Below are 57671 nucleotides of genomic sequence, written 5' to 3' on the forward strand. Positions count from 1 at the left end.
AAGCTCCGCAACAAGCCCGCCGCGGATCCGGCAACCATCGCGGCGCGCGAGGCGACCCAGGCAGCCCGCAAGGCTGCCGCGGCCGAGCGTCGTGCCGAGCGCCTGAAGGCCGCCGAAGCCGAGAGGGCAGCGAAGCTGGCCGAGGCGGAGGCAGCCCGTGCTGCCCAGGCACCTGCTGCGCCCAAGCCCCAGAAGACGGCGGAAGAGCTGAAAGCCGCTCGCGACGCCCGATACGCTGCGCGCAAAGCCCGCAAGCGGTGACTCCGCGCGAGCTGATCGGAGTCGCCGAGGTCCCGGGAGGGCCGCCGCTGCGGCTGGTCCGTCGCGGCGGCGACTTCATGATCCTGCTCGAACGCAATGAGTTGATGAGCAGCCGCATGCGCGGATCCGAGGTCGCGCTGGGCACCATGACCTGCGATCGACTCGGGGCGCGCCCGGCACCGCGGCTGCTGATCGGCGGCTATGGCATGGGCTTCACGCTGCGTGCGGTGCTCGGCCTGGTGGGCCCCGACGCCCAGGTGACGGTCGCCGAACTGGTGCCCGGCATCATTGAATGGGCGCGTGGGCCGATGGCGGAACTCGCCCAGGGATGTCTGGACGATCCGCGCGTCACCATCCGGATGGGCGACGTGGGGGCCGCGATCGGCGAGGCTGCGGCAGGCCCCGAGCGCTATGACGCGATCCTGCTGGACGTCGACAATGGTCCTGACGGTCTTACCCGGCAAGAGAATGACGGCCTGTACACGGCGCGCGGGCTGGCGCTCGCGCGGGCAGCGCTGCGACCGGGCGGCATCCTCGCCGTGTGGTCGGCCGCGCCCGATCCTGCATTCGCACGGCGACTTGCCCAGGCGGGATTTGCCGTTGACGAGGTTCGCGTCCGCGCCCGGGAGAATGGCAAGGGACCGATGCACGTCATCTGGTTCGCACGGGTGTGAGGCTCCGGCACGGCCAATTGCCTTTCGCCCCCGCTTCGGCTATGCGCGCGCCTTCCAACGTCATGCGTGGAAAACTTGCGGGAGGCGTCTGTCCATCGGGCGGCCGATCGAACCGCTAAACTTGAAACGGGCGAGGTCGCCAGACCCTGCCCCGCTACAGAGTGAGAAACATGGCAAAGAAGATCACCGGCTATATCAAGCTGCAGGTTGCAGCTGGTGCCGCCAACCCGTCGCCGCCGATCGGCCCGGCGCTGGGTCAGCGCGGCGTGAACATCATGGAATTCTGCAAGGCGTTCAACGCGCAGACCGGCGACGTCGAGAAGGGCACCCCCCTCCCCACCGTCATCACCGTCTATGCCGACCGCTCCTTCTCGTTCGAGACCAAGACGCCGCCGGCGACCTACCTTCTCAAGAAGGCAGCGAACCTGAAGTCGGGCTCCAAGGAGCCGGGCAAGGTGACCGCGGGTTCGATCAAGCGTTCGCAGGTGGCCGACATCGCCACCGCGAAGATGAAGGACCTGAACGCCAACGACATCGAGGCAGCGACCAAGATCATCGAAGGCTCCGCCCGCGCGATGGGCCTCGAAGTGGTGGAGGGCTGAGATCATGGCCAAGCTGACCAAGAAGCAGAAGACCTGGACGATCGACAGCGAGAAGCTGCACGGCGTTGACGAAGCGATCGCGCTGGTGAAGTCCAACGCGACCTCCAAGTTCGACGAGACCGTCGAAGTCGCGCTGAACCTGGGCGTCGATCCGCGCCACGCCGACCAGATGGTCCGCGGCGTCGTGACCCTGCCCAAGGGCACCGGCAAGACCGTCCGCGTGGGCGTGTTCGCCCGCGGCGCCAAGGCTGACGAAGCCACGGCAGCCGGTGCGGACGTCGTCGGCGCCGAGGACCTGATGGAAGCCATCCAGGGCGGCAAGATCGACTTCGATCGCTGCATCGCCACCCCGGACATGATGGGCCTGGTCGGCCGTCTCGGTAAGGTGCTGGGTCCCAAGGGCCTGATGCCGAACCCGAAGCTCGGCACCGTGACCATGAACGTCGCAGCCGCCGTGGAAGCCGCCAAGGGCGGTCAGGTCGAGTATCGCGTCGAGAAGGCCGGCATCATCCATTCCGGCATCGGCAAGGCGAGCTTCTCGGCCGAGGACCTGCGCGAGAACTTCGACGCGCTGGTCGATGCGGTCGTCAAGGCCAAGCCGTCGGGCGCCAAGGGCAAGTACCTGAAGAAGGTCGCGCTCTCGTCGTCGATGGGCCCGGGCGTGCGGGTGGACGTGGCGGAAGTCGCCACCGCCTGATCCCTTCGGGACTCGATACAAACGGAAAGGGCCGGGAGCGATCCCGGCCCTTTTTGTTTGTGCGGCCCGCAGCAGGCCGCTGCGGGCCCTTACGCTGCTCCCTTGCCAGCGCTGCATCCTCCCCCTGCCCGGACGCCTCTCGCCCATCTACCCGGCAGTAAGGGTCAGCAGGGCGCCGTCTTCAGCGGGACTCTCAACTGTGGGTCGGCGCGAGCATCCAGGGCGCCTGCCATGAAAAAAGACGCCCGGGTCTCCCCGGGCGGCTGATTTGATCGTCCGATCTTCGCGGATCAGAACTTGGCGGTCGCCGAGACCCGGAAGAAGCGGCCCAGGATACCCGAGAAGTAGGTCTGGGTACCGAAGCCCCCGGCCGGAACCGGATAGGGTGCCGACTTGTCGAACACGTTGTCGACGATCAGCTTCAGGCCGAACTGCTCGTTCACCTTCACACCGACGGTGGTGTTGAACAGCCACCAGTCGCCCACGCCGCTGATGTTGCGGGCATTGTCGGCCTCGTCGATGTCGAACTCACCCTTGCCGGTGTAGCGAGCCTGGAACAGCAGGTTGAAGCTGTCGCTCTCGTAGGTGAGATTCGCCGTGCCGGAATGGCGAGGATAGCCGACTTCACCCGCGAAGTGGTTCACGTCGCCAGTGCCGACCTGGGTTTCCAGCTTGTCGCGGTAGAAATAGTTCACCGACAGGCCCACCGTTCCGCTGCTGTCCAGCCCGACGCGCGTGAGCGGCAGGCGGTAGGCTGCGGTCGCCTGCAACCCTGCCGTCTTGTAGCTTGCAGCGTTGTAGTAGCCCTCGTTGATGTTCGTCACCTGGCCGTCTGCGTCGCGCGTGACCAGGCTGCAGAAGCTGTTCGGGAAGTCCGCCGAGTCATAGCAGGCGTTGAGGATGTCCTCGCCGCCCAAGGACGTGATCGCATCCTTCAGCTCGATATTGATCCAGTCGACTGCAAGCGTGAAGCTGCGCGCGAACCGGGGCTGGATGATGGCACCGACGGTCCAGCTATTCGCCTTCTCGTTTTCGAGGTTCGGGTTACCCGAAACCGTGACCGGGATGGTGAAGTTGCTGAAGTTGGAGTCGAAGGTTGCCGGGTTAATACCCACGGCACGGCAATTCGCTTCACGAACCGCAGGGTTCGGGCCGCTCTGGTAGTAACGCTGATCACACGGATCGGCGCCGCTGTCGAACGCACGCGAGGTGGGGTTGAACACTTCGGTGATCGCGGGCGAGCGGATGGAGCGGGTGAAGTTGCCGCGGATGGTGAAGTCGCGGATGAAGCCGATCCGGCCACCGGCGGTCCAGGTCAGATCGCCGCCCGAGAGGGAGTTGTCGACGTAGCGCGCCGCCCCGTCGAACTCGAGCGTGTTCAGCCAGCTCAGCGCGTTCTTGCTCGAAACGAACGGGATCACCAGCTCGCCGAACACCTCGTTGGTGTGAAACTTGCCGCTGATCGGGTCGATCGGGATCGTGCGGCCGTACTGCACGCGCGAGCCGTCTTCCTGCTCCTCGCCGCGATAGAAGTCGCCCGGATCGAACGAGGTCTTCTCTTCACGATGCTCGTAGCCCGCCGAGATGTTCACGTCGTTGCCGAACAGCGTGAAGATCGGTCCGGTCACGTTGGCGTTGAACACCAGCTGCTCGTTGACCGACCGGGGCGTGGCGATCGCGAAGATGTAGTCGCGAGCGGCCTGGCTGGCCTGGCCACTGCCCAGGATGTTGAGCGGCGCGCAGGTCGATCCGATCGTTTCGATGCTGGCGCTGGTGTAGCCGGGCCGGCACACGATGTTGCCGCTGGCATCCACCACCGCGTCGAGCGCGTTGGCGAAGTTCTGCTGCACCAGTTCGTAGTTGCGGCCCTTGGTGACGGAGCGGCCGTACACCGCTGACGCTTCCCAGTTGAAGCGACGCTCACCAATGTTGAAGCCACCGTCGAACCCGCCGACGAAGCGGTAGGTTTCCACCGTCGCCTGCGAACGGCCGGTCGTGAGGTCGTTCAGCGCCCGGCCCAGGTAGAATTCCTCCTGGCCAGGCTCAAGGTTGGCGGCGATCGTCGCGCGATCTGCAGCGCTCAGGTACGGATTGCTGAGGCTGAGGATGATGTTGCCATCCGCGGTCCCCGCGTCGTCGAACAGCCAGGTGTTGTAGTTCGGCTGGTCGATCAGGTTCACGCCCTTGCTGTGCGAGTACCAAGCCTCGCCAAAGAAGCGAACGCTGTCGGTAAGCTCATAGCTGAGCTGCGCGTTGGCAAGGTAGCGCTCGGAATCGGTCAGCAGGTTGGTCTGCGCAGGCAGGTCGAAGCCGTTACCGCCGCTGCTGATGTAGCCCTGACGCATCGGGGTGCCGAGGTCGAGCGGAACCAGCGTGCCGTTGTCGCCGAACTGGAGCAGCTGGCCCGCGGCATTGCGGATGCCCGAGCGCGAAACAAGCGCGTCGTCGGCGCTGAACGGAACGCCGCCCGAGGTGAACGCCGTATAGCGCTGGTTCGGGAACAGAACGCGCTGGAAATCGGAGTCGCCGGTCGGCGAGCCGAAGAACAAGCCCTGCCGCGTGCGGCTGCGATCGTTCGCAACCAAGCCGCTGACCCGGTTGTATTCGCCCGAGATGACGATGTTGCCGCGCCCATCGGCGAAGTTCTTGCCGGCCAGCACGCTGATGCGGTTGTCCGGGGCATCGCCCTGCTCGGAGATGCCGGTCTGGCCTTCGATGCTCAGGCCTTCATAGTCGCGCTTCAGGATGATGTTGACGGTGCCCGCGATCGCATCCGAACCGTAGATCGGCGCACCGCCGATTGCGACCGTCTCGACCCGCTGGACCAGCGTCGTCGGGATGTTGTTGAGGTCGACCTGCGTGCCGGCAGCCACCGGGCCGAAGATGCTTGCGGTGTTCGAGGACACGAAGCGGCGGCCGTTCACGAGCACCAGCGTGCGCTGCGTGCCCAAGCCGAAGAAGTCGACGAAGGTCTGCGCCGGGCCGAAGGACGACTGCGCACCCACGCCGCTGTTGCCCGGAGGACCGAAGGCCGGGATCTCGGTCAGCGCCTGGCCGACGTTGGTGTAGCCGCGGTTCTCGATCTGGGCCGCACCGATCACCTGCGTCGGCTGCAGCGTATCGAACTCGGGGCGCGCGATACGCGAACCGGTGACCACCACTTCGGTCGCCGGATCAGCCTCGTCCTGCGTGGTGGCGTCAGTAGCCTGCGACTCGGTGACAGGCGATGCGGACTGGGTGCCAGCCTGATCCGCGGTTTGAGCGAGGCCCGGAGCGGCAGTGCCCAAGGCAACGAGCGCGCTTGCGCTCAGGAGCGCCCGACGGCGCAGCGACAACATGGTCATGATCATCCCCTTTTACCCAACACGGGATGAGACCCGCTTAGGCCTCAGGGATGAACAGCAGCAATAAACGAGAGCCGCACCCGCATGATTTCATGAGAGCTGGTTGCAGAAATGCCACAGCCGGCAAAAGCGTGTGGGCCGACCAAGACTTCAACCGGCTACCGCCACCTGAACCCCCTCGGTGCCATACACCTCCGGCATCCAGTCGCGCGTCACCAGGACGGTGTCACCCTTCCTGGCCTGCGCATAGAGCAGCGCTGCGAACTCGTCGGGGACGCCGATGCAGCCGTGGGTCGCGTAGCGGCTGTCGACGTCCTCGCCCGACCCGTGGATCGCGACGCCGCCCCAGGTGAGCCGCAGCATGTACGGCATCGGTGCATTGTAGAGGTTCGAGACATGGTCGCGATCCTTTTCCAGGATCGGGAAGCTGCCCGTCGGCGTCGGCTTATGGTCCGCGCCATAGATGATCAGCGTCCGCCCGATCTCCACGCCGCCGCGGTAGACGTAAAGCCGCTCGCGCCGGAGATCGACCACGATGGCGAGCTTGCCGGGCGGCACGCCTTCCGGCGCCCAGAGATATTCGCCGGGTTGCAGGACGCCGCCGGTCTCCATCACGCTCACCACCTTGGGCTGCGGTGGCGCAGCTTGAACCGGCCCGGCCGCGAGCACCGTGCCCGCGAGCGCAGTTGCAAGGAAAAGGGAACGGGCGAAACGCATTGAACGGCCTCCGGGCCGTGGCACCGTGCCACGAGCCGAGTCTTAACGTTTCGTTTACCAACTCGGCTCCCGATGTTCACCAGCAGCAGCTAAGTTGCTGGGACCGGCTTGTTTCGTTCCGGGACCCCGATCGGTTTCGCTTGCTTCGCCGCGCCGGTCTGCTATGGGCGCCACCTGATCCGGCGCGCGTGCGCGTCCGGCTCGCCGTCCGAGACAGCAGGTGCCGGCTTCCGGCTTAATGCCCTGCCTAGACGGGGAAGGTGATTCTATTCCTGGCGACCTGCATCCGCAGCGCCGGGTCCGCCATCGGGTTGATCCGCTGGCACCAGAGCCCATGCCCCTCGGACACGTCGCCCCCGGTGGTTCGCCATCGGGACATGTACCGGGCTGTGCCTAGCGCACCGCCCATTTGTGAGGAGAACGGCATGGATCGCGCTCAAAAGAGTGAGCTGGTATCCGAGCTGAACCGCACCTTCAACGAGGTCGGCGTGGTGGTCATCACCCGCAACCTCGGGATGACCGTCGCCCAGTCGACGGCGCTCCGTACGAAGATGCGCGAAGCCGGCGCCAGCTACAAGGTCGCGAAGAACCGCCTTGCCAAGATCGCAGCGGAAGGCACCGATTACTCGGTCATCGCCGACCTGCTGACCGGGCCGACCGCGCTTGCGACGTCTGCCGACCCCGTGGCTGCCGCCCGGGTCGTCAACGACTTCGCCAAGACCACGGACAAGCTCGAGATCGTCGGCGGGGCGATGGGCGGCCAGCTTCTCGACGCGGAAGGTATCAAGGCACTTGCCGGCCTGCCGTCGCTCGACGAGCTGCGCGCAAAGATCGTGGGGCTCATCGTGGCACCTGCGACCAAGCTCGCGACCATCACCCAGGCACCGGCGGCGCAGATCGCTCGCGTGCTTGCGGCGCATGCGGACAAGGAACAGGAGGCCGCCTGATCGGCGCCCCTGCCCTGACTATCAACCCGAACTATCTGATTTTGGAGATTACACATGGCTGACCTGAACGCGATCGTCGACCAGCTGAGCGAACTGACTGTCCTCGAGGCCGCTGAGCTCTCGAAGCTGCTCGAAGAGAAGTGGGGCGTTTCGGCCGCTGCTGCGGTTGCGGCTGCTCCGGCTGCTGGCGGCGCTGCTGGCGGCGCTGCTGCTGTCGAAGAGAAGACCGAGTTCGACGTGATCCTCACCGGCGACGGTGGCAAGAAGATCAACGTCATCAAGGAAGTCCGCGCGATCACCGGCCTGGGCCTGACCGAAGCGAAGGCTCTCGTCGAGGGCGCGCCGAAGCCGGTCAAGGAAGGCATCGCCAAGGACGAAGCCGACAAGATCAAGGCGCAGCTGGAAGGCGCCGGCGCGACCGTCGAGGTCAAGTAAGCGGCGCCCGGCTTCGGCCGGGCGGCACTTGCCGACAAGAAGAGGGGCGGCTCCGACCAGGAGCCGCCCCTTTTTCGTGCTTGAAGACGCTGGATGCGGGCCGCCGCTGCGACCGTCGCAGACGCGGCCCTGCGCCTTGCCCTGCCAACGCGCCTTAGAAGCCCCACACCGGAGCTCACGCGCCTTTCTGTAAGGCCGGTCGAGTACAGCGGCTTGGGCCCTGGGCCCCTTCCTGCGCAGGAGCCCGATGCTCTCGGAAGCCTCAGCTTCCGCCGGCGATGTCTCGGTACTGCCCGCCTCCGGGGAGGGGCTGGGGGAGGCTGTGCCCTCCCTCAGTCCCGACGAACCTCGCCGTGGAGCCGCGCCTCGAGCCGATCGACCATCCGGTCGCCACGATCGAGAAACACCGGTGCCAGCTTGTCGCTGCCCTGGATTTGACGGCCGACCACAAACGCGACGCGGGTGCGTGCCTCGCGTCCGTCGGACCAGCGGTAGCGCGCGTCGATCGCCATCACCGGCACGAAGAAGCGCCGCTCGCCGGCGCTCAACACCGGCAGGTTGTCGAGCGGCAGCGACACGGTCGCCTCGACCCTGCGCGCCTCCCCTGCCGCCACCGGGAACGGCTGGAGCTGCGCATGGATCGGCAGTTCCGCGAAGAAGCGTTCGATCTCGGCATCCTGCTGCGGGCTGGCGCCGAACAGGCCTGCGGCGAAGCGCAGCTCGGGCACAGCCATGTCGGTCGGATTGCTGGCTCCGAGTTCGAAGCGAACCACCGCCTTGTCGCCGTCGGTGCCCATCGCCATTGGCAGGAAAGTGAAGTCGAGCGGCGCCCGCTCTGTCGCCGGCGCTGGAGCCGGGGCGGGCGTGGCGGGCGGCGTGCGGAACGCGGTCGACACGACCAGGCCCTCTGGTTCCGGCATCGGACGCGTCAGGAAGCTCGGGCCTTCCGGCTCGGATGCTGGGGCAGGAGCAGCAGGCGTCGGCACAGGGCCGGGCACCGCGCGGTTTAGGAAGCGCGGCTGCGCAGGTGTTGCGGGTTCCACCGGAGTGGCAGGCTCCGGTGCGGCTGCCACGCGCGGTGCCACGATCGAGGCAGGCTCGGCCGCCACTTCGGCGATCTCGTCCGGAGCATCTTCGGGCTTGCGGCGGCGCCAGAACAGCAGCGCGGCCATTGCGGCGACCAGCCCTGCCGCGAGTAGGATCCACAACAGCGAACTGCGCGACTCCCCTGCGGGCTCGGGCGTCGCCGGCGGCAGGTCGGTTGCGACTGATGGCTCCGGCGCCGGTTCGGCCTCGGGCTCGGGCTGAGCCACCGGCGTCAGCTCGGGCGTCGGCGCGGTTTTCGGAATTGGTTCAGCCGTTGGCGCCACTTCGGGAGCCGGCGAAGGAGTCGGCCGCACTCGTGGCGGCGCGACCAGTGCTGGCGCAGGCGTCGCCGTCGGCTGCGGGCGCGCCGTCCGGCGCGGGGTCGGCGTCGGCCTGGGCTCCGCTTCCGGACCGGACGGCGTCGCTGCCGGCGGCTCGACCGCTGGCGGTGTCACACTGTTGCCGGGCGGCAGCGTCCAGGGAAGCGGCACCGGTCCTGGCGCCGCATCCTGCGCGGCGGCGGCCATAGGCAGGAAAAGAACGGTGGTTGCAGCGATGGCGCGAATGGTCATGCGTTCCGCCAACGCCGATCCGCGCCCGCGCCGCCAGCACCCATCAGGCCTCGGTGCGCCGGACCGTGGCAATGCTGCGCCAGGCCGAACGACGCCCCTCGGCTCGGGATCAAGCCACGCCCTCACCCAAGGTTCGCGATTCCTTGACTGTTTCCGACCCGTGCCCTATATCCCGGCCCTGCCTCACGATCGGGAAATGATGCGTCGTCGCGCAACGCATTGGACGAATGGATCGGCCGAGGTCTTTCGAGACGCCCCGAAGCTGCGATCCCATCAGGGATGACGCGGCTTTTTGCGTCTCGTTCGCGCATCTGCCCGGGGCTTCCCGGGCGCGAAATTTGACCAAGCGAGGCGACCTACTCCCATGGCGACCAAGGCAATCGAGAACGGCACCGCGAAGCGCCGTATCCGCAAGGTGTTCGGCGACATCCACGAAGTGGTGCAGATGCCGAACCTGATCGAGGTTCAGCGCGAATCCTACGAGCAGTTCCTGCGGAGCGATCCGTCGACGGGCTATGTCTCGGGCCTGGAAAAGACGCTGCGCAGCGTGTTCCCGATCCGCGACTTCGCCGGCACCGCCGAACTCGACTTCGTGACCTACGAGCTTGAGGATCCGAAGTTCGACGTCGAAGAGTGCCGCCAGCGCGGCATCACCTATGCGGCGCCGATGCGCGTCACGCTGCGCCTGATCGTGTTCGAGGTCGATCCCGATACGGAAGCCCGTTCGGTGCTCGATATCAAGGAGCAGGACGTCTACATGGGCGACATGCCGCTCATGACCGAGAACGGCACCTTCTTCATCAACGGCACCGAGCGCGTCATCGTCTCGCAGATGCACCGCTCGCCGGGCGTGCTGTTCGACCACGATCGCGGCAAGACCCACGCATCGGGCAAGTACCTCTTCGCGGCGCGCGTGATCCCGTACCGCGGCTCGTGGCTCGACTTCGAGTTCGACGCCAAGGACATCGTTAACGTCCGCATCGACCGCAAGCGCAAGCTGCCGGTCACCAGCCTACTGTATGCGCTGGGCCTGAACTCGGAAGAGATCCTCAACCACTTCTACAACACCGTCACCTTCGTGCGCGGTGAGGGTGGCTGGCAGATCCCGTACGCCGCCGAGAACTGGCGCGGCCAGAAGCCGGCGTTCGACATCGTCGACGCGAAGTCCGGCGAGGTCATCTTCCCGGCCGGCCAGAAGATCAGCCCGCGTGCCGCCAACAAGGCCGGCAAGGACGGTCTCACCGACCTGCTGATCCCGACTGAGGAAATCTACGGCCGCTACAGCGCCTATGACCTGATCGACGAGACGACGGGCCGCATCTACATCGAGGCGGGCGACGAAGTGTCGGCCGAGAACCTCGAGCTGCTGGACAAGGCCGGGATCGATCGCATCGAGCTGCTCGACATCGATCACGTCACCACCGGTCCGTGGATCCGCAACACGCTCAAGGCCGACAAGGCCGAGGAGCGTGAGCAGGCGCTGTCCGACATCTATCGCGTCATGCGCCCCGGCGAGCCGCCGACGCTGGAAACCGCGGAGTCGCTGTTCGGCGGCCTGTTCTTCGATCCCGAGCGCTACGACCTCTCGGCCGTCGGCCGCGTGAAGCTCAACATGCGCCTGGACCTCGACGCCGAGGACACGGTCACCACGCTGCGCACCGAGGACATCCTCGCGGTCGTGAAGACCTTGGTCGACCTGAAGGACGGCAAGGGCGAAGTCGACGACATCGACAACCTGGGCAACCGTCGCGTGCGTTCGGTGGGCGAGCTGCTGGAGAACCAGTATCGCGTCGGCCTGCTGCGCATGGAGCGTGCGGTCAAGGAGCGCATGTCCTCGGTCGACGTCTCGACCGTGATGCCGAACGACCTGATCAACGCCAAGCCCGCGGTCGCCGCGGTGCGCGAGTTCTTCGGTTCGTCGCAGCTGTCGCAGTTCATGGACCAGACCAACCCGCTCTCCGAAGTGACGCACAAGCGTCGCGTCTCGGCGCTCGGGCCGGGCGGCCTGACTCGTGAGCGTGCGGGCTTCGAAGTCCGCGACGTCCACCCGACTCACTATGGCCGTATCTGCCCGATCGAAACGCCGGAAGGCCCGAACATCGGCCTGATCAACTCGCTGGCGTCGTTCTCGCGCGTCAACAAGTACGGCTTCATCGAGACGCCGTACCGCAAGGTGATCGACGGCAAGGTCAGCGACGAGGTCGTCTACCTGTCGGCGATGGAAGAGCAGAAGCACACCGTCGCGCAGGCGAACGCCGAGCTCGATGCCGAAGGTCGCTTCGTCGAGGACCTGATCTCCGCGCGTCAGGCAGGCGAGTTCCTGATGGCGATGCGCGATCAGATCACCCTGATGGACGTCAGCCCCAAGCAGCTGGTGTCGGTCGCGGCCTCGCTCATTCCGTTCCTGGAGAACGATGACGCGAACCGCGCGCTGATGGGCTCGAACATGCAGCGCCAGGCGGTGCCGCTGGTCCAGGCCGAGGCTCCGTTCGTGGGCACCGGCATGGAAGAGACCGTGGCCCGGGATTCCGGCGCCGCGATCTCGGCCAAGCGTGCCGGCGTGGTCGACCAGGTCGACGCGACCCGCATCGTGATCCGTGCGACCGGTGACGTCGATGCGAACGAAAGCGGCGTGGACATCTACACGCTGATGAAGTTCCAGCGCTCGAACCAGTCAACCTGCATCAACCAGCGTCCGCTGGTGAAGGTGGGCGACGTGGTGAAGGCAGGCGACGTGCTTGCCGACGGTCCGTCGACCGAGTTCGGCGAGCTGGCGCTGGGCCGCAACGCGCTCGTCGCGTTCATGCCTTGGAACGGCTACAACTACGAGGACTCGATCCTCATCTCCGAGCGGATCGTGAAGGACGACGTGTTCACGTCGATCCACATCGACGAGTTCGAGGTGATGGCCCGCGACACCAAGCTCGGGCCGGAGGATATCACCCGCGACATCCCGAACGTCGGCGAGGAAGCGCTTCGCAACCTCGACGAGGCGGGCATCGTGTACGTGGGTGCCGAGGTCGAGCCGGGCGACATTCTGGTCGGCAAGATCACGCCGAAGGGCGAAAGCCCGATGACGCCGGAGGAGAAGCTCCTGCGCGCCATCTTCGGTGAAAAGGCCTCCGACGTCCGCGACACCTCGCTGCGTCTGCCGCCGGGCGTTGCCGGCACGATCGTCGACGTCCGCGTCTTCAATCGTCACGGCATTGACAAGGACGAGCGCGCGATGGCGATCGAGCGCGAGGAAATCGAGCGCCTTAAGAAGGACTCGGACGACGAGCGCACGATCCTCAACCGGGCGACCTGGAGCCGCCTGCGCGAGATGCTGCTCGACCAGACCGCCGCCGCGGCGCCCAAGGGCGTCAAGAAGGGCGTCGTGATCGACAGCGACGTGCTCGACAGCGTCGATCGCCACGAATGGTGGAAGTTCGCGGTCGCCGACGACACGGTCCAGTCGAACCTGGAAGCCGTGAAGGCGCAGTACGACGAGGCTGCCCGCAAGATCCGCGAGAAGTTCGAGGATCGCCGCGAGAAGCTGGAGCGTGGCGACGAGCTGCCGCCGGGCGTGCTCAAGATGGTCAAGGTCTTCGTTGCGGTGAAGCGCAAGCTGCAGCCGGGCGACAAGATGGCCGGCCGTCACGGCAACAAGGGCGTCATTTCGCGCATCCTGCCGCAGGAGGACATGCCGTTCCTGGAAGACGGCACCCCCGTCGACCTGGTGCTCAACCCGCTGGGCGTGCCGTCGCGCATGAACGTCGGGCAGATCTTCGAGACCCACCTGGGCATGGCCGCGCGCGGTCTTGGCCGGCAGGTTACCGAGGCGCTGGAGCAGTGGCGTGAGGCCAATCCGAACCCGTCGATCGGCGCGATGCCGGACGCGGTCAAGGATCGCCTCAAGACCATCTATGGCGAGCAGTACCATGCGGAGATCGACGCCCGCGACGGCGAGGAGATCGTCGAGCTGGCGCAGAACCTGAAGAACGGCGTGCCGATGGCGACGCCAGTGTTCGACGGCGCCCGCGAAGCGGACGTGTCGCGGATGCTGGAGATGGCCGGGCTGGATCCGTCGGGTCAGGTGACGCTCTACGATGGGCGCACCGGCGACGCGTTCGACCGCAAGGTGACCGTGGGCTACATCTACATGCTGAAGCTCCACCACCTGGTCGACGACAAGATCCACGCGCGTTCCATCGGGCCGTACAGCCTCGTCACCCAGCAGCCGCTGGGCGGTAAGGCGCAGTTCGGCGGCCAGCGCTTCGGCGAAATGGAGGTTTGGGCACTGCAGGCGTATGGCGCGGCCTATACCCTGCAGGAGATGCTGACGGTGAAGTCCGACGACGTGGTCGGCCGCACCAAGGTCTACGAGGCGATCGTCAAGGGCGACGACACCTTCGAGGCCGGCATCCCGGAGAGCTTCAACGTGCTCGTCAAGGAAATGCGTTCGCTGGGCCTCAACGTCGAGCTCAAGGCACTCGAGGAAGACGACGGTCTGGCCGAGGCGGCGGAATAAGGGAGCGGGGGCGCCGCGCAGGCGGTGCCCCTCCCCGTTTCGCCCGGAGTTTTGCCCCTAGAGGGAATACGACATGAACGAACTGACCAACTTCGCGAATCCGGTCCAGAAGCCGGAGACCTTCGACCAGATCCAGATCGGCATCGCCTCCCCCGAGCGCATCCGTTCCTGGTCGTTCGGCGAGATCAAGAAGCCCGAGACGATCAACTATCGCACGTTCAAGCCCGAGCGTGACGGCCTGTTCTGCGCGCGCATCTTCGGTCCGATCAAGGACTATGAGTGCCTGTGCGGCAAGTACAAGCGCATGAAGTACAAGGGCATCGTCTGCGAGAAGTGCGGCGTCGAGGTCACCGTCTCGAAGGTCCGCCGCGAGCGCATGGGCCACATCGAGCTGGCCGCCCCGGTTGCGCACATCTGGTTCCTGAAGTCGCTGCCGTCGCGCATCGGCCTGCTGCTCGACATGCAGCTCAAGCAGCTCGAGCGCGTGCTCTACTTCGAGAGCTACATCGTGATCGAGCCGGGCCTCACCAGCCTGGAGAAGTATCAGCTCCTCACCGAGGACGAGCTGCTCGAGGCGCAGGACCAGTTCGGCGAGGACGCCTTCTCCGCCGGCATCGGCGCCGAAGCGGTCAAGACGATGCTGATGGAGCTCGACCTGGAAGGTGAGCGCAAGGAGCTTCTCGAAGAGCTGGCGGTCACCAAGTCCGAGCTGAAGCCCAAGAAGATCATCAAGCGGCTGAAGGTCGTCGAGAGCTTCATCGACTCGGGCAACCGCCCCGAGTGGATGATCCTGGACGTCGTTCCGGTCATCCCGCCCGAGCTGCGCCCGCTGGTGCCGCTGGACGGTGGCCGCTTCGCGACCTCGGATCTGAACGATCTGTATCGCCGCGTGATCAACCGCAACAACCGCCTCAAGCGGCTGATGGAGCTGCGCGCGCCGGACATCATCGTCCGCAACGAAAAGCGCATGCTGCAGGAAGCCGTCGACGCGCTGTTCGACAACGGTCGCCGCGGTCGCACGATCACGGGCGCCAACAAGCGTCCGCTGAAGTCGCTGTCCGACATGCTCAAGGGCAAGCAGGGTCGCTTCCGTCAGAACCTGCTCGGCAAGCGCGTCGATTATTCGGGCCGCTCGGTCATCGTGACGGGGCCTGAGCTCAAGCTGCACCAGTGCGGCCTGCCCAAGAAGATGGCGCTCGAGCTGTTCAAGCCGTTCATCTACGCGCGCCTCGATGCAAAGGGTCTGTCCATGACCCTGAAGCAGGCCAAGAAGTGGGTCGAGAAGGAGCGCAAGGAAGTCTGGGACATCCTGGACGAGGTGATCCGCGAGCATCCCGTGATGCTCAACCGGGCTCCCACGCTCCACCGTCTCGGCATCCAGGCGTTCGAGCCGGTTCTGATCGAGGGCAAGGCGATCCAGCTGCACCCGCTGGTGTGCTCGGCCTTCAACGCCGACTTCGACGGCGACCAGATGGCCGTGCACGTTCCCCTGAGCCTCGAGGCTCAGCTGGAAGCGCGCGTCCTGATGATGTCGACCAACAACATCCTGAGCCCTGCAAACGGCAAGCCGATCATCGTGCCGTCGCAGGACATGGTCCTGGGCCTCTACTACATCTCCATGGAGAAGCAGAACGAGCCCGGCGAAGGCATGATGCTGTCGGACATGGCGGAGGTGCACCAGGCACTGCACGCCGGCGCCGTCACGCTGCACACCAAGATCATCAGCCGCGTTCCGCAGACGGACGAGGACGGCAACACCTACATGAAGCGCGTCGAGACGACGCCGGGCCGCATGCTGCTCGGCGAGACGCTGCCGAAGAGCCACAAGGTGCCGTTCGAGACCGTCAACCGCCTTCTCACCAAGAAGGACGTGGGCGACGTGATCGACGAGGTCTATCGCCACACCGGCCAGAAGGAGACGGTGCTGTTCGCCGACGCCATTATGGCGTTGGGCTTCCGCAACGCGTTCAAGGCCGGCATTTCCTTCGGCAAGGATGACATGATCATCCCGGCCGCCAAGGAAGGCATGGTCGACGAGACGCGTGCTCTCGTGAAGGATTACGAGCAGCAGTATCAGGACGGCCTGATCACGCAGCAGGAGAAGTACAACAAGGTGATCGATGCCTGGAGCCGTTGCGGCGACCAGGTGGCGGCAGCCATGATGGACGAGATCCGTGCGGTGAAGCACGAAGACAATGGTCGCGAGAAGCCGGTCAACGCCATCTACATGATGGCGCACTCGGGTGCTCGTGGTTCGGCAGCGCAGATCAAGCAGCTGGCGGGCATGCGCGGTCTGATGGCCAAGCCTTCGGGCGAGATCATCGAGACGCCGATCATCTCGAACTTCAAGGAAGGCCTGACCGTCCTTGAGTACTTCAACTCGACCCACGGCGCTCGTAAGGGCCTCGCGGATACCGCGCTGAAGACCGCCAACTCGGGTTACCTGACCCGCCGCCTCGTCGATGTGTCGCAGGATTGCGTCATCATGGAAGAGGATTGCGGTACCGAGCGTGCGCTCGAGATGAAGGCGATCGTCCAGGGCGGTTCGACCATCGCGTCGCTCGGCGAGCGCATCCTGGGCCGCACGACGGCCGAGGACGTGGTCGACACCAAGACCGGCGAGGTCGTCATCCCTGCGGGCACGCTGCTCGACGAGGCGATGATCACGCAGATCGAGGCGCTGAACGTGCCGGGCATGAAGATCCGTAGCCCGCTCGTCTGCGAGGCCAAGATCGGCGTGTGCGGCAAGTGCTACGGGCGTGACCTCGCCCGCGGTACGCCGGTGAACATCGGCGAGGCCGTCGGCGTGATCGCGGCGCAGTCGATCGGTGAGCCGGGCACGCAGCTGACGATGCGTACCTTCCACATCGGCGGTGCGGCGCAGCTCAACGAGCAGTCGAACCTGGAAGCGCCGGTCGACGGCAAGGTCGAGTATCGCGACCTGCGCGTCATTATGGACCAGCGTGGCCGCCGCGTGGTGCTCAGCCGCTCGGGCGAGATCGCGATCGTCGACATGGACGGCCGCGAGCTTTCCGTGGATCGCATCCCGTACGGTGCCTATGTGCTGTGCGACGATGGCCACATCATCAGCGCGGGCGACCGCATGGCGGAGTGGGATCCGTTCACCATGCCGGTGATCACCGAGAACCCGGGTACCGTGAAGTACCAGGACCTCATCGACGGCAAGACCCTGACCGAGCAGGCCGACGAAGCGACGGGCATCACCCAGCGCGTCGTCACCGAATATCGCGGCAAGTCGAAGGAGGATCTGCGTCCTCGCCTGACCCTGCTCGACGAGAATTCGGGTGAGGCCGGCCGCTACATGCTGGCGCCGGGCGCGACGCTCTCGGTCGAGGATGGTGCGCAGGTTCAGGGCGGTGACGTTCTGGCCCGTGTCAGCCGCGAGGCTGCCAAGACCCGCGACATCACCGGCGGTCTGCCGCGCGTCGCCGAGCTGTTCGAGGCGCGCAAGCCGAAGGAGAATGCGATCATCGCAAAGGTCTCCGGCCGCGTCGTGTTCGGCAAGGACTATAAGGCGAAGCGCAAGATCGGCATTCAGCCCGAGGACGGCGGCGAGGTCGTCGAGTATCTGGTGCCGAAGTCGAAGGTGATCGACGTTCAGGAAGGCGACTACGTCAAGCGTGGCGACAACCTGATCGGCGGCAGCCCGGATCCGCACGATATTCTGGAGGTGCTCGGCATCGAGCCGCTTGCGGAATATCTCGTGTCGGAAATCCAGGAAGTCTATCGACTGCAGGGCGTGAAGATCAACGACAAGCACATCGAGGTGATCGTTCGCCAGATGCTGCAGAAGGTCGAGATCACCGACGGTGGCGACACCACTCTGCTGGCGGGCGAGCAGCTCGACCGCGACGAGATGGACGAAGCCAATGCCAAGCTGGCCCCGGGCCAGCAGCCGGCACAGGGCAAGCCCATCCTGCTGGGCATCACCAAGGCGTCGCTGCAGACCCGCAGCTTCATCTCGGCCGCCTCGTTCCAGGAGACGACCCGCGTGCTCACCGAGGCTTCGGTGCAGGGCAAGATCGACTCGCTGAACGGCCTGAAGGAGAACGTGATCGTCGGCCGGCTCATCCCGGCGGGTACCGGTGCGGGCATGAACCGCCTGCGCGTGGCGGCAACCAGCCGCGACGTGGCGCTCCGCGCACAGCAGCGGGCGCTCCAGGCCGCTCTCATCGCGCCGAACAGCGCCGAGGAAGAGCATGAGGCCGAGCATGCGCGTTCTGTCCGCGACGACCAGGGCACGAGCGACGCCCTCGCGTCGGTCACCCCGAGCGGTCACGGCACCGACGAGGATGCGGGCGAGTATCTGAACGACTGATCGTAGCGATCAGCCTGAACAACGAAGCCGCCGTCCGGGAAACCGGGCGGCGGTTTTGTTTTGCGGATGATCCAGCGGCCCGCGCCGACAGGTGCGTCGCAGCCGATGAGGGTCACCGCTCGGGGTGGCGCGACGCGGGGCGCATCGCTATCGCAGCCATGTCGAGGCAGGCCTCCCGAGCCTCCGCACCCAGCTGGTCGCGTTTGCCGAACGCGATCGCACCACCCAATCTTCGGAGATCGTCGATGCGCACGCGCTGTTCCGCCCCGGGAGCCAAGTCCCGCCTGCTTCTTCTGGTCGGCAGCGCCCTTCTCTCCGTTGCCGCCGCCCTGCCCGCCCGTGCCCAGAGCGAGACGGAGCGCTCAACCCTTTCCGTGGAACTCACCACCGACGATCGCGAGCGGGGAATCAGCTGGAGCGACGGCGACGTCAGCCTGCGAGGGACGGCGACCATCCCGCTTGGGGGCCAGGGCTTCTCGGTCACGGGTTCGGTCGCGACGCTGAACGACAGCCCTCGCCACGGCGGCGCTGCGGTGGGGATCGATCTCGCCGCCAGCTACGCACAATATCTGGGACCGGTCCGCCTGGACGGTGGGGTCACCGGCCACTTCTTCCCGGGCAGCGACCGCGCGCTCAGCTACCTCGAGCTCGGCGGCGGCGCCGGCTTTGCGCTGGGTCCCGTGCAGCTCGACGGCTTTGCACGCTATGCGCCGAAGCAGTCGGCGATCGGCGGCGACAACTTCTACATCGGCGCGGAAGGGCGCATGGGCATCCCCGTGACGCCGTTCACGCTGATCGCGGGGATCGGCCGCAGCTCGGGGAACGTCGACAACACGCTGCGCGCTGCGCGCCTGCGGCCGGGCGGCAACTACATGGACTGGCGCCTGGGCGTGGAGCATGTCACCGGCCCGCTGGTGATCGGCATCGACTATGTCGATACCGACATCTCCGACCGGGCGATCGTCGACTCTCCCTATGCGGATGGCCGCAACGCGGACAGCCGGTTGCTGGCGCGGGTCGGACTCAACTTCTGATGCTATGACCAAGGCGCGGCGCTGCTTGCTTTCGCGGCAGTTCGCGCTTTGGGTACGCGCATGCTGGACAACATCTTCACCGCCATATCCACCCGCATCGCAACTGCTGCCGGACAGCCGCTGACGTTCGTGCTTGCGCTCGTTACGATCCTAGCCTGGGGGGTTAGCGGGCCGATCTTCGGCTATTCCGACACGTGGCAGCTGGTGATCAACACCGCGACCACCATCGTCACCTTCCTGATGGTGTTCCTGATCCAGAACTCCCAGAACCGGGACGCAGCGGCGATGCAGGCGAAGCTCGACGAGCTCATCCGTGCCCTTGGCCCAGCTCGCGGCGAGTTCATCGGCATCGAGCATCTGACCGACCGGCAGATCGAGCAGATCCGGGCTGCGCTGGAGCAGGAGGCCGGCCATGAGCCGGGCAAGATCGGCACCGTCGACGACAGCGTGGAGACGCTGCTCAAGCGTCGCTAAGACGCCACCGCGAGCGAGTATGGCGCTGCCGATCGCGCCCGTTTGCGCGACCGGCAGCTACGGGCTCAGCGATACAGCGCCTGGGCATCCTGCTTGAACGACGCGCCGCTGTCGCTGCGGCTGTAGAACATGTGCCCGCCCGGATAGACACGCAGCTGCACGCGCTCCGCCTGGCCGAACGCCGGCATCTGGTCGACGATCAGGCGCGAGGCGAAGAAGGGGCAGGAGAGGTCGTCCCAGCCATGGACGATCATCACCCGCATCTTGGGATCGTTGGCGATCGCCTTGCGCAGGTCGCTCACCGGCGTGTCGTCCGGCTTGCCGCGATCCCAGGCCTGGTTCACCTCGTACGAAAGCGCATGGTAGCGCGCATCCGTCTTCCAGCCCACTTCGCGGGTGACGAAGTCGACCATCGCGCTGGTGGTGGGCGCGATCAACGCGTCCAGGATCGGGTCGTTCGATTGCTGCTGGGCCGACCAGGGGAAGGGATCGAACGCCGTCACGTTGGAATCATAGATGCTGCCGATCCGTCCTTCGTTGCGATGGATCTCGCGAAGGTAGGTGCGGCTGTCGATCCGGCCGCCCAGCTTCTGCACCATCGCAGGATCGAGCCCGGTCAGTTCCGCCACGCGCTGCGAGATCCGCGCGGTCGCTTCGGGATCGGATCGGCCGCGCAGCAGGTCGCGGGCATAGTCGCCGCGGACATAGGCCTCCACTTCCGCCATCGCGGCCGGCGTCAGGCGTCCCTGCCGCTCCAGGTTGGACGCCGCCATCGACGGCAGATCGATCATCCACGGCAGCGGCGACAGGGCGGTCGCGCCGTCCCCCGAGGCGGGATCGAGATAAGGGGACACCAGGATCATCCCGTTGACCCCGACGCCAATCTGCGACTGGAGCTCATAGGCGATCCGCGGCGCGCGATACCCGCCGTAGCTCTCGCCCATCACGTACTTGGGCGAGCGCAGCCGGCCTTCCTTGACGAGCCAGTCGTAGACGACCTTGGACAGGTACTTGATGTCGGGATCGTTGGCGTAGAACGCCTTCTTGGTCTCCGCCTCGTCCACCAGGCTGCGGCTGAAACCGGTGCCGACGGGATCGATGAACACCAGGTCGGTGAAGTCGAGCCAGCTGTTGGGATTGTCGCTCGCGATCGGGGCGTCGGAGGGCGCATCGCCCTGCGCACCGAACTGGACGCGCTTGGGCCCGATGGCGCCCAGGTTGAGGTAGACCGACGCGGCGCCCGGCCCGCCATTGAAGGCGAAGGTCACCGGACGCGCCGGATCGCGTCCCGGCACGGTGTACGCCGTATAGGTGACCTGGCCGATCTCCTTCCCCTTCGCGTCGCGCACGGGGATCGTGCCCACGGTCGCCTTGTACGACAGCGTGCGCCCGCCGATCCGCGCCGACTGGCTGATCGTCTTGTCGCCCGGCAGCGGCGGCGGCTTGGTCTCGTCCTCCGCCTTCTTCTTCTCGACGGTGGTGGTGGTCTCCGCCGACTGGGCATGGGCAAGGCTGCTGGTGCAGGCGAGCAGCAGGGCGGCGGCGGATAGGCGCAGAATCGATCGCAAGTGTTGAGCTCCCCTTCGCAAGGGAGAGAATGTTGCAGCGCGGAGACTGCGAGGCAATGATGAAGCCGGTTCAGAGGGCCTGGTATGCACCTTCTCGCATCATCGGCACGACGTCGGCAGAATCCACCTCAAGCGCGACCTCGATATCGGCGGCGTATCCCCAACCGGAGAGTTCGCGGCCCGAGCGGCTGTCGCGGAGGATCTGGGCCAGGCGGGGCTTCGCTGCCCTGTACGCTTCGGCTGCTAGACCGGCCTCTGCATTCCGTGTCCCGCCAAGAGCATCGATGATGGCACCTGCTCCGAGCCAATCCTCGATGGCTGGTCGCAGCGTTTGATCCGGCCACCGCTCCCCTGCCGCAATCACGACGATCGTTCCATCACCGGCGAGGGAGCTTGCCGCCCCACCGACCGCTCGGGCGTTGCGCAAGCAGCCGCAGATCGTCGGAGCGTCACCAGTCGTCAGCGACAGCCGGGAGCCATTCGGCGACGGCAGCAGGAGGCGGGTCCCCCACGCGATATGCTTCAGGCTGGCCGGCGAAAGACTGAGCTGTCCCCCTCCAGCACTGCGCGGCGACGCTGCAACCGCTCCATGCCGAGCAGCTTCGGCCGCTGCCGCGGCGGCATCGCCGTACGGAAAGGGGAACACGATCGCACCGCTTCCGAAGGCTACGCTAACTGCCGTCGAGAAGGACAACACGTCGACGATGATGAAGAGGTCCGCAGAGGCTTTCCACGCCTCAATTCCGGACAGGCCCCATTCACAGGCTATTTTCGGCATCATCGGACTGATGCCAGAGGGAAGCAGGCCTGCCAATCAGCAGGCCCGCACCGCGCCGACAGTGCGGCCGCTACGCCGCTGCGCCCTCCAGCGTCTCGCTGATCTCCATCCAGCGGGTCTCGGCGGCCTCGATCCGCTCGGACAGATCCGCTCGGCGCTTCATCAGTTCGGTCATGGTAAGCTTCGCAAGCGCCGGCGCCGCCTCCGATGGCGCGAACATCGCCTGGTCGATTGCCGTGCGCTCGGCAGTGAGCTTCACCACCTCCCGCTCGGCGGCCTGGGCCTCCTTGCGCAGCCCCTGGGCACGCTCGCGTGCTTCGGCCGCGGCCCGGCGGTCCTCCTTCTTGTTGGCTTTTTTCTCGGCCTTGTCCGCCTTGCTGCCGCCGCCCAGCACCAGCGCGATATAGTCGTCGAGGCTGCCGTCGAAGTCGCTGGCGGTGCCGCCGTCGACCAGCACCAGCCGGTCGGCCGTGGTCTCCAGCATGTGCCGATCGTGGCTGACCACCACCACCGCGCCGGTGTAGGCATTCAGCGCCTGGATCAGCGCCTCGCGCGCGTCGACGTCGAGGTGGTTGGTCGGCTCGTCGAGGATCAGCATGTGCGGCGCGTCGCGGGTGATGAGCGCCAGGGCGAGCCGCGCGCGCTCGCCGCCCGAAAGCTTGCCGACCAGCGTCGTCGCCTTGTCGCCCGAAAAGCCGAACCGCCCGAGCTGCGCGCGCACCGCGCCTGGCGTCTTGCCCTTCATCAGCCGGGTCATGTGCTCGAGCGGCGTGTCGCGCGCGTCGAGTTCCTCGACCTGATACTGGGTGAAATAGCCGACCCGCATCTTGGACGAGGATGCCATCTCGCCTTCCATCGGCGTCAGCTGCGCGGCGAGCAGTCGGGCGAGCGTGGTCTTGCCGTTGCCGTTGCGACCAAGCAGACCGATGCGATCGTCGGGGTCGAGCCGCAAGTTAAGCCGCTTGAGGATCGGTTTTTCACCATAGCCGACGCTCGCCATGTCGAGCGTCACCAGCGGGGGGCGCAGTTCGTCGGGATCGGGGAAATCGAACGACAGCGACGGATCCTCTGCCATCGCGGCGATCGGCGCCATCTTGGCAAGCGCCTTGATGCGCGACTGCGCCTGCTTGGCGGTCGAAGCGCGCGCAGAGTTGCGGGCGATGTAATCCTGCAGCTTTGCGCGCTGCGCGACCTGGTTGGCCCGCGCCGCCTCCAGCTGCGCCATCCGCTCGGCGCGTTGCCGCTCGAACGCGTCATAGCCGCCCGGATAGAGCGTCACCTTGCCGCCTTGCAGGTGAAGGATGTGATCGACGACGTTGTTGAGGAAGTCGCGCTCGTGGCTGACGATCACGATGGTCGCACGATAGCTTTTGAGGAAGTCCTCCAGCCACAGCACCGCTTCCAGGTCGAGGTGGTTCGAAGGCTCGTCGAGCAGCAGCACGTCGGGCTGGCTGAACAACAAGGCGGCGAGCGCGACGCGCATGCGCCAGCCACCGGAGAAGCCGTCGAGCGGCGACTGCTGCATGCTCTCGTCAAATCCGAGGCCCACCAGAATGCGCGCGGCACGTGCCGGCGCGGTATGGGCGTCGATTGCGAGCAACCGCTCGTGCACCTCGGCCAGGCGGTCGGGGTCGTGCGACGTCTCGGCCTCTTGCATCAGCGCTGCCCGCTCCGTGTCGGCGGCGAGTACCGTTTCGAACGGCGTGGCGCTGCCGGCGGGCGCTTCCTGCGCGACATAGCCCAGGCGGCTGCCGCGCGGCATCTCCGCGGCGCCCCCATCGGGCTCCAGTTCGCCCGCGATCACGCGCACCAGGGTCGACTTGCCGGCACCGTTGCGGCCGATTAGGCCGACGCGGCTGCCCGGCGGCAGCGCCGCGTTGACGCCATCGAGAATGAGCCGCCCGCCCAGGCGCACCGTGATTCCATTGAGGTTCAGCATCGCTGCCGCCTAGCAGCCCGGACGCCGCCACGCGAGGGCTGGCGGAACCACAGGTGCTGCCCAGGCACTTCAGCATCCGCACAGGCAGGGAATGGTTCATGGCCAAGGACGGCGCGGGCGCGCACATCAAGAACAACCTCGTTCTCTATGGCGCGCTCGCGGCGAATCTCGGGATCGGTGTCGCGAAGTTCATCGCCGCCGGTATCACCGGCTCGTCCTCGATGCTGACGGAGGGCGTGCACTCGGTAGTGGACAGCGGCAACCAGGTGCTGCTGCTCTACGGGCAGAGGCGCGCGCGCCGGCCGGCCGATGCCAAGCACCCGTTCGGCTATGGCCGCGAGCTCTACTTCTGGGCATTCGTGGTCGCCCTGCTGATCTTCGCGGTCGGCGCCGGCGTATCGATCTACGAAGGCTACCTCCATATCCTGGAGCCAGAGCCGCTCAGCGATCCGCTCATCAACTACGTCGTGCTCGGGATCGCCGTCCTGCTGGAAGGCTCGTCCTGGACGATCGCAGTGCGCGAATTCAACGCCAAGCGCGGCGACACCGGCTGGTGGCGCGCGATTCACGAGTCCAAGGATCCGGCCGGCTTCATCGTTCTGTTCGAGGACTCGGCGGCGCTGATCGGCCTAGTGGTCGCGGGCGGTGGCGTGTGGGCCAGCCACTATTTCGGGGATCCCCGCATCGATGGCGTCGCATCGATCCTCATCGGCCTGATCCTGGCAACGGTTTCGGGTCTGCTGGCGCGCGAGGCCAAGGGGCTGCTGATCGGTGAGCGCGCGGACCCCGTACTGATCGAGCGCGTGCGCACGGTGGTCGGTGCCAAGCCGGGCATCTCGGCCGTGAACCACGTGCGCACCATCCACACCGCACCCGACGCAGTGTTCGTTGCGATCAGCGCCGATTTCGACGATGCGCTCACCATGGGCGCAGGCGAAACACTGATCGAGGAGATCGAGGCCGAATTGAAGGCCGCGATCCCCACCCTCACCTCCATCTACATCCGTCCGGAGAAGCACGAGGACGCCATCCTCAGCTTCGCGCCTGCCGCCGGCTGACCGATGCAGAGCTTCGATGCGATCGTGCTCGGCGCGGGTGGCGCCGGGCTGATGGCCGCGGCCGTCGCCGGGCAGCGCGGCAGGCGTGTGGTCGTCGTGGACCATGCGCCAGAGCCCGGCCGCAAGATCCTGATCTCGGGCGGAGGCCGCTGCAACTTCACCAACCTGGGCACCGCGCCCGATCGCTACGTGTCCGCCAACCCGCATTTCGCCAAGTCAGCGCTCGGCCGCTACACCGCCGGCGACTTTCTGGAGATGGTCGAGCGACACGGCATCGCCTGGCACGAGAAGACGCTGGGGCAGCTGTTCTGCGACGGATCGGCGCGGCAGATCGTGGCCATGCTGCTGGACGAGTGCGCAGCGGGCGCCGTGGCGATCCGCCTGGGCGCGCCGATCCGCGACGTCTCGCATGCGGACGGACGGTTCACGGTGGTGCACGGTGATGCCACGCTCACGGCGCCGGCGCTGGTTATCGCCACCGGCGGCCCGTCCATCCCGAAGCTGGGCGCGACCGGCTTTGCCTATGATCTCGCCCGCAAGTTCGGGCTGAAGGTCGTCGAGCCCCGCCCCGCTCTCGTGCCGCTGACGCTGCCGCCGGAGGACGCGCTGTTCCGCTCGCTCTCAGGCGTCGCGACCGAAGTAGTCGCGCGCTGCGGCAAGGCGGCGTTCCGGGAGGCGGCGCTGTTCACCCACCGCGGCCTGTCAGGTCCCGCGATCCTGCAGGTGTCCTCCTATTGGCGGCACCGGAACACGATCGGCATCGACTTCCTACCGGATCAAGGCGCGGGGTGGCTGCTCGAGGCAAAACGCACCCGTCCGCGCGCAGGCCTACGGGCGGTGCTTTCGACGGCACTTCCCGATCGGCTCGCCGAGGCTCTCGCCGAACGCCTGGCTGTGGTCGGAGAACTCGGCAACCAGCGCGACGCCACGCTCCGGGATGCCGAGCAGCGGCTCGGCAACTGGCACTTCGTTCCGAATGGCAGCGAAGGCTATGCGAAGGCGGAGGTGACGGTCGGCGGCATCGCGACGGAGGGGCTCTCCTCGCGCACCATGGAGGCGCGTCACCTGCCGGGCCTCTATGTGGTTGGCGAGGCGATGGACGTGACCGGCTGGCTCGGTGGGTACAATTTCCAATGGGCCTGGGCGAGCGGCTGGGCGGCGGCCCAAGCGCTGTGACAGACGAGATGAAGCGGAGCTTCCCGCCGGTGGTGGCCCCGGATACGCGCGTGCTGGTGCTTGGAAGCCTGCCGGGCGAACGCTCGCTGGCCGAGCGCCGCTATTATGCGCACCCACAGAACCAGTTCTGGAGCCTAATGTCGCCGGTAGCCGGGCAGGATCTGGTGCCGCTTCCCTACGAGGCGCGGCTGGCGGCGCTGCGCAGGGCCGGGATCGGCCTGTGGGACGTGGTGGCACAAGCACGACGGACCGGCAGCAGCGATGCAGCGATCCGCGACCTTGCAGCCAATGACCTTGCCTCGCTCGTCGCTACACTGCCGCAGCTCCGGGCAATCGGGTTCAACGGGGGCACGGCACTGCGCCACGGCACGGCGCAACTCGGCGCGGCGGCGAACGGCTATGCCATCGTACCGCTGCCTTCCAGCAGCCCGCTGCACACCGTCGGCGTCGCGGCCAAGCAGCAGGCCTGGCTCGCGCTCGCCGACTATCTCTGAGGTTGGATCAGCTCCCGCCGGGCTGCGGCTTGCCGACGTCGCCGGCGGGGTCGAAGTCCTTGGCCGGGTGTACCTCGTCCGCCGGCTTGTCGAGCGTGTCGCTCGGAAAGGCCGCGTCCCCGGTCTTCTGATGCTCGGTGGATAGGTTGTGGTCGGGCGTACCCATGTCCCTGTCGGTCATGCTGCGTCTCCTCTGCTTCTCCTCCAACCGACGAGAGACGCAGCGGTTGCGGCAAGAACGCGAGGACGCGTCCTTGCGGGAGCGAAACGGCAGCTTCGGCGTTATCCCCCTGCAAAATAACGAGGAGAAGCGGGTGCGCGTCGGTCTTATCGGTTCATCGTTGCTCGCGATGTCGCTCATGCTGTCGGCCTGCAACGTCAACACGAGCTCCTCAAACGAGACCGCAACGAGCGAAGGCAGCACCCAGCCCGCGCAGTGGAGCAAATCCACAGCCGACCAGCTGCGCGACGCCCTCAACAAGCGCGCCGCCCATGGCCTCGACAAGATGAACTTCGAGGTTCCGGCTGGCGAGGACGAAGCGGCACTGACCAAGGCGGCGCTCGCCTATGCCGGCGCCCTGGCACGTGGCGCGACCGATCCGACCAAGCTCTACGAGGTGTATAATGTGCCCCGGCCGAACCCCGACCTGAAGCAGGGGCTCGCCCAGGCGCTTCAGCAGGGCAAGGTTGGCGAGTGGCTGGAGAGCCTCGCCCCGCAGGACGCGAACTATCGCAAGCTGTCGCAAGCCTATCTGGGGCTGCGCAAGCAGGGCGAGGCGGCCACGCCGGTGATCCCGGACAAGGGCGAGCCGCTGAAGCCGGGCGCAACCGACGCGCGCATCCCGATGATCGCCAGCCAGCTGGTCGCCTCCGACTATCTCGATCGGGCGGCGGCAGGCGGCAATCGCTACACGCCGGCGATGGCGGCAGCCGTCAAGCAGATGCAGGCTGATTACGGCATCAAGCCGGACGGCGTGATCGGCAGCGATGCGCTTGCCATTCTCAACCTTTCCGATGCCGATCGTGCCCGGGCGATCGCCGTGAACATGGAGCGGCTGCGCTGGATCGAGCGTACTCCGCCCGGTACCCGTATCGACGTCAATGTCGCGGCGGCACGGCTGAGCTACTGGCGCGACGGCAAGCTCGTGAACAGTCGCAAGGTCGTGGTGGGCGAGCCGGACAACGAGACGCCGCAGCTGGGCTCACCGATCTTCCGCCTGGTCGCCAACCCGACCTGGACGGTGCCCCGCTCGATCCAGGAAAAGGAAATCGCCGGCAAGGGATCGGACTATCTGCGCCGCAACAACATGGCGTGGGAGGACGGCTGGATCGTACAGCAGCCGGGGCCGAAGAACTCGCTGGGCCTGGTCAAGTTCGACATGCAGAACGACCACGCCATCTACCTGCATGACACCCCAGCAAAGCCGCTGTTCCAGCAGGTGCAGCGCCAGCGCAGCCATGGCTGCGTGCGCGTCGAGGATGCGCTGGGCTTTGCCGAGATGCTCGCCAAGGACGAGGGCGTGATCGACGAGTGGAACAAGGCGCGCGCGACCGGCAAGGAGACGTTCGTCAAGCTGCCGCGCGAGATCCCGGTCCGGATGCTCTACCAGACCGTACTGTTCGACGAAGCCGGCGAGCCGGTGATCCGCAACGACCCGTATGGCTGGAACGATCGCGTCGCCCAGGCGCTCGGCCTCGGCACCACCACCAACTATCGCCTGAAGCCGGATGGTGCGGACGTAGGCCCCTGATGCACCGTGAGGGCGGAGCTGACGACATCAGCTCCGCCCTCGCCGATGCCCCGCCTAAGCCACCGCTATTCCCGTCCTCGCGCATAGTGCCAAAGGCACGCCTGTTTGTCTTTCATTGATGACCAGAAGGTTCGATCGGCAGGCAGATAGGCCTGTAACCGGTCCCACTCCGTAACAGATCTGTCATGGCTTTGCCTTAGCCGCTCGCTCCCAGTCGCCTGCCCCTTCCGGGTACTGTTCAGAACTGGGATATCATGCCGAACATCAAGCAGCTCGCCTACGCCGCTCTTCCCGCGTTGTGCTTCGTCGCCGCACCTTCCTGGGCGCAGGAAACGACTTCAGCGGCTGCATCGGCCGAAGCGTCGGACCCGCAGGCGGCCGGCGACGTGTCGCCTGAAGAGATCATCGTCACCGGATCCACCCGCGCGCAGCGGCGATTCGACGTGTCCTATGCCATCAACACCATTTCCCAGACGGACGTCGAGAAGATCGCGCCGGTCAACTTCGCCGACCTGATTGGCCAGCTGCCCGGCTTCCAGACGGAGATCACCGGCGGTGAGGTGCAGAACATCTACCGTATCCGCGGCCTGCCGAACGACGGCGGCTTCGTCAGCTTCCAGCAGGACGGCCTGCCCCTGTTCCACGAGAACGACGGCGTGTTCTTCCGCGGCGACGCGATCCTCAAGCAGGACCTGATGACGGACCATGCCGAAGTCGTTCGCGGTGGCCCGGCGCCGGTCTACGCCAGCTATTCGGGCGCGATCATCAATGCCATCACCGTCACCGGCGAGGAGACGCCGCGCGGCAAGGCGCAGCTGACGCTGGGGGACACCGGCCTCTATCGCCTGGACGCCTATCAGTCCGGCCCGATCGCCGAAGACACCTACTACGCCGTCGGCGGCTTCCTGCGGTACCACGACGGCTATCGCGACAACGGCTTCCCGAACGACAAGGGCGGCCAGATCCGCGCGAACCTCAAGCATGACCTCGACAACGGTTCGATCAAGCTGAACTTCAACTACGTCAACGACCACAACGTCTTCTATCTGCCGATTCCGATCGCCGACCCGCGCGACCCGAGCGTCTCGCTGGATCCGTACATCGACTATTTCACCGGCACGATGAACTCGCCGGCGCTGCGCAACGTCAACCTGAAGTACCGCGACGGCGCCGGCGTGATCCAGAGCCGCACCAGCGACCTGTCCGACGGGCGCCACATGCAGATGGTGAACTTCGGCGCGCAATATGACGCCGATTTCGACGGGTGGCTCGTTTCGGCCAAGGTTGGATACACGCAGGGCAAGCTCGACTTCACCGCCTTCTACTCGACCACCAATCCGGCCGACGCCGACAGCTTCGCCAACGGCTATCTGGCGCGCGCGACCGCTGCGTTCGGGGCGGTGAACCGCTTCGGCTATGTGCTGGCGGGGACCAACACCGTCTATGGTCCCGATGCGGCATCGGGCCTGGTGATGCAGGGCCAGTATCGCGACATTCACTCGAAATTCTATTCGGGCCAGGGCAATTTCACCGTGGCAAAGAAGTTCGAGACCGGCATCGGCAGCCACGACATCAAGCTCGGCCTCTACGCCAGCCTCTATGGCGAGGACAGCCGGACACTCTACCAGAACTATCTGATCGAGGTCGCGGGCAAGCCGCGCACGCTCGACCTCGTCGCCTATTCGGCCTCGGGTGCAGAGCTCGGCCGGGTGACGGACAACGGCGTGCTCAATTACGCCGCCACGCTGAACCAGGGCGACTCCGACGCGAAGATGTTCGCCATCTATGCCAACGACACCTGGGAGATCGTACCGGGCCTGCGCATCGACGCGGGCATCCGCCACGAGCGCTACAGCTACGAAGGCTGGGCGGCACTGACCGAGCAGGCCGACCTCGGCGATCGTACCACGCTGGCGGACGATGCCACCCGCGCCTTCACCGGAGCGATCATCAACCAGAAGGGCAAGCCGAACGTCACCAACTGGACGGTCGGCGCCAACTATGACTTCAGCGACCATGTCGGCGTCTACGGCCGCGCCTCGCACCTCGAGACGCCGCCCAGCGTCCAGACCGTGATGAGCATCAACCCGACGATCATCACCACGGTCGCCGACCAGTTCGAGGCCGGGCTGAAGCTCGCCGCCGGGCGCTCCTACCTCTACGTCACCGGCTTCTACACCAACTTCGACCCGCTCAACGCCTCGTTCCTGGCGTACGACCCGACCACGGGCCGCAACGACGTGAACGTCCCCTTCATCGGCGAGGCGCAGGTCAAGGGCGTGGAATTCGATGGCGCCTGGTCCGTGACCCCCTGGTTCACCCTGAACGGCGCGCTCACCGTCAGCGACCCGAAGTACAAGAACTTCGAGAGCGCGACCGGCGCCGATCCCGAGCAGGCAGAAGGCAATCAGATCGTCCGCCAGCCCAAGATCTACGGCAACATCCGGCCGAGCTTCGACTTTACCTCGGGCGAGACGGAAATCTCGGTCTATGGCCGCTACACCTACATGGGGAAGCGCTACGTCGACCTGTACAACAACACCGCGCTGCCCTCCTACGGCACGATCGGTGCGGGCGTGACGCTGCGCCGGGCGAGCTGGCAGGTGCAGGTGGTCGGCGACAATCTTTTCAACGCGCATGGCCTGACCGAAGGCAATACCCGCACCGACTCGCTGAGCGGCCAGGGCAGCAGCGAGGCCATCTACGGCCGCCCGATCTTCGGCCGGAACTTCCGTCTGGTCGTCTCCAAGTCGTGGTGAGGCATCGAGCGCTTCGCATCACCTTCGCCGCCGCAATGCTCGCGGCGGCGGTTCAGCCTGCTGTGGCAGCCGAGGTCCGCGACCGCGCGACCGAGGTTCTGGCGCAGCGGCTGTTCCCGATGGTCGATGCGATGGGTCGGTCGCCGGAGACGATCGCCCGGCTCCGCGCCGATCGCAGCCTCGCCACCACGCTTGCGACGCGTGCAAAGCGCACCGCCGCCTGCGCGGAAGCGGCCCCGTGCGTTGCGGAAGCCTCGCTGTGGGACGAGCAGGAACTGGCAGCGCTTGCGCATGCGGTGGAGCGGAATGCCGCCCCGCTGCTGCGTGATCGGCGGCTGATACCCGACGACGGCCTGGCCTCCGGCCTTGCCCGGGAGATCCGTGGGCTGAACGCGATCGTCCGCGTCTATGCTTTGGGAATGCCCGCGCGCTACCCTTCCATCGACGGGCCATCGGCGGCGTTCGGCAGCACGGAGGCGCAGACGCGCCTGGCGGCTGCGGTCCGCCTGCGCAACACGCCGCGTGCCGGCTCCTTGCAGACGCTCGATCCGAGCATGGAACTGGGCCTGGCGCTGCTCGACGTGAACGACCGCACCGATGCGAGCGGTTTCGAGCCGATCGACGGCGGTGACAACGCCGCGGCGATGGCGCGGGCCCGCGGCCTCGACTGGTCCCGCTACCGCTATACGGCCATCGTGCTGACGGGGATCGGCCCCGAGGTTCCCGACATGCCACTCAGTCCAGGGGGCAAGTACCACGTCCGGCTCGCCGCGAACCGCTTCGCGGAGGGAGACGCTCCCTTCATCATCGTGAGCGGTGGCCGCGCACACCCGCACGGCACGCCCCATAACGAGGCCGTCGAGATGCGCCGCGCGCTGATCGAGCGCTATGGCGTGCCTGCCGAGGCGATCGTCATCGAGCCCTATGCTCGGCACACCACCACTAACCTGCGCAACGCCACGCGACGGCTGATGGCATTGGGAGCGCCGCTCGATCGCGAGGCGCTGATCGTCTGCAACCCGGACCAGAGCCGGATGATCGAGAGCCCCGCCTTTGGGGAGAGGAACCGTCGAGAACTCGGCTACGAACCCGGCGTGATCGGCCGCCGGCTCTCGCCTACCGAGCTCACCTTCCGCCCCGATCCTCGTTCGGCACGGATCGATCCACTCGACCCGCTCGATCCCTGATCGGCGGGCTGAAGCGGGTCTGTCGGGAACGACCGGCCCGTCGGGCGGCGCCAAGTCGTCGAGATGCGGACGAAAGATGTGCCGAGTTTCTGGCACATGGCACCAACATGAAAAAACCCGCCAACGCAGTGCGCTGGCGGGTTTTTCCGTGGTGGGCGTGGCAAGGATTGAACTTGCGACCCCTGCGATGTCAACACAGTGCTCTACCACTGAGCTACACGCCCGCCGGGAGTGCGGCCTCTAGCGGGGAGCGCTGGGGAGCGCAAGCACCGAAAGCGGCCTGACCTAAAAAATCTGCTCAGCTGTGTGAGGGGACGCTGTCCTCCGCAAACAGCTGGTCCACTTCGCGCACCAAGTCGCGCAGGTGGAAGGGCTTCGACAGCACCCGCGCCTGGGGCACGGCCTTGCCCGCCTTCAGCGTCACTGCCGCAAAACCGGTGATGAACATCACCCGCATCTCGGGTGCGATCTCCTGCGCCTTTTGTGCGAGTTCGATGCCGTCCATCTCGGGCATTACGATATCGGTGAGGAGCAGATCGAACGTCTCGCTCTCCAGCAACGGCAAGGCGGCCGTCCCGCGATCGACCGCCGCCACGCGGTAGCCGGAACGTTCGAGCGCGCGCGTCAGATACTCGCGCATCACCTGATCGTCCTCGGCCAGCAGAATCCTGTACATGCATCCCTCTCGTACGAGCGCCCGCGTCTATGGGCGAACCCCTGCCGCTTTTCCAGCGCGTTGCTCCGGATCGCCGCGGGGCCTAGCATCCAGGGCGTGGCCGCGCCGCCCCTCCCCTTCGACCTGCACGGTCCCGCCGATCCGGTAACGCCGCTGGTGCTTTCGGTGCCGCATGCCGGCCGCGCCTATCCCGAGGAGATGCAGGATCTGCTGCGGGTGCCGGTTGCGGCGCTGCTACCGCTGGAGGACCGGCTGGTCGACCAGGTGGCGCTTGCGGCGCGCGGACCTCACACGCTGTTTGTCGCCAAGCTGCCTCGCGCTTGGATCGACCTGAACCGGAGCGAGCAGGAGCGCGATCCGCAGGTCGACGCGGGCGCCGATCCGATGGTGCAGCCCCGGGCCTCGGCGCGGCTGCGCAGCGGGCTGGGGCTCATACCCCGGCGCGCCAGCAGCGCGGGCGACATCTGGAAGCGCCGGTTGCACGCGGACGAGGTCACCGCCCGCATCGCGGGCCACCATCGTCCCTACCACGCGGCGGTGGCTGCCGCGCTCGCGTCGGCGCACGCGCGGTTCGGCGTCGCCATCCTGCTCGACATCCACTCCATGCCATCGCTGCCGGGCGTCACGCCTGCGCAGGTGGTGCTCGGCGACCGACACGGGCGCTCTGCCGCGCGGCGCCTGGTCGATACGCTCGAAGCCGCCACGCGGGATGCCGGCCTTCGGGTCGCCCGTAACCAGCCCTATGCCGGTGGGCACGTGGTGACCACCCATGGCGCGCCCGCACGCAATGTGCACGCGATCCAGATCGAGTTCGATCGCGGCCTCTATCTGGATCCCACGCTGACGGAGGCCGGTCCCGGCTTTCCCCGCCTCGCTGCCGCCCTCGCCCACATGATCGCAACCGTCGCCGCGGAAGCGCTTCCGCCGGCGCTTGCCGCCGAATAGCGCATAAAAAAAACCACCCCGTGCACGAAGCACGAGGTGGCCTAGGTTCAGGGAGGAGACACGCTGAAAGCGTGTCACACGATCCCGCGAAAGGGGGGAACACGAGACCGCGTACCAGGGAATATAGATATCAAGCGCAAAGGTTCAAGCGTTTGCCGACACTTGCGATGCATCGCCTGCCGCGCACGACGAAACGCCGCCCATCGGGAAGACGGACGGCGCTTGCGATTCGTGCTGCGTCCCGCCGGGATTGACCCGGCGGGACGTCGGATCAGGCGGTCGGCTGGGGCGCGATCATGCCCGCGCGCACCTGACGCGCGAACAGGTCCCGCATCAGCGACAGCGAGAAGATGTGCGCATAGAGCAGCGGCAGCATGCCGTTCTGCTGGATCTTACGCAGCTGGTCGCCACGAAGCTCGTTGAGCTTCTTTTCGTCGACCATCTGGAAACCACGATAGATGAACGGCTGCTCGGCGCCATCCGGCTGGATGGAGACCTCACCGTCGATCAGAAGGCCGAGGTCCTTGACCTCCTTCATGAACATCGCGGTGCGCTGGCCGGCCTGCTCGAACTGCTCGTTGAACTGCAGGATCTGCTTGGTGGTCTCGCTCGGCTCGGTGCCGTCGAACAGCGCCTCGCCGTCCTCGAACGCGCCGATCGTGTCGGCGGTCGGATCGAAGCACAGCGACAGGTCCTCGCTGTCCGGACGCAGGCGGGCGAGCATGTACGGATAGCGACGGACATAGGCCGGGACGTACACTTCCGGGTCGATCAGCCGGCCGTCGGCGTCGATGAAGGTGTTGACGCCCTCGTTCAGGCCCATCAGCGCGAGCGGCACGGGATCCTCGCCCACCGAGAAGACGATCGGCATGCGACGCTGCACCAGCGGGAATTCTTCCACGGTGACCGGCACGGCATGCTCGTTGACCAGGAACGGCGCGCGATCCGCAACGCGAACCTTGTAGTTGGCGTGCTGCTGGCTCGAAAGCGGTTCGAGCTGGTTGTAAAACAGAGGAAGCCCGTTGTTCTTCGGCGCCGTGGCCATTCTTGATCTCCTGGAACCCAGCTTGCGCGTCTATTTCGCCCCGTCGACGGGCGCAAGCGTCACCAGTTTGCCGGGATTGAACAGGTTCATCGGGTCGAGCCCCTGCTTGATCCCCCGCAGCGCCGCCAGGCGGGCGGGCGGGCCGAGGCGGGCCAGTTCGTCGCGCTTCATCTGGCCGATACCGTGCTCGGCCGAGATCGAACCGCCGGCCGCAACCACCAGGTCGTGAACGAAGGTGGTGATGCCGGGTGCTTCCCCCGCCATCCAGCGGGCCGGATCGACGCCCGCAGGCGCCCGCACATGGAAGTGGACGTTGCCGTCGCCCAAGTGCCCGAAGGCGGTGGCATGGGTGCCCGGAAAGCGCGCCTCTGCCGCCGCGGCCGCCTCGACCATGAAGCGCGGCATCCGGTCCACCGGCACGGAGATGTCGTGCTGCACCGCCGGACCCGCGGCGCGCTCCGCCGCCGACAGCGAATCCCGGAGCCGCCAGAACGCGTCCGCCTGCGCCTCCGATGTGGCGATCACCGCGTCGGCAACGAGGCCAGCGTCCAACGCATCGCCGAGCAGTCGCGCGAGCAGGGCATCCGGCGCCTCGGCCTCCGGGGTCGCGGCGACCGCCTCGATCAACAGGTGCCACGGGTGGGTGCCGCTGAGCGGCGAGCGCGCGTCCGGCAGATATTTCACCGCGCGCTCCAGCGTGTCGCCGGGGATGATCTCGAAGCTTTCGATCGCATCGGTCGCCCCTTGCATCCGTCGCAGGAGCGCCAGCCCCGCCTCCGGGTCGGCGATGCCCACCCAGGCGACAGCGCGGCCGAGGATCGCAGGGGCTAGGCGCAATGTCGCCGCGGTGATGATCCCCAGCGTGCCTTCGGCGCCGACGAGCAGTTGGTCGATGTCGTAGCCGCGATTGTCCTTGCGCAGCGGCGTGAGCCCATCGTGGATGCTGCCATCGGGCAGCACTGCTTCCACTCCCGCCACCAACCGCCGCATTGTCCCCCAGCGCAACACCTGGGTACCGCCTGCGTTTGTCGAGACCAAGCCGCCGATCGTCGCCGTCCCGCGCGACCCTAAGGTGAGCGGAAAACGGCAGCCGGCTTCCGCAGCCACCTCATGAAGGTTTTGCAGGATCACGCCTGCCTCGGCCACCGCGAGTGCAGCACCGGCGTCCAGTCGTCGAATGCGGTCGAGGCGGCGAGCGGAGAGCAGCAGCGCCGATCCGTCCGCAGGCGGCGTCGCGCCGCCCACCATCGATGTGTTGCCGCCCTGTGCGACCAGCGGCACCCGATGCTCAACCGCCAGGCGAACCATGGTGGCCACCTCGGCGGTGGAGGTCGGCAGCAGCATCGCGGCGGCCGCGCCATGGAAGCGCCCGCGCCAATCGGTGAGAAAGGGCGTGATCCGGTCGGCGTCGGTGGTGAGGCTGCACTCGCCTAGCGCTTCCCGAATGGCATGGATCAGGCGGGTCTGTGCGGTCATCCCGTCGCGCTACACGGCCGAGAGGCTTGCCGCCAGTTCATCACCGGTTAAAACCCAGGGGCTGAGAAGAGAACCCCATGCCCGTACCGAAGCCTGTACCCGTGCTTCTGCTGCTGACGCTCGCGGCCCCCGTGGCCGGGGCCCAGCAGCGCGTGAGCGTTCCGGCCGGCACGGTCGTGCACAGGGAGGTGCGCATTCAGCGAATCATCGTGCGGGTGCCGCGCATGGAAGTCACCCCCGCCTCCAGTTCGCGTGCGCTGCCGGCGATCAACTGGGTGGAGAAACGCACCGACCGCTGTGTGCCTGTCGCCAATCTGGCTGCGGTGTCGATCACCCGCACCGACAGCGTCGACCTGATGCTGACCGGCGGGAAGCGGCTGCGGGCGCGCCTGGAGGAGGATTGCCCCACGCTCGACTTCTACTCGGGCTTCTACCTCAAGCCGACGGCGGACGGGATGGTGTGCGCGTCGCGCGATACGATTCGCTCCCGCTCTGGCGGGCAGTGCCGCATCTCGTCTTTCCGGATGCTCGTTCCCGGCCGCTGAAGCGCGTTCTGCTTGACAATCCGGCAGAAATCCGCAAGGCGCGGACCTGCATTCCGGTGCCGCGACGGTGCCGTTTTCCGGAAACCCCATGAACTTTGCCGATCTCGGTCTTTCCGATGAACTGCTGCACGCTGTAACGGAGGCGGGCTATACGGAGCCGACGCCGATCCAGGCGAGCGCGATTCCGTCCGTGTTGATGATGCGCGACCTGATCGGCATCGCCCAGACCGGCACCGGCAAGACGGCCGCTTTCGTGCTGCCGATGATCGACATTCTGGCCCAGGGTCGCAGCCGCGCACGCATGCCGCGCTCGCTGATCCTGGAACCCACCCGCGAACTCGCGGCCCAGGTCGCCGAGAACTTCGAGAAGTACGGCGCCGGCCACAAGCTTTCGATGGCGTTGCTGATCGGCGGCGTCTCGATGGGTGACCAGATGGCGGCGCTCGAAAAGGGCGTCGACGTGCTGATCGCGACCCCGGGGCGACTGATGGATCTGTTCAGCCGGGGCAAGATCCTGCTCACTGGCTGCAACCTCCTGGTGATTGACGAAGCCGACCGCATGCTCGACATGGGGTTCATCCCCGACATCGAGGAAATCTGCACCAAGCTTCCCAAGCAGCGGCAGACGCTGCTGTTCTCGGCCACCATGCCGCCGCCGATCAAGAAGCTGGCGGACAAGTTCCTCGAAAACCCCAAGACCATCGAGGTCGCGCGACCGGCGACCACCAACACCAACATCACCCAGCGGGTGGTCCATGTCAGTGCGGCCAAGAAGCGCGACGTGCTGCGCCGGCTCCTGTCCTCCGACGAGGTCCGCACCGCGATCATCTTTTCCAACCGCAAGACGACCGTGCGCGAGCTCAACAAGAGCCTGCAGCGCGCGGGTTTCCGTTCGGCCGAGATCCACGGCGACATGGAACAGTCGGCGCGTATCGCCGAGCTGGACCGGTTCAAGAACGGCGAGGTCAACATCTTGGTCGCGTCGGACGTCGCGGCGCGCGGCCTGGACGTAAAGGGTGTCAGCCACGTCTTCAACTATGACGCGCCCTGGCATCCCGATGACTATGTCCACCGCATCGGCCGCACCGGCCGCGGTGGCGCGACGGGCACGGCCTACACCTTCGTCACGCCCGACGATGCCGAGAACATCGCCAACATCGAGAAGCTGACCGGTCAGAAGATCGAAGTGCTCGATCTGGGCGGCGGGCCGGCTGCGGAAGCGGAAGCGACGTCGGAGCCACGGGCACCGCGGACCGAGCGTTCACGCGATCGCCGCGGCCGCGAGGATCGCGCCCCGCAGTCTGAAGCGCCGCGTCGGGCGCGCGAGGAACGGGCGCCCCGCCATGAAGAACCACGCCGTCGTCGCGAGGCCGAGGATGCGGTGGCGGACGATGGCGGCTGGAACGGCCCCATCCCGGCTTTTCTGGACGTTCGACTCACCGCCTGATCGGGCAAGGCCGCGTGGACGATTTCATCGAGTATGTTGCGCCGGTCGCGGTCGAAAGCCCGTGCGTCCTGGTGTGCACGCTCGACCTCGAGAGCGGCTGGTGTTTCGGCTGCGGCCGCACGCGCGAGGAGATTGCCGACTGGACGGCGATGTCGGCCGAGGAGCGGAGCACCGTGATGGCGGCCCTCCCCGAGCGCTGCGGCACACTCGAACAGCGGATTGCCGCCTCGATCCGCTGATCGCCGGCTTCGGCGGCCTAGCCGTCGATCCGGGCATGCAAGAAGCGCGTGGTCCGCTCCCAGGCGAGCTTTGCCGCCGCGGGATTGTATCGTTCTGCCGACGTGTCGTTGTTGAAGGCGTGGTCGACGCCTGGATAGACGTGAGCCTCGACCTGCTTGCCTGCCGCCTCCAGCGCCTTTGCCCAAGGCAGGCCCGTTGCATTCACGCGCTGGTCCTTGCCCGCATAGTGTAGCAACAGCGGCGTCTGGACCTTCGTCGCCTCGGCAGGAGCGGGCGCAGGTCCGTAATATGCCACGCCTGCGCTGAGCGCAGGTCCGGCGGCGATCGCCAGGCGACTGACGAAGGCGCCGCCCCAGCAAAAGCCGACCGCGCCCACCTTGCCGGAGCCGCCCCGCTGCCGCGCCGCACGATCGATGGTGGCGACTGCCTGACGAAGGGCCAAGTCCATGTCGGTGCTGGCGATCATCTCGCGTGCGCGGTCCTCGTCGGCAGGCGTGCCGGCCTGCGGCGCCAGCAGGTCGAGCGCGACGGCTCGGAACCCGCTCAGCGCCACGCGCCTTGCAACGTCGCGAATATGCTCTGTCAGGCCCCGGTTCTCGTGGATGACCAACACCGTACCGAGCTTGCGGCCGCCGGCCTCTCGGGGTGCCGCGAAATAGGCTGCGGCTGGTTTGCCCGCCTCGACCCCTTTGCGCGTGGCAGTACGAAGGCGAGGATCGTCGGGCTGGACCTGCTGCGCTGCGGCAGGAGACGCCGCGATCGCTGCGACCAGCGCCTCGGCAGCGACGGCGGAGCCCGTGAGGGCGACCATCTCCCGCATGAAGGCGCGACGGTCGCGGTGCTCGTGGGTGAAGGCGTCGTAGAGCGCGACAGCGCGCTCGCGAAGGTCGGTCATGCCAGTTCTCCCCGAGTCGGACGGGGAGAAGCTAATCGGCTTTCTGCCTCAGCAGAAGCGGCAGGGCCTCGGGCCCGCCGAGCCCGTCCCCCGCAAGCGCGGAGGGACGGGAACGCTGGCGATCAGCGCTTGAACGGATCGATGAAGGCCGGGGCGGGCTCGGCAGTCTCGCCGTTCGCCAGTGCCTCGGCATCGCGCACCGCCTGCTGCCGCTCGTTGCGCAGCTGCTCCAGCAGTGCCTCGCGGTCGCCCTCCAAGCGCGTGTCGGTCGGCGCTTCCATGCCCGCGGCCTTGGCGGCCTTGGTCACCAGTGCATCGAGCTCCCGCTGCGAGCACAGGCCGAGCGTGACCGGATCCTTCGGCACGATGTTGCCGATGTTCCAGTGCGTACGGTCGCGGATCGCGGCGATGGTGGTGCGCGTGGTGCCGATCAGCTTGCCGATCGCGCCGTCCGAGATCTCCGGATGGTTGCGGATGATCCAGGCGATGCCGTCCGGCTTGTCCTGGCGCTTCGACACCGGGGTGTAGCGCGGCCCCTTGGTGCGGCGGACCTGCTCGGGACCCTTCTGGATCTTGAGGCGATAGTTCGGATCGGCCTGGCCCTTTTCGATCTCGTCTTGCGTCAGTTCGTGGGCGCGAACCGGATCGCGGCCGGTGAGCTTGGTTGCGGCAGTGTCGTCGGCGATCGCCTGCACTTCCAGGATGTGCAGGCCGCAGAAGTCGGCGATCTGCTCGAACGACAGCGACGTGTTATCGACCAGCCAGGAAGCGGTCGCATGCGGCATCAACGGCTGGGCCACGGCAGTTCTCCAGAAACAATAAGGGCCACCCCTCGCGGGGTGGCCGTATCCGGAACAGACTTAGTGCGCGAAGTGGACAGAGGCAAGCACAGCTGCCGGCAAAGCGTTATTCCGGCAATGCTTTGCGAAAAGGGGCGCGGGTCCGATCAGACCGCCCTGCGCAGGAGCAACACCGCTTCCCCTTCGCTTGGCGCCGCTACTCCGCCGCAGCCGGCAGGTCCGCCGCGGCTGGCGTCACCGGACCGCTGGCCGTAAGCGCCGCGCCCCTTACCAGCCCGTCCAGCGAGCCGCCGTCGAAACCGAGCTCCTTCATCAGCCCGTCGATCATCGGCGCCTGCGCGCGATAGCGGAGCGCCGCCTGCACCGCGGAGTTGGCGAGGTTGCGATCGCCGCCGTCCGCGGCGACACCCGCCCCCGCCGTCCCACCGGCGCCGGTCAACCCGTCGACCTGGACGATCTTGATGCTGTCGATCGCCTCCAGCGGCTTGGATGCCTCACGGATGACCTCCGGCAGCACCTTCAGAAGCGCGAGCTTGGTCTGGAGCGACACCTGGTCCGACGACAGCAGGTTCGCCGCTTCGTTGACCGCACGCTGGCCGGCGGCCTCCACTTCGAAGCGGACGCGGTCGGCCTCGGCGCGCAGCTTGGCGGCCTCCGCCTCGCCCTCTGCGGCAAGGCGCGCGGCCTCGGCGCGGTCGGCGGCGGCCTGCTTCTCGGCCTCTGCCTCGACGCGGATGCGGATCGCCGCGCGTTCGGCCTCCCGCGCGGCGTCGATCAGCTCGATGCGCTTGGTACGCTCGGCGATCTCGGTCTCGCGGCTGGTCGACACCTGTTCCTCGGCCGCCACCGCATCGGCGCGCGCCTTGTCGGCCTCGGCGCGAGCCTGGCTCTCGTCGCGGCTCTTGTTCTGCACGGCGATCTGCTGCTCCTGGCGGGCGAGTTCGAGCGCCTGTTCCTGGGCGATGCGCGCTTCCTTGATCGCGCGATCGGCCTCGATCTGCTGCGCGTCGATCTGGCGCTTGGCCTCGATCCGTGCGGCATCCGCCTCGCGCTGGCGGGCGGCCTGCTCGCGCGCGACCTCGGCCGCCTGCTCGGCGCGGCGCACCTCCAGCTCGCGCTCCTGCTCGAGCCGGGCGAACTCCTGGTCGCGGCCGATCAGGAACGACTGGCGTGCCGCTTCCAGGTTCTTGGTCTCGATCTGGACGCGCGTGTCCTGCTCGATGTCGTTGCGCGCCTTCTTGCGCAGCTCGATCTGCTCGGTGAGCTTGGTCAGGCCCTCGGCGTCGAACGCATTGTTGGCGTTGAAGTGCTCGATCGACGTCTGGTCGAGGCCGGTAAGGGAGACGCTCTCCAGCTCCAGGCCGTTCATCGCCAGATCGGCCGACGAGACCTGCTGCACCTTCTGCACGAATTCGCTGCGCTGCTCGTGCAGCTGCGCCATGGTCATGCCGGCCGCCACCGAGCGCAGCGCGTCGACGAACTTACCCTCGACCAGTTCCTTGAGTGCATCGGGGTGCATGGTCCGCATGCCCAGCGTCTGCGCGGCGATCGCGATCGAATGGGCGTCCGGCTTCACGCGGACGTAGAACTCGGCCTTCACGTCGATCCGCAGCCGGTCGAGCGTGATGAGCGCATCGCTGTTCTTGCGTTCCACCGCCAGCCGCACGGTGTTCATGTTGACCGGCATCGTCTCGTGAAACACCGGCAGCACCAGCGCACCGCCGTTGATGACCACCTTTTCCCCGCCGGCGCCGGTGCGGACGAAGCCGATCTCCTTCGAGGCGCGCTTGTAGAGCTTGGCGAACAACAGGCCGATCACCAGCAGCAGGATCAGCGCTGCCCCGGCCACGATGCCGACCGTGGTCAGCATTCCGGACTCGGGCACCACCACGTCGGTATTCATCGTCACGCTCCTAGCTGGGGCAACTTGTGATCGCCGCGAGAAATGGCGCGGAACACGTCGTTCTCGCGCCGGACGAGCAGCACCTGCTCGCCCTCTTCAAAGATCTGTCCGGGGTTGTCGGGTTCGACCATGACGTAGTGCGGCTGCCCGTGACGGTCCTCGACCCGAGCCCGGGCAGGCGCGCCGGGAACTGCACGACCGATCACGATCCGGGCGAAGCGACCGACCAGCTCCTCGAGCAGGATCGCGGTGGTGTGGTCTTGCGGAAGCACCCGCGCCAGGCCGCGCGCGGCGAGCCCGGTGAGCGGCAGTGCGGCGATGCCCGCGACCGGCACGGCGACCCAGCCGCTCAGCAGAGCGCCCGTCCAATCGAGCGCTGCCTGTTCACCCAGCAGCCCGATCGAGCCGAAGATCCCGAGGAACAGGACCAGCAGCATCAGCAGCGGCACTCGGCCAACCCCGAGCCACGACAGCAGGTCGCCACCCATGTCGGCGTCCAGATCCGCATCGGCATCCAGCTCGACGCCGAAGCCGATCAACTGCACCAGTCCGATCAACAGCATCAGAACAAGCGCCGCAGTAAAGGCGATGTTCTGCGGCAGGCCCAGAAACTCGAGCAACTCCCCCTCCCCGATTCGAAGTCGAGCTTAGGGGTGCTTCTATTCACACTCTAGCGGAATCGGATCGACGCGGCGGAAGTCGCAGACGGTGCCCCCGCGGCTTTTCCTTGTCCGGTTGCGGCTTTGGTGGTTGTAGGCAGGCGCGGCGTATCGCGCCGCCGACGAGGCACCAACGAAGAGGGCCGTACGTGATCACTTCCCAAGACGTCCACGCAGCCGCTACCCGGATCGCCGGCAAGGTGATCCGCACCCCCGTGGTGCACAGCGATGCGATTAGCCGGATTACCGGCGCGGACGTCTGGCTCAAGCTGGATACGCTGCAGGTCACCGGCGCGTTCAAGGAGCGCGGCGCCGCCAATCGCCTCGCGCTGCTCTCCGCAGAAGAACGGGCTGCCGGGGTCGTCGCGATGTCGGCAGGCAACCATGCCCAGGCGGTCGCGCGCCACGCAGCGCTGCTCGGCATCCGCGCGGTGATCGTGATGCCAGCCTTCACCCCCTCCACCAAGGTCACCCGCACCGCGCGTTGGGGCGCCGAGGTCGTGCTGCACGGGACGACCCTGGCCGAGGCCGCCGCCCACGCCCACCATCTCGCCAGCGAGCAAGGGCTGGTGTTCGTTCACCCCTACGACGACGACGCGGTGATCGCGGGCCAGGGGACGCTCGCGCTCGAATTGATCGAGGATGTGCCCGAACTCGACACGCTGGCGATCCCGGTGGGAGGCGGCGGGCTGGTCGCAGGCGCCGCGCTCGCAGCGGAGGGCGCCGGTCGCCCGATCGTCACCTATGGCGTCGAGGTCGAAAGCTATGCGGCCATGGCGCAGGAACTGGCGGGCACGCCCGTCAGCGTCGGCGGCGCCACGGTGGCGGAAGGCATTGCCGTCCGCGACGTCGGTCGCAAGCCGCTGGAGATCGTGCGCCAGCTGGTGGAGCAGGTGCTGACCGTGCCCGAACGCGCGATCGAGAGCGCGATCGCGCTCTTGGCCGAGGAAGCCAAGATCGTTGCCGAGGGCGCAGGGGCGACCGGCGTCGCCGCGCTGCTGACCTATCCGGAGCTGTTCCGTGGCCGCAAGGTCGGGGTGCCGGTGTGCGGGGCGAACATCGACAATCGCGCGCTCGCCAATGTGCTCCAGCGGGTGATGGTGCGCGACGGGCGGCTGATGCGACTGATCCTCGACATCCCCGACCGCCCGGGCGTGCTCGGCGAGATCTCCACGCGGATCGGTGCAGCCGGGGCCAACATCATCGAGGTGTCACACCACCGGCTCTTCACCTCCCCCAGCGTCCAGGCGGCGCGACTGGAGGTGATGTTCGAGGCACGCGACGCGACCCACAGCGATGCCGTGGTGGCCGCGCTGCAGGAGCATTATGCCGTAACGCGGCTGTAGGGGAGATTACTTCGGAGGCCCGTTCGTCCTGAGTAGCCATTGAGCGAAGTCGAAATGGCGTATCGAAGGACCTGCGCAGGTGCTTCGATACGGGTCTTCGACTTCGCTCAGCCCCTACTCAGCACGAACGGATCGGTGGGCGGTCAAAAAGGAGCGCCACCTACGCCCCCATCGTCAGCACGATCTTGCCGACGTGGTCGCCCGCCTCCATGCGGCGGTGCGCCTCTGCGGCTTGCGAGAGCGGAAAGCTGCGGTCCATCAGCGGGCGCAGCTTGCCCTCCGCCACGAACGGCCAGACCAGGCGCTCGATCTCCTCGGCGACCAGCGTCTTGAACTCGGCATCGCGCGGGCGCAGCGTCGAACCGGTCAGCGTCAGGCGGCGGCGCATCACCTGCCAGATCGGGATGGTCGCCTCCGCGCCACGCTGCACCGCGATCGAGACGTGGCGCCCGTCCTCGGCCAGGCACTTCAGGTTGCGCGGCACATAGTCGCCGCCGACCATGTCGAGCACCGCCGCGACGCCCGCGCCGCCGGTGATCGCCTTGACCCGCTCGACGAAGTCCTCGGTCTTGTAGTTGATCGCGTGGGTCGCGCCATGCGCCAGCGCCGCCTCTGCCTTGTCGTCCGAGCCGACCGTCACGATGATCTCGACCCCGAACAGCGCGCACAGGCTGATCGCCATAGTGCCGATGCCGCTGGTGCCACCATGGACGAGCACCGTGTCCCCAGCCTGGACATAGGCGCGCTCAAACAGGTTGGTCCACACGGTGAACAGCGTCTCCGGCAGCGCCGCGGCCTCTGCCATCGAAAGTCCCTCGGGAACCGGCAGGCACTGGCCAGCGGGTGCCAGCGCATATTCGGCATAGCCGCCGCCGGCCAGCAGCGCGCAGACGGCGGCACCGATCAGGCTTTGGTCCGCGCCCTCCCCGACCGCGGCGACCGTGCCGGCAACCTCAAGCCCGGGGATGGACGGCGCGCCAGGCGGCGGCGGGTAATTGCCCGCGCGCTGGAGCAGGTCGGGCCGGTTCACGCCTGCCGCCGCGACCCGGATCAGCACCTCGCCGGGCCCCGGCTGTGGCACCGGACGTTCGATCGGCACCAGCACCTCGGGCCCGCCCGCCACCTCCGGGTCGATCGCGATCATGGTACCCGGAATGCTCTCGGGAAGGTTCATCGGCATCTGGCTCCCTTTGCTTCCCCGCGCGTTGCCCAGCGTTATTGACATCGCGCAAAGGAGGGTCAACGCTGTGCCGATGGACGCCGAGGAATTTCTGCCGCGTCGCAAGGACGATCCGCTGGCGCAGCTGGCCCGCGAGGACCTGGACCCGTTGTCGGTCGCGGAGCTTCACGCACGCATCGCGGCGCTGGAGGCGGAGATCGCCCGGTGCCGAAGCCAGGTTGAGCGGGCGACGACCCATCGGGCCAGCGCCGACGCGCTCTTTCGAAGGTGACCATCGGGGCGCTGGTCACGGGAACGTTCCTGGAACGCCGGGGCCGGCAGCCGCTTGATGTGGGCCCCTTGCGTTCCGACATAGATGCAAACGGCCGATGCACGCTCGTCGGCCCGGTTGGAGTATCCGTCTGATGCCATCCTTTGCCTCCGCCCTCGAAACCACGCTGCACAAGGCGCTCGAGGCTGCGTCCACCCGCCGGCACGAATATGCCACGCTCGAGCACCTGCTGTTCGCGCTGGTGGAGGACGAACATGCGTCCAAGGTCATGAACGCCTGCGGCGTCGACCTGGGCGAACTCAAGGGCACCGTCGCCCAGTATCTCGACACCGAACTCGACGCGCTGAAGGTCGATTCGGCCACCGATCCCTCGCCCACTTCGGGCTTCCAGCGCGTCGTCCAGCGTGCGATCCTTCACGTCCAGTCCTCCGGCCGCGACGAAGTGACCGGCGCCAACGTGCTCGTTGCGCTGTTTTCCGAACGCGAAAGCTACGCCGTCTACTTCCTCCAGCAGCAGGACATGAGCAGGCTCGATGCGGTCAGCTATATCAGCCACGGCGTCGGCAAGGGCGGCTCGCCGTCCGAGGCACGCGAAGTGAAGGGCGCGGACGAGGAAAAGCCCAAGGCCGATCCCAAGGGCAAGGGCGAGAGCGCGCTGAAGCAGTTCTGCGTCGATCTCAACGAAAAGGCGAAGAACGGCAAGGTCGATCCCCTGATCGGCCGCTCGGCCGAGGTCGATCGGACGGTGCAGATCCTGTGCCGCCGCTCCAAGAACAACCCGCTCTATGTGGGCGATCCCGGCGTCGGCAAGACCGCCATCGCCGAGGGTCTGGCACGCAAGATCATCGAGGGCGACGTGCCGGAGGTGCTGCTGCCGGCCGTTATCTATTCGCTGGACATGGGCGCACTGCTCGCAGGCACCCGCTATCGCGGCGACTTCGAGGAGCGGCTGAAGCAGGTCGTGAACGAGCTCGAAAAGCTGCCGCACGCGATCCTGTTCATCGACGAGATCCATACGGTGATCGGCGCGGGCGCGACTTCGGGTGGGGCGATGGATGCGTCGAACCTGCTGAAGCCGGCCTTGTCGGGCGGCGCGATCCGCTGCATCGGCTCGACCACCTACAAGGAGTTCCGCAACCACTTCGAAAAGGATCGCGCGCTGCTGCGCCGGTTCCAGAAGATCGACGTCAACGAGCCGTCGGTCGAGGACACGATCAAGATCCTGACCGGCCTGCGCACCGCGTTCGAGGGGCACCATTCGGTCAAGTACACCCCTGACGCGATCAAGTCGGCGGTGGAGCTGTCGGCGCGCTACATCAACGACCGCAAGCTGCCGGACAAGGCGATCGACGTGATCGACGAGGTCGGCGCGATGCAGATGCTGGTGGCGCCGAACAAGCGCAAGAAGACCATCACCACCCGCGAAGTGGAGGCGGTGATCGCCACCATGGCGCGCATTCCGCCGAAGTCGGTCTCGACCGACGACACACGCGTGCTCGCCAACCTGGATACCGACCTCAAGCGGGTCGTGTTCGGGCAGGATCCGGCGATCGAGGTGCTGTCCTCGGCGATCAAGCTGAGCCGCGCGGGCCTGCGCGATCCCGACAAGCCGATCGGCAACTATCTGTTCTCCGGCCCCACGGGCGTCGGCAAGACCGAGGTTGCACGCCAGCTTGCCGAAATTCTGGGCATCCCGCTCCAGCGCTTCGACATGTCCGAATATATGGAGCGCCACTCGGTCAGCCGGCTGATCGGCGCCCCTCCGGGCTATGTCGGCTATGACCAGGGCGGCCTCTTGACCGACGCGGTCGACCAGAACCCGCACTCGGTGCTGCTGCTGGACGAGATCGAGAAGGCGCATCCGGACCTGTTCAACATCCTGTTGCAGGTGATGGACAACGGCAAGCTGACGGACCACCACGGCAAGACCGTCGATTTCAGGAACACCATCCTGATCATGACGACCAACGCCGGTGCGTCGGACATGGCCAAGGAGTCGATCGGCTTCGGCCAGATCAGCCGCGAGGACGTGCAGGAGGAGGCGGTGAAGAAGCTCTTCACGCCGGAGTTCCGCAACCGCCTCGATGCGATCGTGCCGTTCGGGTACCTGCCGACCGAAGTGGTCGAGCGCGTGGTGGAGAAGTTCATCCTCCAGCTCGAGCTGCAGCTCGCCGACCGCAATGTCCACATCCACCTGGATGAGGCCGCCAAGGCGTGGCTGACCGAGCGCGGCTATGACAAGCTCTATGGCGCACGGCCGATGGGTCGCCTGATCCAGGAGAAGATCAAGCAGCCGCTCGCCGAGGAACTGCTGTTCGGCAAGCTCGTCCATGGCGGCGAGGTGTCGGTGAAGCTCAAGGAGGGTGCGCTCGCCTTCGAGATCACCCCGGCAGCTCCCCGCAAGCCCAAGAAGGGCGGCCGGGCCAAGGCACCCGCCAAGGCGTAACCAATGTCCGGCCCCGGTCCTCGCGACCGGGGCCCGACTTTTTCCCTTCTCCGCGCTTAACGGATTTTTCGCACCGCGCGCGATAGGTCCGATCGCGTGAGCTGGAGCCTGAATCGACTGGCGCGGATCGTCTGCGCACTGGTGCTGGCGGGTCTCGCCCTCACCGAGCAGGCCGCCGCCACTCCACCTCAACGCGCGGCGTCCCTACAGGCCTGCGTCCGGCCGGATGCGGACGGGCTGACGCCGCAGCGCCTCTTCGCACAGCCTCAAAGCTTCGATTGCGCCACTCCGCAGCGATCCTGGGGACCAGGCGACTATTGGGTCCTCTCCAAGCCGGTTACGCTCCGTCCTCCGGCTGACGAACCGCTCCGGGTCCGATCCGGAAGCGTCTGGATCCGCGGCATGTCGGTGTACGTGCTCTATGCCGACGGACACATCGCCTCGGTGACCGTCGACCAGCGCGGGCTCACGCAGCACCTCCAGCTCGGTGCGCTGATCGAGTTCGCGCTGCCAGCGCGGAGCGCGCCCGTGACACGGCTGCTCTGGCACGTCGAGGGAGCGGCCAACGTCCGGGGCATCGTGCTCGGGCCGCGGCTCCTCACCCGCGCCGAGGCCGAACGCCAGACATTGAAACTGGCGGCGATCTACGCAGCCTTCGCAGGTCTCTGCATCGCGCTCATCGTCTACAATCTCGCGCTGTGGAAGGCGCTGCGCCACCGCTTCCAGCTCGCCTACTGCGCGATGCTGCTTTGCCTGTTGTTCTACGCGGCATCCTCCTCGGCCGCGCTCGCCTGGCTGCTGCCCGACATCCAGAACAACCAGCGGATCACGATCAACTATGTGATGCTCGCCTGGGCCGGCGCGGCCGCGCTCGCCTTCAGCCGGAGCTTCTTCGAGGCGCGCATCTTCGACGGCTGGGTCGGCCGACTCACGGAACTGTCGGCGGCGGGCATGGCGGTGCTGGGGCTCCTGTTCCTGCTGATCGCACCGGTGAACATCCACGCTCTCGACGCGCTGTTCTCCCTGTCTTTCCTGGCGCTGATCGGCGTCATCGCCCCGATCCTGTGGCGGGCGTGGCGGCGGCGGAGCAATTATCTGTGGCTGTTCGCACTGACCTGGTCGTCGCCGGTCGTCATGGTGATCGTGCGCGTCTCCAGCAACTTCGGGCTGCTTTCGTGGAGCTTCTGGATCGACAACAGCACCGTGCTCGCGATGAGCGCCGAGGCGCTGCTCACCAGCCTGGCGATCGCCTATCGCATCCGCCTGCTGAGCATGGAGCGGGATGCGGCAATCCGCCAGGAGATCAGCACGCGGCGCCTCGCCGATACCGATCCGCTCACCGGCCTGCTGAACCGCCGCGCCTTCCTGGCCCAGGCGATCGGCCGCACGGCGGAACAGCAGCTGCTGGTCGCCGACATCGATCATTTCAAGCGGATCAACGACGCCATCGGCCACGACGGCGGCGGCGAAGTGCTGCGGGTGGTGTCGCGCACCCTCCGTCGCGCAGCCCCGGCAGGCACGTTGATCGCGCGGATCGGCGGCGAGGAATTCGCGATCCTCGCCGATTCGCGCGCGGCGCTGAACCCGGAGGCGCTGCTCACGTCGCTCCGCACGGCGGCGATGCCCTATGGGTTGAAGGTCACGGCGAGCATCGGCAGCTGCATCGGGCCGTTGGCGACGGAAGCCGACTGGCAGCAGCTCTATCACCAGACCGACGCCGCACTGTTCGCTGCCAAGCACGCCGGCCGGGATCGGGTGCACTGGGCCGAGCCGTCGCGCAACGCCGCATGAGAAAAGGGGCGACGCTCCGGCGCCGCCCCATCGATGCTATTGCTCGTCGCCCATCCGCAAGGCGGCAATGAAGGCTTCCTGCGGGATGCTGACCGAGCCGTACTCGCGCATCTTCGCCTTGCCCTTCTTCTGCTTTTCCAGCAGCTTGCGCTTGCGGGTGGCGTCGCCGCCATAGCATTTGGCAGTCACGTCCTTGCGCATCGCGCTGATCGTCTCGCGCGCGATCACCTTGCCGCCGATCGCTGCCTGGATCGGGATCTTGAACATGTGCCTGGGGATCAGCTCCTTCAGCCGCTCGACCATGCCGCGGCCGCGCACCTCGGCCGTGCCGCGGTGGACGATCATGCTGAGCGCATCGACCGGCTCCTCGTTGACCAGGATGCTCATCTTGACGAGGTCGCCCTCGCGATAGCCGATCTGCTCATAGTCGAAGCTCGCATAGCCCTTCGACAGCGACTTCAGCCGATCGTAGAAGTCGAACACCACTTCGTTGAGCGGCAGTTCGTAGGTCGCCTGCGCGCGACCGCTGACATAGGTCAGGTTCTTCTGGATACCGCGCCGATCCTGGCACAGCTTCAGGATCGAGCCGAGATATTCGTCGGGGACATAGATCGTCGCCTCGATCCACGGCTCGCTGATGCTCGCGATCTTGTTGGGATCGGGCATGTCGGCCGGATTGTGCAGGTCGATCTTGGTGACGCCCGCAGGATCGGGATGGGTCAACTCAATCTCGTACACGACCGACGGCGCAGTGGTGATGAGGTCGAGGTCGTACTCGCGGGTCAGCCGCTCCTGGATGATCTCCAGGTGGAGCAGCCCGAGGAAGCCGCAGCGAAAGCCGAAGCCCAGCGCCGCCGAGGTCTCCATCTCGAAGCTGAAGCTCGCGTCATTGAGCCGCAGCTTGCTGATCGATTCGCGCAGCTTTTCGAAATCGTTGGCGTCGACCGGGAACAGCCCGCAGAACACCACTGGCTGGACTTCCTTGAACCCCGGCACGGCTTCGGCCGCGGGCCGCTTGGCGTCCGTGATGGTGTCGCCGACGGCGGTCTGGGCGACTTCCTTGATCTGCGCGGTGATGAAGCCGATCTCGCCCGGACCCAGGTCGGTCAGTTGCTCGATCTTCGGCCGGAAGCAGCCGACGCGGTCCACCAGATGGGTGGTGCCCGCGTTCATGAACTTGATCTGCTGGCCCTTCTTGAGCGTGCCGTCGATCACGCGGACCAGGATAACGACGCCCAGATACGGGTCGTACCAGCTGTCGACGAGCATCGCCTTCAGCGGCGCGTCCGCATCGCCCTTGGGCGCGGGGATACGCTCGACCACCGTGTCGAGAATTTCCTCGATGCCGATCCCGGCCTTTGCGGAGGCGAGCACCGCGTGGGAGGTGTCGAGGCCGATCAGGTCCTCGATCTCGGTCTTCACGCGCTCGGGCTCGGCGGCCGGCAGGTCGATCTTGTTGATGACCGGGATGATCTCGTGATCGTGCTCGATCGACTGATAGACGTTGGCGAGCGTCTGCGCTTCCACGCCCTGGGCGGCATCCACCACCAGCAGCGCGCCTTCACACGCGGCCAGGCTGCGCGAGACTTCATAGGCGAAGTCGACGTGGCCGGGCGTGTCCATCAGGTTGAGGACATGGCCCTTCCATTCCAGGCGCACGGTCTGCGCCTTGATGGTGATGCCGCGCTCCTTCTCGATCTCCATGTTGTCGAGCACCTGCGCCGACATCTCGCGGTCGGAGAGGCCTCCGGTGCGCTGGATCAGCCGGTCCGCAAGCGTCGATTTGCCGTGATCGATGTGCGCGATGATCGAAAAATTGCGGATCTTGCTGAGTTCTGTCGCCATGATCCCGCGCGGTTAGCACCGGGCCGGGCGGATGCGAAGGGGGCGCGCGCGCAGACGCGTGTCCCGGCGGCAGAAAAGCGCAAAAGAGACGCTTGTCACCCGCGAAATCGCTGATATAAGCCGCCGCCTGTCACCTGGTCAGCGACTGGGATGGCATCGGTCGGGGAATAGCTCAGCCTGGTAGAGCACTGTGTTCGGGACGCAGGGGCCGGAGGTTCGAATCCTCTTTCCCCGACCAATTTCTTCCAAGACATCGATGAGACCACCCCCTTCGGGGAGCGTTCGCAAGGCAGGCGCGGCGCCAACCTTCGCGTCGTTCGGTCTGCTTTTCAGCGTCCCGCTAGCGCGAACCCTGCGTAGCCAAGGCCCTGCTCCGCACGAACGCCTCGGCATGGCTGATCTGCTCGACCGGTCCGAAGGTCTCCGTCGAGCAATCCGTGGTTGCCTCCGTATCTTCGTCCGTCTGCACCTCCGCAAGCGAGGGGACGTGGCCATCCAATCGGTAGCGAATCGACCAGCTCGCGATCGAGATCGCCAGGGGCGCATCGAAGGCGTAGACGGCAAGGAAGCCCGGCCGCTTGCCCGGTGCCGCGACGAGGAAATAGTTCGTTCCTTCAGAGACCATCGGCGAGCAGTATAGCGCCTGCACCTCGAAGCCCTTGCTCCGGAGCGCCTGCACCGGATTGAACCCGAAGGGCTGACCGGGCGGGCCGTCCCATTCGAAGGTGAGTTCCGAGACCGCAGCGGCGTCGGGCGCAAGAACGGTGCCGCCCGCCAGCTTGCCGATGGTTCGAAGCGTTTCTTCAGCCGAAGACGGTGCGTCGATCCACCGTATCGGTGAGGCCTTCGACCGCAGCGCAGCGATCGTGGGCGTGCCGACGGCATGCGCCTCCGGGGCGAGCGCGAGCAGGGTCTCCGCCAGGGCGTCCATCGGTGCGGAAGTCCTTGATCCCTGCCGACCAGCGGCGCGCGCTTCCGCCGGCCCCGAAGTCGCCAAAGCGGCAATGCAGATGCCCGCGATGACCGCGTGACGCATTCTGGTCCCCTTCCCTGCAATACCCCCGACGCCTGCGAACGCCGCGGCGTCGACATACCGCGACGGCCATGGTGGGCGTCAAGCGACAGCCCGTGCGGCGTCTTTGTGCACCCGCAGCATTGCATCGGCGACTCCAGACGCCAAATTGCAGGTTCATGTCTTTGCACCTCCCGCACGGACTCGATCCGCGCAACTTCCTTCGCCCGCGGCGCCGCGGCATCGCTTCCGTCCACTCCGAAGTGCGCGACGGCATCGTGCCGGCGGGCGAGCGGATCGCCGAGACCACCGACCAACAGGGCGGCGCGCCGGCGAGCGCCAACTACCGGACGGTGGCACTGATCATCGCCTGCGCGATGTTCATGGAGAATCTCGACGCCACCGTGCTCGCGACGGCGCTTCCCACGATGGCACGGGATTTCGGCGTGCGCGCGCCGGAGATGAGCATCGCCCTCACCTCCTACCTGCTCGCGCTGGCCATGTTCATCCCCGCCTCTGGCTTCGTCGCCGATCGCTTCGGTGCCAAGCCCGTGTTCCGCTGGGCGATCGCGGTATTCGTGCTGGGCTCGCTCGCCTGTGGCCTGGCGCCCAACCTGCCGACCATGGCGGTCGCGCGGTTCCTGCAGGGGATCGGCGGCGCGATGATGATGCCGGTCGGGAGACTGGTGCTGCTGCGCTCCGTCGCCAAGCGCGACATGGTGTCGGCGATGTCGTGGCTGATCATGCCGGCGCTGATCGGGCCGATCCTGGGCCCGCCGGTGGGCGGCTTCATCGTCACCTATGCCGACTGGCGGTGGATCTTCTGGCTCAACCTGCCCATCGGCATCGTCGGCTTCGTGCTGGTGGGCAAGTTCATCGCCGACATTCGCGAGGGGGAAGCGCAGCCGTTTGATCGAGCCGGCTTCCTCCTGTCGGCGGCAGCGCTGGGTTGCCTGCTGCTGGGGTTCGAGATGGTGAGCCGGTCCGAAGGGGCAGGTCTCGCGGTGCCGCTGATCGTCGTCGGCGCGGTGACCGGCCTGCTCTATGTGCTGCACGCACGCCGCACCGAGCACCCGATCCTCGACCTTTCGCTGATGCGCATCCCCACCTTCCGGCTTTCGGTCCTGGGGGGCTCGCTGGCGCGGATAACCCAGGGCGCGCAGCCGTTCCTCCTGCCGCTGATGATGCAGCTGGGCTTCGGCCTCACCGCCGCGCAGAGCGGCGCGATGACGGTTGCCACCGCGATCGGATCGTTCGGGATGAAGGGCGTGGCCCGTCGCCTGCTTCATCGCTTCGGCTTCCGGTCTAGCCTGGTGGTGATGGGCGTGCTCGGCACGGCTGCCTATGCGGTCTGCGGCTTGTTTCGCCCGGATTGGCCGCTGGCCGCGATCTTTGCGGTGCTGGTGGTCTCGGGCTTCCTGATGTCGTTCCAGTTCACCGCCTACAACACCATCGCCTATGACGAGATCGGCAAGGAGCGGATGAGCGCGGCGACCAGCTTCTACTCGACCTTCCAGCAGCTGATGCTGTCGCTCGGCATCTGCACCGCCAGCGTCGCGCTGCATGTGTCCATGAACGTGAGCGGCCGGGCGAGCCCTGGTTTCCCCGACTTCTCCGCCGCCTTCTGGACGGTGACGGCAATCTCGCTGGTGGCGCTGTTCGTGAACCTGCGGTTCGACCCACAGGCGGGCGCCGAACTGAGCGGGCGGGCAAAGCCGGCCTAATCCGATCCCGCCGCTTGCCGCTAGGCTGTGCGCTGCATAGACCCGAGCCACTGGAACTTGTGGGGGTCGTCGATGCGCTCTGGTCTGTTTGCCTTGTTGCTCATGGCTGGGGCGACGCTGCCCAGCAGTGCGATGGTCGCCAAGCCGGCGGCACCCGCGGCGGCTTCTGCGCAGGACGCGGCGTTCGAGGCGCTGGGCAAGCGCTTCCTGGACGAAATGGCGCGGCTGCGCCCGACCTATGCGACCTACCTGGGCGACCATCGGTTCGACGCGGAGGTGGACGACCTCTCCGCGGCTGGCCGCGGCCGCGAGGTGGCGGCGCTCCGGCGGACTCAGGCGGCACTGGCGCGGATCGACCGCAGCAAGCTCAGCCGCGAGAACCAGGTGGATGCGGCGCTGCTCGCGAACGAGCTCGCCTATCAGCTGTGGACGATCGAGACGCTGAAGCCGCACGAATGGGATCCGCAGGGCGCCAATGAATCCGTGTCGGGCGGGCTCTACCTGCTGGCGGCGCGGGACTTTGCGCCGTGGCCGCAGCGACTGCGGTCGGCGATCGCGCGGATGGAGAAGACCCCGCGGTTGTTCCAGCAGATGCGCGCCAGCCTGGTACCCGCACGCGTGCCGGAGGTGTTCGCGAAGACCGTGGCACAGCAGAACTCGGGCGTGCTGCAGATCGCCGAGGGGATGCTGGCGCCCCACAAGGGCGAGCTTTCCGCCGCCGACCAGAAGCGGTTCGACGCGGCGCTTGCGACGCTCAAGACGGCGGTCGCCGACCAGCAGAAGTGGCTGGACACGGTGCTGGTGCCGCAGGCGAAGGGAGACTTCCGGCTCGGCGCCGAGCGCTACGACCAAAAGCTGCGCTTTGCGCTGGTGACCGACCTCACCCGCCCCGAGATCAAGGCGCGGGCGCTCAAGGCCAAGGCGGATGCGCGGGCGGAGATGTATGCGATCGCGCGCACCGTGCTGGCGGGCAAGCCGAACGCGCCGGCGCTCCCCGCCTCCCCTACGCCCGACCAGCAGCAGAAGGCGATCGAGGCAGCGCTGGAGCTGACCTATGCCAAGCATCCCGCACGGGGCGGCGTGATCGCGGAGGCGACCAAGACGCTCCAGCAGGCGACCGAGTTCGTGCGCGCCAAGAACCTCATCACCGTGCCCGACACGCCCGTCCAGATCATCGAAATGCCCAAGTTCCGCCAGGGCGTGGCCGTCGCCTATTGCGACAGCCCGGGGCCGTTCGAAAAGCAGCTCGGCACCTTCTTTGCCGTGTCGCCGATCCCCGAGGACTGGAGCGACGCGCAGGCGGAATCCTTCCTGCGCGAATACAACGACTACATGATCCACGACCTGAGCGTGCATGAGGCGATGCCGGGGCATTACCTCCAGATCGCGCACGCCAACGAGTATCCGTCGATGCTGCGCGCGGTGCTCGCGTCCGGGCCGTTCATCGAGGGCTGGGCGGTCTATGCCGAGGGCATGATGGCGGACCAGGGCTATTTGAACGGCGATCCGCTGTTCAAGCTGACCGTCCTCAAGATGCGGCTGCGCTCGATCACCAACACGCTGCTCGACATCGGCATCCATACCGAGGGGATGACCGAGGCGCAGGCGATGCAACTGATGATGGAGGGCGCATTCCAGCAGGAGCGCGAGGCCGCCGGCAAGTGGACGCGCGCGCGCCTCTCCTCCACCCAGCTGCTGAGCTATTTCGTCGGCTACTCCGAGCATCTGGAATTGCGCGCGGCGGCGGAGAAGCGCGAGGGCGCGGCGTTCGACCTGAAGCGCTACAACGATGCGGTGCTGGCGCACGGATCCCCGCCGGTCCGCTACGTCCGCGCGCTGATGCTGAGCGAGGCCATTCACTAGGGCGGGCTCGCCTCCTCGGATCATTTGCCGCTGCCGGTGGTTGCTGGCGGACAATCCGAGGGAGAAGCCGATTGCCCGAACCCAGCGCCGCGCCGTTCCTCCCCTGTCTGCGGCAGGGGTAAGGGCGTGTACCTGCTCTTCATCCTGTTCGCGGCCGGCGCCGGCATCACCAGTGCGCTCCAGTCGGGCACCAACAATGCCCTGCAAAAGGCGCTGGGCACGCAGCTGTGGACGGTCTCGATCGTCTCGGTGGTGACGCTGACCGTGTCGCTGCTGCTGTCGCTGGCAGCGGGCGAGCGGCTGCCGAGCGGCCAGGCGATCGCGCAGGCGCCGTGGTGGTCGTGGACCGGAGGCGTGCTCGGCATCGTGTTCGTGCTGGCGACCGTCTATGCCTCCCCCCGGCTGGGCGCCGGGCTGTTCGTGGCGCTGATCGTCACCGCCTCCACGGTCGCGGCACTAGTGCTCGACCATTTCGGCTGGATGGGGTTCGAGGTGCACCAGGCCGGTTTCGGCCGCATCGCGGGCGCGGTGCTGATGATCCTGGGCGTGGCGCTGATCTCGATCTTCTAGGCAGGCGGCTTGCGGGGCGGCACGAAGGCGGGCGCTTCGGGCGGGACGGCGGCGTTGCGCCAGCGGGCGACGGGCACCACCACCGGCCCCTCCTCGCCCTCGCGCCGCTGGATCAGGGTGGCGCCTTGCTGCGCGGTGCCGCCGACCGTGGCACGGGTACGCACCCAAAAGGTGTTGGAGCGAAGGCTGGCGCCGGGGGGCATGGTCACGCCCTCGTCGGCGAGGTCCTGGAGCGACAGGAAGCCTTGGCGGGTGCGGGTCGCCACGAGCCGCTCGGCCACGACGGGATCGTCGAACAGCACCGTCATCAGTTCGGGCGAGGCGGCGTTCAAATTTATCGTCGTGCTGCCCGGCAGCGCCGTCGCCAGCCGCTCGAGCCGGTCGGCGAGTTCGGGCGGCACCCCGGAGTAGCGCAGGGGACGCAGGTCGCTGATCGGGCCGTATTCGCGGATCAACCCGACCGCGACGGCGAGCTGGTTGTCGTCGAACCCGGCCGCGCGGCCGATCTTTGCGAACAGCAGCTGGGCCGAAAGGTCATCCTTGCGGACGGCGTTGACGTTGAAGCGCCCTTCCGCATCGGCGATCGCGAG

The 57671-nt window shown here is 66.9% G+C and carries 45 protein-coding genes and 2 tRNA genes (2 of these 47 cut by a window edge); 28 read left to right on the forward strand and 19 right to left on the reverse strand.

The window, feature by feature from the left end; all coding sequences use genetic code 11:
* From ABDZ92_RS06690 to rplA, 4 genes are all read left to right on the forward strand, one after another.
* Positions 1-261 carry the 3' portion of a DUF6481 family protein gene (locus tag ABDZ92_RS06690; protein WP_125960773.1) on the forward strand. 75 nt of this gene lie to the left of the window's left edge, so only the last 261 of its 336 coding nucleotides appear in the window; its start codon lies beyond the left edge, outside the window; its stop codon occupies positions 259-261.
* Positions 258-935 carry a spermidine synthase family protein gene (locus ABDZ92_RS06695; protein ID WP_125960772.1) on the forward strand — a complete coding sequence of 226 codons (678 nt, stop codon included), beginning with the start codon at positions 258-260 and terminating at the stop codon, positions 933-935. The genes ABDZ92_RS06690 and ABDZ92_RS06695 overlap by 4 nt, the downstream gene beginning before the upstream one ends.
* A 170-nt stretch (positions 936-1105) precedes the next feature.
* Positions 1106-1537, forward strand: coding sequence for a 50S ribosomal protein L11 (gene rplK, locus ABDZ92_RS06700; protein WP_125960771.1), 432 nt, complete (start codon positions 1106-1108; stop codon positions 1535-1537).
* A 4-nt stretch (positions 1538-1541) separates the two neighbouring features.
* The gene (gene rplA, locus ABDZ92_RS06705) at positions 1542-2234 is read left to right on the forward strand and encodes a 50S ribosomal protein L1 (RefSeq protein ID WP_125960770.1); all 693 of its coding nucleotides are present in this window, start codon (positions 1542-1544) and stop codon (positions 2232-2234) included.
* A gap of 290 nt (positions 2235-2524) precedes the next feature.
* Here rplA and ABDZ92_RS06710 read toward each other — a convergent pair whose 3' ends face one another.
* Positions 2525-5578: a TonB-dependent receptor domain-containing protein gene (locus tag ABDZ92_RS06710; protein WP_125960769.1), complete on the reverse strand. Its 3054-nt coding sequence runs from the start codon at positions 5576-5578 to the stop codon at positions 2525-2527.
* 150 nt (positions 5579-5728) lie between these two features.
* The gene (locus ABDZ92_RS06715; RefSeq protein WP_125960768.1) at positions 5729-6295 is read right to left on the reverse strand and encodes a L,D-transpeptidase family protein; all 567 of its coding nucleotides are present in this window, start codon (positions 6293-6295) and stop codon (positions 5729-5731) included.
* 425 nt (positions 6296-6720) lie between these two features.
* On the opposite strand from ABDZ92_RS06715, the gene rplJ reads away from it, so the two are divergent.
* Both rplJ and rplL read left to right on the forward strand, forming a co-directional pair.
* Positions 6721-7242 carry a 50S ribosomal protein L10 gene (rplJ, locus tag ABDZ92_RS06720; protein ID WP_125960767.1) on the forward strand — a complete coding sequence of 174 codons (522 nt, stop codon included), beginning with the start codon at positions 6721-6723 and terminating at the stop codon, positions 7240-7242.
* 54 nt (positions 7243-7296) lie between these two features.
* The gene (gene rplL / locus ABDZ92_RS06725) at positions 7297-7677 is read left to right on the forward strand and encodes a 50S ribosomal protein L7/L12 (protein WP_125960766.1); all 381 of its coding nucleotides are present in this window, start codon (positions 7297-7299) and stop codon (positions 7675-7677) included.
* Between the two features lie 332 nt (positions 7678-8009).
* Here rplL and ABDZ92_RS06730 read toward each other — a convergent pair whose 3' ends face one another.
* Entirely contained in the window at positions 8010-9335 is a 1326-nt protein-coding gene (locus ABDZ92_RS06730; RefSeq protein WP_125960765.1) for a hypothetical protein, read from the reverse strand.
* A 364-nt stretch (positions 9336-9699) separates the two neighbouring features.
* Between ABDZ92_RS06730 and rpoB the strand changes: the two genes are divergently transcribed.
* From rpoB to ABDZ92_RS06750, 4 genes are all read left to right on the forward strand, one after another.
* Positions 9700-13845 carry a DNA-directed RNA polymerase subunit beta gene (rpoB, locus tag ABDZ92_RS06735; RefSeq protein ID WP_125960764.1) on the forward strand — a complete coding sequence of 1382 codons (4146 nt, stop codon included), beginning with the start codon at positions 9700-9702 and terminating at the stop codon, positions 13843-13845.
* 73 nt (positions 13846-13918) lie between these two features.
* Entirely contained in the window at positions 13919-18184 is a 4266-nt protein-coding gene (gene rpoC / locus ABDZ92_RS06740) for a DNA-directed RNA polymerase subunit beta' (RefSeq protein WP_125960763.1), read from the forward strand.
* A 245-nt stretch (positions 18185-18429) separates the two neighbouring features.
* Positions 18430-19218 carry a TorF family putative porin gene (locus ABDZ92_RS06745; RefSeq protein WP_125960762.1) on the forward strand — a complete coding sequence of 263 codons (789 nt, stop codon included), beginning with the start codon at positions 18430-18432 and terminating at the stop codon, positions 19216-19218.
* A 63-nt stretch (positions 19219-19281) separates the two neighbouring features.
* A complete protein-coding gene (locus ABDZ92_RS06750; RefSeq protein WP_125960812.1) occupies positions 19282-19692 on the forward strand; it encodes a low affinity iron permease family protein in 411 nt (136 codons plus the stop codon).
* Between the two features lie 65 nt (positions 19693-19757).
* Here the strand turns inward: ABDZ92_RS06750 and ABDZ92_RS06755 are convergent, their stop codons facing one another.
* The 3 genes from ABDZ92_RS06755 to ABDZ92_RS06765 all read right to left on the reverse strand — a co-directional run bounded on the left by ABDZ92_RS06755 (position 19758) and on the right by ABDZ92_RS06765 (position 23977).
* Complete coding sequence (locus ABDZ92_RS06755; protein ID WP_125960761.1) at positions 19758-21260, reverse strand: S10 family peptidase; 1503 nt, start codon at positions 21258-21260, stop codon at positions 19758-19760.
* A gap of 70 nt (positions 21261-21330) precedes the next feature.
* Complete coding sequence (locus tag ABDZ92_RS06760) at positions 21331-22074, reverse strand: 2-phosphosulfolactate phosphatase (RefSeq protein ID WP_272695144.1); 744 nt, start codon at positions 22072-22074, stop codon at positions 21331-21333.
* Positions 22075-22108: 34 nt separating this feature from the next.
* Positions 22109-23977, reverse strand: a complete 1869-nt coding sequence (locus tag ABDZ92_RS06765) for an ABC-F family ATP-binding cassette domain-containing protein (protein WP_125960760.1) — start codon at positions 23975-23977, stop codon at positions 22109-22111.
* Between the two features lie 98 nt (positions 23978-24075).
* Here ABDZ92_RS06765 and ABDZ92_RS06770 point away from each other — a divergent pair, with 98 nt between their 5' ends.
* From ABDZ92_RS06770 to ABDZ92_RS06780, 3 genes are read left to right on the forward strand one after another with little or no spacing between them, the layout of a single operon-like run.
* On the forward strand, positions 24076-25035 hold the full coding sequence (locus tag ABDZ92_RS06770) for a cation diffusion facilitator family transporter (protein WP_125960759.1): 960 nt from the start codon (positions 24076-24078) through the stop codon (positions 25033-25035).
* 3 nt (positions 25036-25038) lie between these two features.
* A complete protein-coding gene (locus ABDZ92_RS06775; RefSeq protein WP_125960758.1) occupies positions 25039-26211 on the forward strand; it encodes a BaiN/RdsA family NAD(P)/FAD-dependent oxidoreductase in 1173 nt (390 codons plus the stop codon).
* Positions 26212-26219: 8 nt separating this feature from the next.
* Positions 26220-26705, forward strand: a complete 486-nt coding sequence (locus ABDZ92_RS06780; protein WP_241211837.1) for a DNA-deoxyinosine glycosylase — start codon at positions 26220-26222, stop codon at positions 26703-26705.
* Positions 26706-26712: 7 nt separating this feature from the next.
* Here ABDZ92_RS06780 and ABDZ92_RS06785 read toward each other — a convergent pair whose 3' ends face one another.
* Positions 26713-26886, reverse strand: a complete 174-nt coding sequence (locus tag ABDZ92_RS06785; RefSeq protein WP_164521261.1) for a hypothetical protein — start codon at positions 26884-26886, stop codon at positions 26713-26715.
* A gap of 133 nt (positions 26887-27019) precedes the next feature.
* On the opposite strand from ABDZ92_RS06785, the gene ABDZ92_RS06790 reads away from it, so the two are divergent.
* From ABDZ92_RS06790 to ABDZ92_RS06800, 3 genes are all read left to right on the forward strand, one after another.
* Positions 27020-28456 carry a L,D-transpeptidase family protein gene (locus tag ABDZ92_RS06790; RefSeq protein WP_241211836.1) on the forward strand — a complete coding sequence of 479 codons (1437 nt, stop codon included), beginning with the start codon at positions 27020-27022 and terminating at the stop codon, positions 28454-28456.
* 254 nt (positions 28457-28710) lie between these two features.
* Positions 28711-31215, forward strand: a complete 2505-nt coding sequence (locus ABDZ92_RS06795; protein WP_125960756.1) for a TonB-dependent receptor — start codon at positions 28711-28713, stop codon at positions 31213-31215.
* A complete protein-coding gene (locus ABDZ92_RS06800) occupies positions 31209-32402 on the forward strand; it encodes a YdcF family protein (protein ID WP_241211835.1) in 1194 nt (397 codons plus the stop codon). Before ABDZ92_RS06795 ends, ABDZ92_RS06800 begins: the two co-directional genes overlap by 7 nt.
* 149 nt (positions 32403-32551) lie before the next feature.
* On the opposite strand, the gene ABDZ92_RS06805 is transcribed toward ABDZ92_RS06800, so the two are convergent.
* Positions 32552-32626: transfer RNA gene (locus ABDZ92_RS06805), tRNA-Val, on the reverse strand.
* Positions 32627-32700: 74 nt separating this feature from the next.
* On the reverse strand, positions 32701-33078 hold the full coding sequence (gene cpdR / locus ABDZ92_RS06810) for a cell cycle two-component system response regulator CpdR (RefSeq protein ID WP_125960709.1): 378 nt from the start codon (positions 33076-33078) through the stop codon (positions 32701-32703).
* A gap of 96 nt (positions 33079-33174) precedes the next feature.
* Between cpdR and ABDZ92_RS06815 the strand changes: the two genes are divergently transcribed.
* Entirely contained in the window at positions 33175-34023 is an 849-nt protein-coding gene (locus ABDZ92_RS06815) for an N-formylglutamate amidohydrolase (RefSeq protein ID WP_125960708.1), read from the forward strand.
* Positions 34024-34294: 271 nt separating this feature from the next.
* Here the strand turns inward: ABDZ92_RS06815 and ABDZ92_RS06820 are convergent, their stop codons facing one another.
* Positions 34295-35068: a SapC family protein gene (locus ABDZ92_RS06820; protein WP_125960707.1), complete on the reverse strand. Its 774-nt coding sequence runs from the start codon at positions 35066-35068 to the stop codon at positions 34295-34297.
* Positions 35069-35098: 30 nt separating this feature from the next.
* The gene (locus ABDZ92_RS06825) at positions 35099-36544 is read right to left on the reverse strand and encodes an FAD-binding oxidoreductase (protein WP_125960706.1); all 1446 of its coding nucleotides are present in this window, start codon (positions 36542-36544) and stop codon (positions 35099-35101) included.
* A gap of 101 nt (positions 36545-36645) precedes the next feature.
* Here ABDZ92_RS06825 and ABDZ92_RS06830 point away from each other — a divergent pair, with 101 nt between their 5' ends.
* The 3 genes from ABDZ92_RS06830 (at position 36646) to ABDZ92_RS06840 (ending at position 38775) form a co-directional block, all read left to right on the forward strand.
* The gene (locus ABDZ92_RS06830; protein ID WP_125960705.1) at positions 36646-37089 is read left to right on the forward strand and encodes a hypothetical protein; all 444 of its coding nucleotides are present in this window, start codon (positions 36646-36648) and stop codon (positions 37087-37089) included.
* 88 nt (positions 37090-37177) lie between these two features.
* On the forward strand, positions 37178-38536 hold the full coding sequence (locus tag ABDZ92_RS06835) for a DEAD/DEAH box helicase (protein ID WP_125960704.1): 1359 nt from the start codon (positions 37178-37180) through the stop codon (positions 38534-38536).
* A 14-nt stretch (positions 38537-38550) separates the two neighbouring features.
* On the forward strand, positions 38551-38775 hold the full coding sequence (locus ABDZ92_RS06840; protein WP_206432193.1) for a DUF1289 domain-containing protein: 225 nt from the start codon (positions 38551-38553) through the stop codon (positions 38773-38775).
* Positions 38776-38792: 17 nt separating this feature from the next.
* Here the strand turns inward: ABDZ92_RS06840 and ABDZ92_RS06845 are convergent, their stop codons facing one another.
* From ABDZ92_RS06845 to ABDZ92_RS06860, 4 genes are all read right to left on the reverse strand, one after another.
* Complete coding sequence (locus ABDZ92_RS06845) at positions 38793-39671, reverse strand: dienelactone hydrolase family protein (RefSeq protein WP_125960703.1); 879 nt, start codon at positions 39669-39671, stop codon at positions 38793-38795.
* A gap of 122 nt (positions 39672-39793) precedes the next feature.
* Positions 39794-40456 (reverse strand): DUF1013 domain-containing protein, encoded by a 663-nt coding sequence (locus tag ABDZ92_RS06850; protein ID WP_204991407.1) that lies wholly within the window; start codon positions 40454-40456, stop codon positions 39794-39796.
* A gap of 211 nt (positions 40457-40667) precedes the next feature.
* Complete coding sequence (locus tag ABDZ92_RS06855; protein WP_125960701.1) at positions 40668-42374, reverse strand: flotillin family protein; 1707 nt, start codon at positions 42372-42374, stop codon at positions 40668-40670.
* 2 nt (positions 42375-42376) lie between these two features.
* Positions 42377-42994, reverse strand: a complete 618-nt coding sequence (locus ABDZ92_RS06860) for a YqiJ family protein (RefSeq protein WP_125960700.1) — start codon at positions 42992-42994, stop codon at positions 42377-42379.
* Positions 42995-43182: 188 nt separating this feature from the next.
* Here ABDZ92_RS06860 and ABDZ92_RS06865 point away from each other — a divergent pair, with 188 nt between their 5' ends.
* Positions 43183-44379 (forward strand): threonine ammonia-lyase, encoded by a 1197-nt coding sequence (locus ABDZ92_RS06865; protein WP_125960699.1) that lies wholly within the window; start codon positions 43183-43185, stop codon positions 44377-44379.
* 160 nt (positions 44380-44539) lie between these two features.
* Here the strand turns inward: ABDZ92_RS06865 and ABDZ92_RS06870 are convergent, their stop codons facing one another.
* Positions 44540-45559 carry an NAD(P)H-quinone oxidoreductase gene (locus ABDZ92_RS06870; protein ID WP_241211832.1) on the reverse strand — a complete coding sequence of 340 codons (1020 nt, stop codon included), beginning with the start codon at positions 45557-45559 and terminating at the stop codon, positions 44540-44542.
* A 73-nt stretch (positions 45560-45632) separates the two neighbouring features.
* Between ABDZ92_RS06870 and ABDZ92_RS06875 the strand changes: the two genes are divergently transcribed.
* From ABDZ92_RS06875 to ABDZ92_RS06885, 3 genes are all read left to right on the forward strand, one after another.
* Positions 45633-45830, forward strand: a complete 198-nt coding sequence (locus tag ABDZ92_RS06875; protein ID WP_125960698.1) for a DUF1192 domain-containing protein — start codon at positions 45633-45635, stop codon at positions 45828-45830.
* Positions 45831-45963: 133 nt separating this feature from the next.
* Complete coding sequence (clpA, locus tag ABDZ92_RS06880) at positions 45964-48276, forward strand: ATP-dependent Clp protease ATP-binding subunit ClpA (RefSeq protein WP_125960697.1); 2313 nt, start codon at positions 45964-45966, stop codon at positions 48274-48276.
* 96 nt (positions 48277-48372) lie between these two features.
* Complete coding sequence (locus ABDZ92_RS06885) at positions 48373-50067, forward strand: sensor domain-containing diguanylate cyclase (protein ID WP_241211831.1); 1695 nt, start codon at positions 48373-48375, stop codon at positions 50065-50067.
* A gap of 36 nt (positions 50068-50103) precedes the next feature.
* Here ABDZ92_RS06885 and lepA read toward each other — a convergent pair whose 3' ends face one another.
* A complete protein-coding gene (lepA, locus tag ABDZ92_RS06890; protein ID WP_125960696.1) occupies positions 50104-51912 on the reverse strand; it encodes a translation elongation factor 4 in 1809 nt (602 codons plus the stop codon).
* Positions 51913-52073: 161 nt separating this feature from the next.
* Between lepA and ABDZ92_RS06895 the strand changes: the two genes are divergently transcribed.
* Positions 52074-52150 (forward strand) — tRNA-Pro (locus ABDZ92_RS06895).
* Positions 52151-52252: 102 nt separating this feature from the next.
* Here ABDZ92_RS06895 and ABDZ92_RS06900 read toward each other — a convergent pair.
* Positions 52253-52843, reverse strand: a complete 591-nt coding sequence (locus ABDZ92_RS06900) for a hypothetical protein (RefSeq protein ID WP_125960695.1) — start codon at positions 52841-52843, stop codon at positions 52253-52255.
* Positions 52844-53103: 260 nt separating this feature from the next.
* Here ABDZ92_RS06900 and ABDZ92_RS06905 point away from each other — a divergent pair, with 260 nt between their 5' ends.
* The 3 genes from ABDZ92_RS06905 to ABDZ92_RS06915 all read left to right on the forward strand — a co-directional run bounded on the left by ABDZ92_RS06905 (position 53104) and on the right by ABDZ92_RS06915 (position 57081).
* On the forward strand, positions 53104-54648 hold the full coding sequence (locus tag ABDZ92_RS06905; protein WP_125960694.1) for an MDR family MFS transporter: 1545 nt from the start codon (positions 53104-53106) through the stop codon (positions 54646-54648).
* A gap of 102 nt (positions 54649-54750) precedes the next feature.
* Positions 54751-56511, forward strand: a complete 1761-nt coding sequence (locus tag ABDZ92_RS06910) for a DUF885 domain-containing protein (RefSeq protein ID WP_343762126.1) — start codon at positions 54751-54753, stop codon at positions 56509-56511.
* A gap of 126 nt (positions 56512-56637) precedes the next feature.
* Complete coding sequence (locus tag ABDZ92_RS06915; protein ID WP_164521252.1) at positions 56638-57081, forward strand: DMT family transporter; 444 nt, start codon at positions 56638-56640, stop codon at positions 57079-57081.
* Here the strand turns inward: ABDZ92_RS06915 and ABDZ92_RS06920 are convergent.
* Positions 57078-57671: the 3' portion of a type II secretion system minor pseudopilin gene (locus ABDZ92_RS06920; RefSeq protein ID WP_125960691.1), read on the reverse strand. The gene runs 294 nt beyond the window's last position; the window shows 594 of its 888 coding nt (coding positions 295-888); the start codon falls outside the window, past its right edge; it ends in the stop codon at positions 57078-57080. The two genes, ABDZ92_RS06915 and ABDZ92_RS06920, sit on opposite strands and share 4 nt — an antisense overlap.

This window comes from Sphingomonas molluscorum, assembly GCF_039522995.1.
Taxonomy (GTDB): Bacteria; Pseudomonadota; Alphaproteobacteria; order Sphingomonadales; family Sphingomonadaceae; genus Sphingomonas; species Sphingomonas molluscorum.

Bases quoted from the DNA above. Each gene is read 5' to 3' on its own strand.
- rplK (WP_125960771.1), top strand. From the start codon at position 1,106: ATGGCAAAGAAGATCACCGGCTATATCAAGCTGCAGGTTGCAGCTGGT.
- rplA (WP_125960770.1), top strand. From the start codon at position 1,542: ATGGCCAAGCTGACCAAGAAGCAGAAGACCTGGACGATCGACAGCGAG.
- ABDZ92_RS06710 (WP_125960769.1), bottom strand. From the start codon at position 5,578: ATGACCATGTTGTCGCTGCGCCGTCGGGCGCTCCTGAGCGCAAGCGCG.
- ABDZ92_RS06715 (WP_125960768.1), bottom strand. From the start codon at position 6,295: ATGCGTTTCGCCCGTTCCCTTTTCCTTGCAACTGCGCTCGCGGGCACG.
- rplJ (WP_125960767.1), top strand. From the start codon at position 6,721: ATGGATCGCGCTCAAAAGAGTGAGCTGGTATCCGAGCTGAACCGCACC.
- rplL (WP_125960766.1), top strand. From the start codon at position 7,297: ATGGCTGACCTGAACGCGATCGTCGACCAGCTGAGCGAACTGACTGTC.
- ABDZ92_RS06730 (WP_125960765.1), bottom strand. From the start codon at position 9,335: ATGACCATTCGCGCCATCGCTGCAACCACCGTTCTTTTCCTGCCTATG.
- rpoB (WP_125960764.1), top strand. From the start codon at position 9,700: ATGGCGACCAAGGCAATCGAGAACGGCACCGCGAAGCGCCGTATCCGC.
- rpoC (WP_125960763.1), top strand. From the start codon at position 13,919: ATGAACGAACTGACCAACTTCGCGAATCCGGTCCAGAAGCCGGAGACC.
- ABDZ92_RS06745 (WP_125960762.1), top strand. From the start codon at position 18,430: ATGCGCACGCGCTGTTCCGCCCCGGGAGCCAAGTCCCGCCTGCTTCTT.
- ABDZ92_RS06765 (WP_125960760.1), bottom strand. From the start codon at position 23,977: ATGCTGAACCTCAATGGAATCACGGTGCGCCTGGGCGGGCGGCTCATT.
- ABDZ92_RS06770 (WP_125960759.1), top strand. From the start codon at position 24,076: ATGGCCAAGGACGGCGCGGGCGCGCACATCAAGAACAACCTCGTTCTC.
- ABDZ92_RS06775 (WP_125960758.1), top strand. From the start codon at position 25,039: ATGCAGAGCTTCGATGCGATCGTGCTCGGCGCGGGTGGCGCCGGGCTG.
- ABDZ92_RS06780 (WP_241211837.1), top strand. From the start codon at position 26,220: ATGAAGCGGAGCTTCCCGCCGGTGGTGGCCCCGGATACGCGCGTGCTG.
- ABDZ92_RS06785 (WP_164521261.1), bottom strand. From the start codon at position 26,886: ATGACCGACAGGGACATGGGTACGCCCGACCACAACCTATCCACCGAG.
- ABDZ92_RS06795 (WP_125960756.1), top strand. From the start codon at position 28,711: ATGCCGAACATCAAGCAGCTCGCCTACGCCGCTCTTCCCGCGTTGTGC.
- cpdR (WP_125960709.1), bottom strand. From the start codon at position 33,078: ATGTACAGGATTCTGCTGGCCGAGGACGATCAGGTGATGCGCGAGTAT.
- ABDZ92_RS06820 (WP_125960707.1), bottom strand. From the start codon at position 35,068: ATGGCCACGGCGCCGAAGAACAACGGGCTTCCTCTGTTTTACAACCAG.
- ABDZ92_RS06825 (WP_125960706.1), bottom strand. From the start codon at position 36,544: ATGACCGCACAGACCCGCCTGATCCATGCCATTCGGGAAGCGCTAGGC.
- ABDZ92_RS06835 (WP_125960704.1), top strand. From the start codon at position 37,178: ATGAACTTTGCCGATCTCGGTCTTTCCGATGAACTGCTGCACGCTGTA.
- ABDZ92_RS06845 (WP_125960703.1), bottom strand. From the start codon at position 39,671: ATGACCGACCTTCGCGAGCGCGCTGTCGCGCTCTACGACGCCTTCACC.
- ABDZ92_RS06850 (WP_204991407.1), bottom strand. From the start codon at position 40,456: ATGCCGCATGCGACCGCTTCCTGGCTGGTCGATAACACGTCGCTGTCG.
- ABDZ92_RS06855 (WP_125960701.1), bottom strand. From the start codon at position 42,374: ATGAATACCGACGTGGTGGTGCCCGAGTCCGGAATGCTGACCACGGTC.
- ABDZ92_RS06870 (WP_241211832.1), bottom strand. From the start codon at position 45,559: ATGCCGATGAACCTTCCCGAGAGCATTCCGGGTACCATGATCGCGATC.
- ABDZ92_RS06875 (WP_125960698.1), top strand. From the start codon at position 45,633: ATGGACGCCGAGGAATTTCTGCCGCGTCGCAAGGACGATCCGCTGGCG.
- clpA (WP_125960697.1), top strand. From the start codon at position 45,964: ATGCCATCCTTTGCCTCCGCCCTCGAAACCACGCTGCACAAGGCGCTC.
- lepA (WP_125960696.1), bottom strand. From the start codon at position 51,912: ATGGCGACAGAACTCAGCAAGATCCGCAATTTTTCGATCATCGCGCAC.
- ABDZ92_RS06900 (WP_125960695.1), bottom strand. From the start codon at position 52,843: ATGGACGCCCTGGCGGAGACCCTGCTCGCGCTCGCCCCGGAGGCGCAT.
- ABDZ92_RS06905 (WP_125960694.1), top strand. From the start codon at position 53,104: ATGTCTTTGCACCTCCCGCACGGACTCGATCCGCGCAACTTCCTTCGC.
- ABDZ92_RS06910 (WP_343762126.1), top strand. From the start codon at position 54,751: ATGGCTGGGGCGACGCTGCCCAGCAGTGCGATGGTCGCCAAGCCGGCG.